Source organism: Morganella psychrotolerans (assembly GCF_001676055.1).
Lineage (GTDB): Bacteria > Pseudomonadota > Gammaproteobacteria > Enterobacterales > Enterobacteriaceae > Morganella > Morganella psychrotolerans_B.
This window is the reverse complement of sequence record NZ_LZEX01000007.1, coordinates 1-54,715: the sequence shown is the minus strand read 5'-3', so window position 1 is coordinate 54,715 and position 54,715 is coordinate 1. Positions and strand designations below refer to the sequence as shown.

67 protein-coding genes, 5 tRNA genes and 3 pseudogenes (1 of these 75 cut by a window edge) are annotated in these 54,715 nt (G+C 48.1%); 13 read left to right on the top strand and 62 right to left on the bottom strand.

Annotated elements, in window-relative coordinates:
* From AYY17_RS07115 to AYY17_RS06995, 28 genes and pseudogenes are all read right to left on the bottom strand, one after another.
* Positions 1-313, bottom strand: the start of a protein-coding gene (locus AYY17_RS07115) for a Gp138 family membrane-puncturing spike protein (protein WP_067422523.1). It extends 434 nt beyond the left edge of the window; the window shows 313 of its 747 coding nt (coding positions 1-313); its start codon is at positions 311-313; its stop codon lies off the left edge, out of view.
* Complete coding sequence (locus tag AYY17_RS07110; RefSeq protein WP_067422522.1) at positions 310-1,260, bottom strand: phage protein; 951 nt, start codon at positions 1,258-1,260, stop codon at positions 310-312. Before AYY17_RS07110 ends, AYY17_RS07115 begins: the two co-directional genes overlap by 4 nt.
* A 13-nt stretch (positions 1,261-1,273) precedes the next feature.
* Positions 1,274-1,588, bottom strand: a complete 315-nt coding sequence (locus AYY17_RS07105; protein ID WP_235845315.1) for a phage baseplate plug family protein — start codon at positions 1,586-1,588, stop codon at positions 1,274-1,276.
* 2 nt (positions 1,589-1,590) lie between these two features.
* The gene (locus AYY17_RS07100) at positions 1,591-2,211 is read right to left on the bottom strand and encodes a phage baseplate protein (protein ID WP_067422520.1); all 621 of its coding nucleotides are present in this window, start codon (positions 2,209-2,211) and stop codon (positions 1,591-1,593) included.
* Entirely contained in the window at positions 2,211-4,472 is a 2,262-nt protein-coding gene (locus tag AYY17_RS07095; protein ID WP_067422518.1) for a hypothetical protein, read from the bottom strand. The genes AYY17_RS07100 and AYY17_RS07095 overlap by 1 nt, the downstream gene beginning before the upstream one ends.
* On the bottom strand, positions 4,459-4,608 hold the full coding sequence (locus AYY17_RS21835) for a DUF6889 family protein (protein WP_202906388.1): 150 nt from the start codon (positions 4,606-4,608) through the stop codon (positions 4,459-4,461). Before AYY17_RS21835 ends, AYY17_RS07095 begins: the two co-directional genes overlap by 14 nt.
* 47 nt (positions 4,609-4,655) lie before the next feature.
* Positions 4,656-5,069, bottom strand: coding sequence for a phage tail assembly chaperone (locus AYY17_RS07090; RefSeq protein WP_067422516.1), 414 nt, complete (start codon positions 5,067-5,069; stop codon positions 4,656-4,658).
* Positions 5,069-5,509 (bottom strand): DUF3277 family protein, encoded by a 441-nt coding sequence (locus tag AYY17_RS07085; RefSeq protein WP_067422514.1) that lies wholly within the window; start codon positions 5,507-5,509, stop codon positions 5,069-5,071. The genes AYY17_RS07090 and AYY17_RS07085 overlap by 1 nt, the downstream gene beginning before the upstream one ends.
* A gap of 8 nt (positions 5,510-5,517) precedes the next feature.
* Positions 5,518-6,981, bottom strand: a complete 1,464-nt coding sequence (locus AYY17_RS07080; protein ID WP_067422512.1) for a DUF3383 domain-containing protein — start codon at positions 6,979-6,981, stop codon at positions 5,518-5,520.
* 3 nt (positions 6,982-6,984) lie between these two features.
* Positions 6,985-7,530 (bottom strand): phage neck terminator protein, encoded by a 546-nt coding sequence (locus AYY17_RS07075; RefSeq protein ID WP_067422511.1) that lies wholly within the window; start codon positions 7,528-7,530, stop codon positions 6,985-6,987.
* A complete protein-coding gene (locus AYY17_RS07070; RefSeq protein ID WP_067422509.1) occupies positions 7,523-7,924 on the bottom strand; it encodes a head-tail adaptor in 402 nt (133 codons plus the stop codon). Before AYY17_RS07070 ends, AYY17_RS07075 begins: the two co-directional genes overlap by 8 nt.
* On the bottom strand, positions 7,924-8,430 hold the full coding sequence (locus tag AYY17_RS07065) for a phage virion morphogenesis protein (protein WP_067422507.1): 507 nt from the start codon (positions 8,428-8,430) through the stop codon (positions 7,924-7,926). The genes AYY17_RS07070 and AYY17_RS07065 overlap by 1 nt, the downstream gene beginning before the upstream one ends.
* On the bottom strand, positions 8,427-8,837 hold the full coding sequence (locus tag AYY17_RS07060; RefSeq protein ID WP_067422506.1) for a DUF4054 domain-containing protein: 411 nt from the start codon (positions 8,835-8,837) through the stop codon (positions 8,427-8,429). Before AYY17_RS07060 ends, AYY17_RS07065 begins: the two co-directional genes overlap by 4 nt.
* On the bottom strand, positions 8,806-9,177 hold the full coding sequence (locus AYY17_RS07055; protein WP_067422504.1) for an STY1053 family phage-associated protein: 372 nt from the start codon (positions 9,175-9,177) through the stop codon (positions 8,806-8,808). Before AYY17_RS07055 ends, AYY17_RS07060 begins: the two co-directional genes overlap by 32 nt.
* A 36-nt stretch (positions 9,178-9,213) precedes the next feature.
* Entirely contained in the window at positions 9,214-10,161 is a 948-nt protein-coding gene (locus AYY17_RS07050) for a DUF2184 domain-containing protein (RefSeq protein ID WP_067422502.1), read from the bottom strand.
* A gap of 10 nt (positions 10,162-10,171) precedes the next feature.
* Positions 10,172-10,675, bottom strand: a complete 504-nt coding sequence (locus AYY17_RS07045; RefSeq protein ID WP_067422501.1) for a structural cement protein Gp24 — start codon at positions 10,673-10,675, stop codon at positions 10,172-10,174.
* A gap of 12 nt (positions 10,676-10,687) precedes the next feature.
* Positions 10,688-11,959 (bottom strand): DUF2213 domain-containing protein, encoded by a 1,272-nt coding sequence (locus AYY17_RS07040; RefSeq protein WP_067422499.1) that lies wholly within the window; start codon positions 11,957-11,959, stop codon positions 10,688-10,690.
* A gap of 51 nt (positions 11,960-12,010) precedes the next feature.
* A complete protein-coding gene (locus AYY17_RS07035) occupies positions 12,011-12,559 on the bottom strand; it encodes a phage head morphogenesis protein (RefSeq protein ID WP_156656662.1) in 549 nt (182 codons plus the stop codon).
* Positions 12,560-12,626: 67 nt separating this feature from the next.
* Positions 12,627-14,084, bottom strand: coding sequence for a DUF1073 domain-containing protein (locus AYY17_RS07030; protein ID WP_067422497.1), 1,458 nt, complete (start codon positions 14,082-14,084; stop codon positions 12,627-12,629).
* A 219-nt stretch (positions 14,085-14,303) separates the two neighbouring features.
* Entirely contained in the window at positions 14,304-15,524 is a 1,221-nt protein-coding gene (locus AYY17_RS07025) for a PBSX family phage terminase large subunit (protein WP_067422495.1), read from the bottom strand.
* An 86-nt stretch (positions 15,525-15,610) separates the two neighbouring features.
* Entirely contained in the window at positions 15,611-15,760 is a 150-nt protein-coding gene (locus tag AYY17_RS22170; protein WP_235845313.1) for a hypothetical protein, read from the bottom strand.
* Positions 15,761-15,794: 34 nt separating this feature from the next.
* Positions 15,795-16,019: a terminase small subunit gene (locus tag AYY17_RS22700; protein WP_412779014.1), complete on the bottom strand. Its 225-nt coding sequence runs from the start codon at positions 16,017-16,019 to the stop codon at positions 15,795-15,797.
* 182 nt (positions 16,020-16,201) lie between these two features.
* Positions 16,202-16,337: pseudogene (locus tag AYY17_RS22770) on the bottom strand (terminase small subunit); the annotation flags it as partial.
* A gap of 58 nt (positions 16,338-16,395) precedes the next feature.
* The gene (locus AYY17_RS07015) at positions 16,396-16,581 is read right to left on the bottom strand and encodes a hypothetical protein (RefSeq protein ID WP_067422493.1); all 186 of its coding nucleotides are present in this window, start codon (positions 16,579-16,581) and stop codon (positions 16,396-16,398) included.
* Between the two features lie 42 nt (positions 16,582-16,623).
* Positions 16,624-17,157, bottom strand: a complete 534-nt coding sequence (locus AYY17_RS07010; protein ID WP_067422491.1) for a hypothetical protein — start codon at positions 17,155-17,157, stop codon at positions 16,624-16,626.
* Positions 17,154-17,732, bottom strand: a complete 579-nt coding sequence (locus tag AYY17_RS07005; protein ID WP_235845311.1) for a phage antirepressor N-terminal domain-containing protein — start codon at positions 17,730-17,732, stop codon at positions 17,154-17,156. Before AYY17_RS07005 ends, AYY17_RS07010 begins: the two co-directional genes overlap by 4 nt.
* A gap of 307 nt (positions 17,733-18,039) precedes the next feature.
* Positions 18,040-18,432, bottom strand: coding sequence for a M15 family metallopeptidase (locus AYY17_RS07000; RefSeq protein WP_067422489.1), 393 nt, complete (start codon positions 18,430-18,432; stop codon positions 18,040-18,042).
* Entirely contained in the window at positions 18,425-18,736 is a 312-nt protein-coding gene (locus AYY17_RS06995) for a phage holin family protein (RefSeq protein ID WP_328585511.1), read from the bottom strand. The genes AYY17_RS07000 and AYY17_RS06995 overlap by 8 nt, the downstream gene beginning before the upstream one ends.
* 247 nt (positions 18,737-18,983) lie before the next feature.
* On the opposite strand from AYY17_RS06995, the gene AYY17_RS06990 reads away from it, so the two are divergent.
* Entirely contained in the window at positions 18,984-19,457 is a 474-nt protein-coding gene (locus tag AYY17_RS06990; protein ID WP_067422487.1) for a hypothetical protein, read from the top strand.
* A gap of 331 nt (positions 19,458-19,788) precedes the next feature.
* Here the strand turns inward: AYY17_RS06990 and AYY17_RS06985 are convergent, their stop codons facing one another.
* From AYY17_RS06985 to AYY17_RS06930, 12 genes are all read right to left on the bottom strand, one after another.
* A complete protein-coding gene (locus AYY17_RS06985; protein ID WP_067422485.1) occupies positions 19,789-20,325 on the bottom strand; it encodes an antiterminator Q family protein in 537 nt (178 codons plus the stop codon).
* Complete coding sequence (locus AYY17_RS06980; protein WP_067422483.1) at positions 20,313-20,624, bottom strand: Ref family recombination enhancement nuclease; 312 nt, start codon at positions 20,622-20,624, stop codon at positions 20,313-20,315. Before AYY17_RS06980 ends, AYY17_RS06985 begins: the two co-directional genes overlap by 13 nt.
* A gap of 12 nt (positions 20,625-20,636) precedes the next feature.
* Positions 20,637-21,230, bottom strand: a complete 594-nt coding sequence (locus tag AYY17_RS06975; RefSeq protein ID WP_067422481.1) for a DUF1367 family protein — start codon at positions 21,228-21,230, stop codon at positions 20,637-20,639.
* 89 nt (positions 21,231-21,319) lie between these two features.
* On the bottom strand, positions 21,320-21,658 hold the full coding sequence (locus AYY17_RS06970; protein ID WP_067422479.1) for a hypothetical protein: 339 nt from the start codon (positions 21,656-21,658) through the stop codon (positions 21,320-21,322).
* 393 nt (positions 21,659-22,051) lie between these two features.
* Positions 22,052-24,613, bottom strand: a complete 2,562-nt coding sequence (dcm, locus tag AYY17_RS22165; RefSeq protein WP_235845310.1) for a DNA (cytosine-5-)-methyltransferase — start codon at positions 24,611-24,613, stop codon at positions 22,052-22,054.
* Entirely contained in the window at positions 24,610-24,846 is a 237-nt protein-coding gene (locus AYY17_RS06955) for a hypothetical protein (RefSeq protein WP_067422475.1), read from the bottom strand. Before AYY17_RS06955 ends, dcm begins: the two co-directional genes overlap by 4 nt.
* A 2-nt stretch (positions 24,847-24,848) precedes the next feature.
* Entirely contained in the window at positions 24,849-25,025 is a 177-nt protein-coding gene (locus AYY17_RS21145) for a palmdelphin (protein WP_082981315.1), read from the bottom strand.
* 51 nt (positions 25,026-25,076) lie between these two features.
* Positions 25,077-25,829 (bottom strand): replication protein P, encoded by a 753-nt coding sequence (locus AYY17_RS06950; protein ID WP_067422473.1) that lies wholly within the window; start codon positions 25,827-25,829, stop codon positions 25,077-25,079.
* A complete protein-coding gene (locus tag AYY17_RS06945) occupies positions 25,826-26,809 on the bottom strand; it encodes a helix-turn-helix domain-containing protein (protein ID WP_067422471.1) in 984 nt (327 codons plus the stop codon). Before AYY17_RS06945 ends, AYY17_RS06950 begins: the two co-directional genes overlap by 4 nt.
* Positions 26,799-26,993: a hypothetical protein gene (locus tag AYY17_RS06940; protein WP_067422469.1), complete on the bottom strand. Its 195-nt coding sequence runs from the start codon at positions 26,991-26,993 to the stop codon at positions 26,799-26,801. The genes AYY17_RS06945 and AYY17_RS06940 overlap by 11 nt, the downstream gene beginning before the upstream one ends.
* Positions 26,994-27,007: 14 nt before the next feature.
* A complete protein-coding gene (locus AYY17_RS06935) occupies positions 27,008-27,457 on the bottom strand; it encodes a toxin YdaT family protein (RefSeq protein WP_067422467.1) in 450 nt (149 codons plus the stop codon).
* A gap of 54 nt (positions 27,458-27,511) precedes the next feature.
* Complete coding sequence (locus AYY17_RS06930) at positions 27,512-27,742, bottom strand: transcriptional regulator (protein WP_067422465.1); 231 nt, start codon at positions 27,740-27,742, stop codon at positions 27,512-27,514.
* A gap of 262 nt (positions 27,743-28,004) precedes the next feature.
* On the opposite strand from AYY17_RS06930, the gene AYY17_RS22160 reads away from it, so the two are divergent.
* From AYY17_RS22160 to AYY17_RS06900, 8 genes are all read left to right on the top strand, one after another.
* Positions 28,005-28,160 (top strand): hypothetical protein, encoded by a 156-nt coding sequence (locus AYY17_RS22160; protein WP_235845309.1) that lies wholly within the window; start codon positions 28,005-28,007, stop codon positions 28,158-28,160.
* A gap of 1,039 nt (positions 28,161-29,199) precedes the next feature.
* Entirely contained in the window at positions 29,200-29,532 is a 333-nt protein-coding gene (locus AYY17_RS06925; protein WP_067422463.1) for a hypothetical protein, read from the top strand.
* A 15-nt stretch (positions 29,533-29,547) separates the two neighbouring features.
* A complete protein-coding gene (locus tag AYY17_RS06920; protein WP_067422461.1) occupies positions 29,548-31,560 on the top strand; it encodes a hypothetical protein in 2,013 nt (670 codons plus the stop codon).
* On the top strand, positions 31,557-32,054 hold the full coding sequence (locus tag AYY17_RS06915; RefSeq protein WP_067422459.1) for a siphovirus Gp157 family protein: 498 nt from the start codon (positions 31,557-31,559) through the stop codon (positions 32,052-32,054). The genes AYY17_RS06920 and AYY17_RS06915 overlap by 4 nt, the downstream gene beginning before the upstream one ends.
* 66 nt (positions 32,055-32,120) lie before the next feature.
* Positions 32,121-32,288 carry a hypothetical protein gene (locus AYY17_RS21830; RefSeq protein ID WP_202906387.1) on the top strand — a complete coding sequence of 56 codons (168 nt, stop codon included), beginning with the start codon at positions 32,121-32,123 and terminating at the stop codon, positions 32,286-32,288.
* On the top strand, positions 32,285-32,461 hold the full coding sequence (locus AYY17_RS21520; RefSeq protein ID WP_156656660.1) for a hypothetical protein: 177 nt from the start codon (positions 32,285-32,287) through the stop codon (positions 32,459-32,461). Before AYY17_RS21830 ends, AYY17_RS21520 begins: the two co-directional genes overlap by 4 nt.
* Before the next feature lie 228 nt (positions 32,462-32,689).
* Positions 32,690-32,908, top strand: a complete 219-nt coding sequence (locus tag AYY17_RS06905) for a DUF4224 domain-containing protein (RefSeq protein WP_067422454.1) — start codon at positions 32,690-32,692, stop codon at positions 32,906-32,908.
* A complete protein-coding gene (locus AYY17_RS06900) occupies positions 32,908-33,921 on the top strand; it encodes a phage integrase central domain-containing protein (protein ID WP_067422452.1) in 1,014 nt (337 codons plus the stop codon). Before AYY17_RS06905 ends, AYY17_RS06900 begins: the two co-directional genes overlap by 1 nt.
* 143 nt (positions 33,922-34,064) lie before the next feature.
* On the opposite strand, the gene AYY17_RS06895 is transcribed toward AYY17_RS06900, so the two are convergent.
* From AYY17_RS06895 to tdcB, 9 genes and pseudogenes are all read right to left on the bottom strand, one after another.
* A tRNA-Leu gene (locus AYY17_RS06895) sits at positions 34,065-34,151 on the bottom strand.
* Positions 34,152-34,156: 5 nt separating this feature from the next.
* Positions 34,157-34,230, bottom strand: a tRNA-Cys gene (locus tag AYY17_RS06890).
* A gap of 30 nt (positions 34,231-34,260) precedes the next feature.
* A tRNA-Gly gene (locus AYY17_RS06885) sits at positions 34,261-34,336 on the bottom strand.
* Positions 34,337-34,477: 141 nt separating this feature from the next.
* Positions 34,478-35,026, bottom strand: a complete 549-nt coding sequence (gene pgsA / locus AYY17_RS06880; RefSeq protein ID WP_067360922.1) for a CDP-diacylglycerol--glycerol-3-phosphate 3-phosphatidyltransferase — start codon at positions 35,024-35,026, stop codon at positions 34,478-34,480.
* A 210-nt stretch (positions 35,027-35,236) separates the two neighbouring features.
* Complete coding sequence (uvrC, locus tag AYY17_RS06875) at positions 35,237-37,084, bottom strand: excinuclease ABC subunit UvrC (protein WP_067422450.1); 1,848 nt, start codon at positions 37,082-37,084, stop codon at positions 35,237-35,239.
* 16 nt (positions 37,085-37,100) lie between these two features.
* A complete protein-coding gene (locus AYY17_RS06870; RefSeq protein WP_067422448.1) occupies positions 37,101-37,811 on the bottom strand; it encodes a response regulator in 711 nt (236 codons plus the stop codon).
* A 284-nt stretch (positions 37,812-38,095) separates the two neighbouring features.
* A pseudogene (locus tag AYY17_RS06865) lies at positions 38,096-38,717 on the bottom strand (nitroreductase family protein).
* Between the two features lie 237 nt (positions 38,718-38,954).
* Positions 38,955-40,283, bottom strand: a complete 1,329-nt coding sequence (gene tdcC / locus AYY17_RS06860; protein ID WP_067422446.1) for a threonine/serine transporter TdcC — start codon at positions 40,281-40,283, stop codon at positions 38,955-38,957.
* A 32-nt stretch (positions 40,284-40,315) separates the two neighbouring features.
* Positions 40,316-41,302: a bifunctional threonine ammonia-lyase/L-serine ammonia-lyase TdcB gene (tdcB, locus tag AYY17_RS06855; RefSeq protein ID WP_067422444.1), complete on the bottom strand. Its 987-nt coding sequence runs from the start codon at positions 41,300-41,302 to the stop codon at positions 40,316-40,318.
* A gap of 1,332 nt (positions 41,303-42,634) precedes the next feature.
* Between tdcB and fabG the strand changes: the two genes are divergently transcribed.
* Positions 42,635-43,390 carry a 3-oxoacyl-ACP reductase FabG gene (gene fabG, locus AYY17_RS06850; protein WP_067422442.1) on the top strand — a complete coding sequence of 252 codons (756 nt, stop codon included), beginning with the start codon at positions 42,635-42,637 and terminating at the stop codon, positions 43,388-43,390.
* Here the strand turns inward: fabG and AYY17_RS06845 are convergent.
* The 7 genes from AYY17_RS06845 to AYY17_RS06815 form a co-directional block, all read right to left on the bottom strand.
* The gene (locus AYY17_RS06845; RefSeq protein ID WP_067422440.1) at positions 43,370-44,539 is read right to left on the bottom strand and encodes an ATP-grasp domain-containing protein; all 1,170 of its coding nucleotides are present in this window, start codon (positions 44,537-44,539) and stop codon (positions 43,370-43,372) included. The genes fabG and AYY17_RS06845 overlap by 21 nt on opposite strands.
* A complete protein-coding gene (locus tag AYY17_RS06840) occupies positions 44,536-45,678 on the bottom strand; it encodes a hypothetical protein (protein ID WP_067422437.1) in 1,143 nt (380 codons plus the stop codon). The genes AYY17_RS06845 and AYY17_RS06840 overlap by 4 nt, the downstream gene beginning before the upstream one ends.
* Before the next feature lie 15 nt (positions 45,679-45,693).
* The gene (efeB, locus tag AYY17_RS06835; protein ID WP_067422436.1) at positions 45,694-47,001 is read right to left on the bottom strand and encodes an iron uptake transporter deferrochelatase/peroxidase subunit; all 1,308 of its coding nucleotides are present in this window, start codon (positions 46,999-47,001) and stop codon (positions 45,694-45,696) included.
* Positions 46,998-47,900: an EfeM/EfeO family lipoprotein gene (locus AYY17_RS06830; RefSeq protein WP_067422434.1), complete on the bottom strand. Its 903-nt coding sequence runs from the start codon at positions 47,898-47,900 to the stop codon at positions 46,998-47,000. Before AYY17_RS06830 ends, efeB begins: the two co-directional genes overlap by 4 nt.
* On the bottom strand, positions 47,890-48,729 hold the full coding sequence (locus tag AYY17_RS06825; RefSeq protein WP_067422432.1) for an FTR1 family iron permease: 840 nt from the start codon (positions 48,727-48,729) through the stop codon (positions 47,890-47,892). Before AYY17_RS06825 ends, AYY17_RS06830 begins: the two co-directional genes overlap by 11 nt.
* 23 nt (positions 48,730-48,752) lie before the next feature.
* Complete coding sequence (locus AYY17_RS06820) at positions 48,753-49,064, bottom strand: cupredoxin domain-containing protein (RefSeq protein WP_412779013.1); 312 nt, start codon at positions 49,062-49,064, stop codon at positions 48,753-48,755.
* 110 nt (positions 49,065-49,174) lie between these two features.
* Positions 49,175-49,729, bottom strand: coding sequence for an iron transporter (locus tag AYY17_RS06815; protein ID WP_067403116.1), 555 nt, complete (start codon positions 49,727-49,729; stop codon positions 49,175-49,177).
* A gap of 407 nt (positions 49,730-50,136) precedes the next feature.
* Between AYY17_RS06815 and AYY17_RS06810 the strand changes: the two genes are divergently transcribed.
* Positions 50,137-50,376, top strand: coding sequence for a hypothetical protein (locus tag AYY17_RS06810; RefSeq protein ID WP_067422427.1), 240 nt, complete (start codon positions 50,137-50,139; stop codon positions 50,374-50,376).
* Positions 50,377-50,391: 15 nt separating this feature from the next.
* Here the strand turns inward: AYY17_RS06810 and AYY17_RS06805 are convergent, their stop codons facing one another.
* Together AYY17_RS06805 and AYY17_RS06800 are read right to left on the bottom strand one after the other, a co-directional pair.
* Positions 50,392-51,141 (bottom strand): M15 family metallopeptidase, encoded by a 750-nt coding sequence (locus tag AYY17_RS06805; RefSeq protein WP_067422425.1) that lies wholly within the window; start codon positions 51,139-51,141, stop codon positions 50,392-50,394.
* A gap of 18 nt (positions 51,142-51,159) precedes the next feature.
* Positions 51,160-51,622, bottom strand: a pseudogene (locus AYY17_RS06800) (YgjV family protein).
* On the opposite strand from AYY17_RS06800, the gene AYY17_RS22150 reads away from it, so the two are divergent.
* Positions 51,545-51,910, top strand: coding sequence for a hypothetical protein (locus AYY17_RS22150; RefSeq protein ID WP_235845321.1), 366 nt, complete (start codon positions 51,545-51,547; stop codon positions 51,908-51,910). The pseudogene AYY17_RS06800 and the gene AYY17_RS22150 sit on opposite strands and share 78 nt — an antisense overlap.
* Before the next feature lie 24 nt (positions 51,911-51,934).
* Here the strand turns inward: AYY17_RS22150 and sra are convergent, their stop codons facing one another.
* The gene (gene sra, locus AYY17_RS06795; protein ID WP_202906386.1) at positions 51,935-52,207 is read right to left on the bottom strand and encodes a stationary-phase-induced ribosome-associated protein; all 273 of its coding nucleotides are present in this window, start codon (positions 52,205-52,207) and stop codon (positions 51,935-51,937) included.
* 329 nt (positions 52,208-52,536) lie between these two features.
* On the opposite strand from sra, the gene AYY17_RS06790 reads away from it, so the two are divergent.
* Positions 52,537-53,001 (top strand): HIT family protein, encoded by a 465-nt coding sequence (locus tag AYY17_RS06790; RefSeq protein WP_067422423.1) that lies wholly within the window; start codon positions 52,537-52,539, stop codon positions 52,999-53,001.
* A gap of 121 nt (positions 53,002-53,122) precedes the next feature.
* Here the strand turns inward: AYY17_RS06790 and AYY17_RS06785 are convergent, their stop codons facing one another.
* The 3 genes from AYY17_RS06785 to AYY17_RS06775 all read right to left on the bottom strand — a co-directional run bounded on the left by AYY17_RS06785 (position 53,123) and on the right by AYY17_RS06775 (position 54,649).
* Entirely contained in the window at positions 53,123-54,229 is a 1,107-nt protein-coding gene (locus tag AYY17_RS06785) for a hypothetical protein (RefSeq protein WP_067422421.1), read from the bottom strand.
* Positions 54,230-54,466: 237 nt separating this feature from the next.
* Positions 54,467-54,542 (bottom strand) — tRNA-Lys (locus AYY17_RS06780).
* A gap of 31 nt (positions 54,543-54,573) precedes the next feature.
* Positions 54,574-54,649: transfer RNA gene (locus AYY17_RS06775), tRNA-Val, on the bottom strand.
* Between the last annotated feature and the right edge of the window lie 66 nt (positions 54,650-54,715).

The following is a 54,715-nucleotide window of genomic DNA, read 5'->3' as shown; positions in this document are numbered from 1 at the left end:
AGTAATCAATGCAGCGGTCAGCAAAAACCACCAGGCATTCATCACCCTGAGCAATCGGGAATGTCAGGGTAGCGCCACCACCGCGCGGGAAAACAACCGGCACATCCACCAGCAAGGGCAGCGGTACTGTTTTTTCTGTGCCGTCCTCAGTAACCCGCCACTTAATAGCCGGTTGCACTTCTACCGTCACAGCGTCCGGATCAAAGGACTGAATAATGCACGGCAGCGCTACAAACAGACCGGACATAATGTTTTCTTTCAGCAATAAAAAAGGCGCCTCAGGGCGCCCTACACGTTCATCATTTGAAATCATGGTTCTACCGCCATTGCCTGCAACGCAGACTGATTTAACAGTGTTTCACCGGTACGTGCGATACAGATCAGTTGCTGGTACCAGGAGTTTCCCCGCGTATCACCGAAGTAACTCACATTGATAACCTTATAATCCCCGTCAATATCCAGCGGTGACGGTTGCTCAACAGAACCTTCATGGCTGCCGGTCATACCGATTTCTTTATTCGACAGCCCGGCTAGATTGATACCCGCGTTATCCAGATGGATTAGCGTACCCGGTTTGATATCGGGGTTAATCATGCACATCACATTGATCCCGCCCCCGATGGTTTGTTCCGGCGTACCGATAAGGCCGGAATCGTAATGCAGGATGATTTCATTGATATAATTATCTTTCGGAACCACCTCAATGCTGTTTCCCGAATAGCGCCAGTCCGCTTTATTCTGCTTTGCAAAGGAGGTCATTTCGTCCCGGTGCATGCCGAACAACACTTTGCCGCGCGGGGCAATGGTTTTATCCTGCTCTCCGCGCAGCCCGACAAAAATTCCGTACTTTCCGATGTCTTTCATCAGGGCTTTATCAACAATATCCTGCGTGTAACCTGAGGCTATTGTCTGAGACACTACCGCCTCGTTATACGCCTGATCACCTTCCGCTGACTGGATAACCACATAGGTATCTGTCGCATTCTCACGCCCCGAATAGGTGTACTGAATTTGCCCGGAAAAGATCTGGCTGCTGTTATCTTTATAGCCCGCCACGATCACAATCTGTTTAAATTCATATTGGCGAAGTTTGTTTTCTGTCTCTTTGTTCAGGTTGAACACTTTCACTATCGCGGTAGCCGGATACGCCGTATTCGGACGGGTAATATTAAATGTCACCCGCAGTTCTGACAGGTCGATCCCGTCACCCTGCTCATCCGCTACAATAATCTGACATTCACGGAGCCAGTTTTTCGACATGACGCCCCCTTGTTTATTGCTGCTGCGACTGCAGGTGATACAGTTTATTTGCCCGTCCGAAGTCGCGGTGAGATAATTCGCCGTCTGTTTCATCACAAACAAAAAACAATGGCCCGCTAAACCCCATATACCGGTACGGCTCCAGAATATCCACGCCACTGACAAGGGGGATTCCCGTCAGGATCATCTCACCTGTCCGGCTCATTATGTCAACAACCCACCCGCAAAATTCCCGGTATACCAGCCGCATACGGTAATATTTCCCGCTGAGCCGGATATCAAACTGCTGGTTTTTAGCGGATACAGGTATCTCAACAATATTCATCATTTTCAATTTCCCGATGGATTAAACAACGTACTCAGGCTCCCGCCGATACTGCTCAATATGCTTTCATTCACCGGCTTTGGTGTAACGGTCCCCTTGTCCTCCGTACCACCTGTTGCTTCCGGTATTTTCTGATTCTCCAGCGGGGCTACCTGTTTGCTTTTCGTCTCAACAATGATCACCTGACGGAGCGTCAGAACCGCCATCAGTACATTTTCACTGGTGCCGTCTGTCGTCACCTCAATTGCCCGGATCAGCATATTTTTGTAATCACGCTTGCCGGTAATGACATCAAACGGCTGTCTGGTGGCTTTCAGGTCAAGCAGTTGCTGATAAATCTCACGGGGGCTGCTGCCGAGTTTCAGCCCCGTTGAGATATCAAACATGGTGGACGTATCGAATCCGTCGAGCAGGGACCCGCCGCCGGAAAAGCCGATTTCCATCGTTACTTCTGCCGGACGGTCAAACGTGTGGTCACTGACGGTGAAACCCTCACCGCCGGGAACCTGTACCGGGTGCTCGGTAATTTCTGAGCTGTCCGAGTGCTTTTCCGAGATAACCACGCTGGGGACGATCATCTCTATTTTTCGTGATCCCTGAGAAAACAGGGTTGATAAAATATCCATCAGTCCACCTTCGATTCAAGATTACGCACCAGTATCTGGTTATTACGCCCGACCGTGTCACCGGTAAGCCGTGCCACTTCCTGCGGGTCTGAAACACCGGTAATACTGATATTGGTGACCGGACTGAATGCTACTCCGCTGGTGTTTCGCCAGTCGTTTTTCACTAACTGTTGTGGCAGGAATGAGGTCTTTTTCTTCATGTCATTAAAGCCCGCAACAGCCGTTTCCATTATCCCGCCGCCGGTATTGATGCCACCGCCGCGTTGAGTTGCGGTCGGATCCGGTGCACCAGTAATAGCGGCCGTCACCAGTTCTTTCGGGTACGGGAACTGACCTGAGTTTTCCACCACAGACATAGCGCGAATAAGCGCATACATGACTTCGGTATCATTGAGATCGAGTTTGTCATTGATACCGATCCCCATTTCATCAGAAACACGCTTTGCGTATGCAACCGGGTCATTTTTACCGTGTCCTTTCGGCGCCCATAACTGAACAATATCCCGGATAGTCTGCAGTTTTTTACGCCCGGCGGCATCCGAGGTGCCGTTAAAATACATCATCAGCTGACGGGCATTACCGCGCAGTCCTTCATACGCCGTGTTATACACTGCAAATGCGCCTTTTGATTCTTTCCGGGCGCCACGCTGTTTTGCAAAATTCATATTCAGCGGGTTGTTATTTCGTACTCCGCGATCAGCACCTTCCATACCGGAGTAATCTGCGCCGCCATTTGAGCCGAAGCCTAATTTTTGCAGCGCGGCATCAACCGTGCCGTTGCGCATAAACGTACCAATCTGACTGGCGAACGGGATCGGAAGAACACCCCCTGCCTGCTCAAGCACAATACCGGCTTTCGTGGTCAGGCTGTCGGTTGCCTGGTATTCCTTAACGGCTTTTTTCAGCTCTGTGATATGCCCCACCAGTTCACCGGTCATTTCCCCCATTTTACCGAAGTCCATCTGGTCCAGTAGTTTCTGATGGTAGTACAGTAAACCGACCATTCCTGCGATAATCAGCCCCGGCCATCCGGCAAGTAACGCCAGCGACGCCCCCACACGAGTGACACTTGCGAGGATACTGAACAGCCATTTTCCGCCCAGGAACAAAGCAAATCCCCAGAAGATAGTTTCCCATCCGCCGACTGATTTTATGATGTCCTGAAGGTATCCCCAGACATCGCTGAATGTCTTTTTGACTGACTCAATGGTGCCTTCCCACTGTGACCAGTCGATAGCGGATTTCCCGCCCTCTTTCCACGTTTCGTAATCATCCCAGAGCAGGAATAACGCGGCCAGCGCGGCAATCATCAGCCCCACAGGAGAGGTCAGAAAGCCTTTATTCAGCGCCCACCAGGCAACCAAAATCAGACCAAATGTTTTTATCAGCCCTTTACTGCTGCCCTCCAGTCTGTCCCACCAGCCGACAAGGTCACGAATACCCTTTACCGCCCGGTAAACCATGTGCCCGAGTATGTCCGACAGTCTTAATATGGCATTGCAGACGGCGAGGATGATTTTTTCGATCATCGGAAAGTTATCAAGAAGCAGTTTGGTAAACCGCGCAATGCTGGGAGTCAGCACCCGTGCCAGTTCACCGCCGATTTTGTCTTTACCGATCCCCATTGCCGCCGTCAGTTTTGAAAACTGCGTGGTAAACGCATTCCCCTGCTTTGCTGCCGTGTCCGGGTCAAACCCGATGGCTTTCATCATCATGGCGTATTCGGATGAATAACCATGAATGCCACGGCGCATCGCCATCAGCGTATTTTCATCAATCCCGAGCATATTCGCGAACTGATTCGCCCGGTACATCGGCATTTTTGCCAGCCGGTCGCCCAGCAGAGCAACCAATGACGCGGTATCACGCAGATTGCCGTTAGCGTCCCGCGTCTGGATCCCCATGTTTTTCAGGAATCCTTCACCACCCGGATTATTGCGCAGAAAAGAAGCCAGCCGTTCGACTGACTGACTGAACCCGTTAACATCCCCGCCAGCCTGTTTGACGGCATACCCCATCGACCGGAGATTATTTGCGGTTGCACCGGTACGCTGAGACTGCCAGTACAGTTTATCCAGACCATTCGCTATCTGTGCCGTAAATCCGACAATAGCAGCAGCGGCACCTTCAACCGCCGCACCGGCTTTTAACGCCTTTGATGTGACCGCACCGAGTACGGCTGAAAACTTTTTAGATCCGGATTCATCAACATCAAAGCCGAGCGAGACCAGAAAGTCTCTGAGTGTTTCAGCGTTGCTCATTTTTGTACCTTTCTATCGTGGCTTCGTTTTCGGCTTCAACATCGAGATAGTCATTCATCAGGGCGATATCGGCGAGTGCCAGCGTACCGTCAAGCAGTGATTCATACCGGCACATCCCCTTACCAACAGGCCGCATCAGGTAATAGCGGCCTCCGGGTAATGTCTCCAGTTCAATGCTGCTTGTCAGACCGGCTTGTCTGTCGCGGGTAGTTCGGGAAAAAAACTGCCGAGGGAGTCCTTAATCACGTAACCGACAATCTGGAACAGGTCGATACCGTTGATATCGTCATACATCAGCGTGCCGCCGGAATAAATTTGTGACCATGTATCACCAGATTTACGGCTGACCACGTTCAGACAGATACTGTTGATCTCTTCACGTTCTTTTTTACCCAGGGCACGAACTGCAGATGTGAGTACCGGAAGAATATCCGGCAGTATTTCAGCGAGCTTTTCTTTTCCCAGGTCAGCCCATTCACCTTTCAGTAAAGGCGCCACTGCCCCGAATGCCGGCACCAGTGCAAACGCCAGATCCTGTTGTGAAAAAGCATTCAGTTTCCCGGTGCGGTAGGTATTACCTTTAATTGTAAATTCCATCAGAACGTCCCCAGCAGAGTGTCAGTTTTACCGCAGTCAAAGACCCACGATACGGTGTTCCCTGTTTTGGCGTTCTGCCAGTCAGGGATGCGCTTAAATGCCACTGAGCGGCATACGGTAACGTCATTGCTGACCTTGTTACGGATAGTGATAACATTGTTTCCCCACGTTGCTGAGGATGCAGACTGCAGGTTGTACATCATGCTCAGTTTGGCGTTGGTCGGGCTGGTTTTCAGTAACACCACGGTGACTGTACCGCCCTTTCCGGCATGAAGGGAGTGCATAACCTCGCCATCCGCGCCGATAGTCATGGTGTTTTTATCTTCCACCATTGATGTGGTGATCCCCTCTTCGGAGACTCCTGCACCATAGCCAAGCTCAAACAGGCCGCCCACCCCGACGATAGAGGCGGATACATCCATAAAAGAATATGTAGACATGGTTCACCTTACCGGTTCACGTTAATGATAATGTCGCTGTAGTGGATTGCTCCGGCGAGTTTAATGGCACACTGGATAACCGGAGCCTTACGGGCTTCACGGTCTGATTGTGCCTGTGTGGACACCGGCGGTGCATAGACATAACTGCCTTTTGTCAGCATATCGCCGGTGCTCAGCGCCCCGAACGGGTCACCGCCCCAGATACCCGGTCCCACCAACCCGTTTGTTATCGCCTGGTCGAGAGATTGTTCTACGTTGGTGAGCAGTGATGTCACACCTTCATCGGTTTGCGGGATTTTGGTTGTCCGGGTATACAGCAGGTTAAACAGGTTGTTCTGCACGTAGTTCTGCAACCAGTCCAGACCGTGGCGTTCATCAATGAAGTCACCGTTAGCCATCACTCCTTCCTGAATGATCGCTGTGTCGTTGTTGTACTTCACAAACACGTTGCCGCTTTTGGTGTTAACCGCCGCTGCCTGCGAGATTTTCAGGGTTTCCGCCGTAACGGTCGGCTCTTGTTTGAATTTCAGGGTGATCGTGGTGTTGTTGCCGTTAAAGTTAACGGTAAACATACGACCGAACAGTGAAGCTGCTGCATACGGTTTGCCTGAGGTGTACTGCCAGAATGTGCGGGAATAGTTACCGGCTTTCAGCTTTGAACCGATATCGGTATCAACATCTGCATCCAGTACCGTGGTTTTCATCACGGTGTGCCCATAAATACGGGACAGGGATTCTGATTCGATAAAATCAGCCACCGCCAGTACATCTTCATCTTTCAGGCTGTCGTCAGCGATAACCAGACCGTACCAGCCACCGGAGATATCAGCCATGACTGCCACGGCTTCCGGTGCGGTTTCTGCTGCCTGTGGTGCGACAATCAGACCACCGGCATTTTCATCCAGTTTCATCAGCCCGCCGAGGTATGACCCTTCCGCTGCCGTTGCCGGATAACCGATTTCCCCGGCTTTCGTCAGTGTGATAGTGAAGCGTTCACCGGTCCACACCACCCGCGCATCAGTCAGCTTTTCAGCCACACGTTCAGCCACGCCGTTCAGATTGGTTTCTGCCGTCAGATCCACGCCGGTCACTTTGACCACCTTACCGGCAATACTGATATCGAAAGAGCCGTCGGCAATCGTACTGAAGTTACCGGTCGCCTGCTCTGATTTAGTCAGAATGGCACCGCGCAATGTGGCTGTCGTGGCTGTTTTGTTCCACTTCCCGACAAAGCAATCCACCGGGCGCGGTGATTGTGAGTAATAGAGCTGAGCCGCTTTGTATTCCGGTGAGTTCATGCCGAAGTCAGCCAGAATCTCATCGGCGGTTTTGTACTGCCGGATGCGTTCGTGTGCATCAATCACGTCACCCGCACCGAGGATCAGCAGGGACCCGAAGTTGCGGGACTGTGCAGCACGCGCAGCCATATTCACCGTCACATTGACGATGTTGGAAACAGGTAATCCCTGCATAGATTATTCTCCGAAAAATGTTACAGAGGCGTCGGTGAGTGTTTTGATGCCGTATTCGCGGACGACTTTACGGCGCAGTGTCACGGTGATGTCGTAACGTCTTACCCACTGGTTATTGATGAATTCCGGTGCCGGACGTATCCGGCTGTGTTCAGTGAATGTCAGGCAGGTGCGGGACAGTTCATCATTATTCTGACTGACCATCATTCCGTCTCGGAACTGTGCAGCGAAGTGCTGACCCCTGCGCCCGTAAAAGCAGCACAGAATTTCAATCCGCTCATGGGTCCACTGTTCATTGTGCAGCTCACCCGCCTGTACTGCCGCCGGGCTGTGCTCGTCCTGAAAATCCATAATTCCGAACCCGCACCAGTCAGTACCGGCTTCCGGTATTTTTGGTTGCACTTCCGTGAACCGGGGTAATACCATTTTTGGCGGCAACCCGGATACTGCCCGTATCCACCGGCTGATCTGACGCTCTAATTCCTCGTCATAATCTGCGGGCTTTCCGGCAGGTGTCAGGTATCCGGGATGATTGCTGTCATTACTCAACGGGCTGTCCTCCGTTAAAATCCACCAGCTCACAGTGAGCCTGAATGAATCCGGCGCCGTAGGCCGTGTACGGGTCAACAAACGTTACACGGTACCGTCGCCCCTGATACGTCACCACATCCGCATCATAGTCTTCATTACCCTGGGTCAGGCGGAAACACGTCACAATGAGGATAGCCCCGCCGATGGCTTGCCCTGCCTCCATTCGTCTGGCTTCCAGTGAGCGATCAACCGTGACAACACCGGAAAAGCGGATATCCTCACCCGAATGACTACCGGGTGAATTTGAACTGAATCCGTCATCATCCCTGTCCTGTTTGTTCCGGCGGCACACCAGAGAGGTATCCGCAAAATCGGGATCTGACAGAATGTCACTGACATCGAGTAACGGCATTATTCCCCCTTATTTCTCACCACATAGGTGATCGAACGCAACAGGCTCCCTGTGTCATATAACGGCTTAATGTCCTGCCCGTTGATCAACCGCTTTGCTTTGGTCTTATCTGACAATGGCGCCAGACGGTCGCCATCACCGATCACCTTTTTAGCTCCGTTGGCGGCAACCATTCCTGCCCGTTCCATTTCACGCTGCGCCGCCTCAAATTGACCGGATAATGCAAAGTCAGCAGCGGCTTTCAGATGGTCAGTGGTAACATCCTGCGTGTCTTCTATCCCCATATCGAGAAACGGACGCGGCGGTAGTGTTACTTCTGCGCCACCGATACTGACCGTGCCGCCGGTCGAATGGAGATACCCGAGTTCAGCGTTATTCAGAAATTCACCATCATCACGCTGTGCCTTGTCTGACGGGATACCCACCAGCACATCCAGCCCGGACAGGCGCTTTAGTGCTTTACTGAGCGCCCCCAGATTATCTTGTGTGATCCGGACGCCGCTCATAACAACTGTCTCCCGCCGGCACCGAACATCGACCACCAGTAATAAAACTCCCGCCCGTATCCGGTGTTATTCCAGAATCCGGCATCAGGATTGACCACGCCGGATGTGTCATAGCTGACAGAGACTTTATCCACTGACTTTGACGACACCACGCCACCGCCTGATGTATTCACACTGCCGCTGGCCGCTGCGCCTGCTGCGACCTTTCCGCGCAGCTCTGCGTAATGCGCTGTGAATAATTCAGAGAGGTAAATGAATTGATCGCCGTGTTTGTCCTGGTCTAATACGGTGTCAGCAAGACTGAGGTAAAAGGTGATAGTGGTGTCAGGGTAAACAGCGGTGTTGGCAAACTCAGGGAAATCCGAGCGGAACTTATCAACCGTTGGCAGAAGACTGTTTTTTGCCATCACCTGCCCCTTGTTTTTTATCCGGATTCTGTTTGGCCAGCGCCGCTTTCAGTTCAGCCAGCTCGGCATTCAGATCGTTAATTGTGCTGTCTTTCTCCGTCAGCGCGGCTTTCAGTTCAGTCAGCTCGGTTTCCAGCACCCCGACTTTTACTGTCATATCGCGGCTGTCTTTTTCTTTCTGAATGTCCGACTCATCAAGCGGCTTTGCATAGGCAGAAAACGCCCAGTGCCCGGTGATGTGGACGGGAAACTCCGTGCTGTCGTGAATGCCTGCCGTTAATTCAAACCGGGTGCCGTCAGTAAAACTGAGCGTTGCACCATTTGAAACGAGATATTTCATGTGGTTACTCCGTGAAAGGCGGGTTTCCCCGCCACATTAGGCGGCAGGGATATCCAGATAGGAAATGGTGTTGGAGTACGGCGTTTCCACCTGACCCAGCTTGCCGTAGTACACAGTCAGCTGCTGCATGCCGCGATATTCCAGCGGGGTATTCAGTAACGGCACCATCGGGAAGCGGACGTATTTTTCATCCTGCGTGTAGGCAACAATACGGTGTGCGCCACCTGCCCCGCGTTTTGACGCGAATTTCATGGAGACAATTTCCAGCGGCTCACCATTTTCCTGGAATGCAATGGTGTTGATTTTCACGTACTCCAGTACGGAAATGTTACCGGCGGAAGACACCTTTTTGCTTGCCAGCAGACCGAACAATTCAGGCGCCAGACCGATTTTACCCGGGCATACCGCATAACCGGAACGTACCCATCCGTCAGTCAGTACCAGGTTAATGTCCTGTACAATCACATCCGGATCCGTTGTTGCGGTCCATGCTGCTGCCGCTGCCACAGGAATAACGCCCGGGAGATTGAGCAGACCCGGCACACCGAGTTCCGTATCACCGATATAGACCTGCTCATCGGTATCCATGTTCCACTTGAGCTTCATCCCTTCGTATTTCTGGGTATCGACCGGACGCCCGACCTGCTGAGCTGATGCCAGTTCCAGTACCGTCCAGCCCACTTCCTGCGCCCACGGTGTTAAGTTATTACGGGTCGGGTCGATACTCATGTCGATCCCCGGGATAGCCGTCCCCTTTTTACCCATCCAGTTTTTACCGTTAGGGTTCGCGCCACCGACACTGGAAAAATCCGTGTTCGTGAAGGATGACACTTCATCAGCGATAGAAATATCACTGCGCATCGGCATGTCACGCGTCCACTTGATGGACGTCAGAGGCAGGTTCATGGTCTGATCCATGCGCTCCAGTTCGCCGATTAAAAAGATACCGGCGGAATCAATTGTTGCTCTGTCAACTGTAAACATTCCGTTTTCCTCAGATGTTGTAAGCGATTTCAATACGGCCGTCAGCTTCACCCGGTCCGGTAATTTCGGCTCCCGGTAACTGAGGGGTGTTTTCTGGTGTGGCATCTGCGGTCATCACAAATGAGCCGACAGGGCTTTTCTCTGTGCCACCAGCCACACGGATGTAAACCGGTGCGCCTTTCTTCGCGGTGGTTGCATTGCCCGCCGTCACAGTGACGCAGATATAGCCACGTTTCAGGTTATCTGCCACCTGATTAGCTTCAACGCCAAGGTGTGCCAAATCATTCAGAGACGTGATCGGATACGGGCGGATCAGAATGCCTTTTACCTTATCGATGGTGTCGCCATCTTCCAGCGGGACAAACTTATCCGCTGCGTACTTGCCCGCCAGACCGTAACCGTTGAATGGTTTTTTATTATCAAGCGTAACCGGCTCAACGGTTGCGTCGCGGGGACGGGTAATGCTCCCGTTAATGCCAATCGGCATACGGGTTAAATATGCTGTTCCTGCCATGTGATAGTTACCTTATTTGCGATTTTTCCAGTGTTCGGCGTACATCTTGTTTAGTTCTGCCGGAGACATATGCTTTGTATTCATTGCGCCATCAGTGGTAGCAATACCCTGATTCTGGGGGGCAATGTGATTTTTTGCTCTGTTCAGTGCCGCTGCAGCCGTAAATACCGCATCAACTGTTGCTTTGGGGGCTTTACTGAAATCACTGACACCAAATGCTTTCAGGCTGTCACCGGTACGCATGGCATGAGTCAGAGCCTGACGTTTCAGTCCTTTATCACCCGTTGGCTTAAACCCCGGGCAGATAATTTCAGCGGCAGAAATAATGTCGCGGCGGTACGCGGCATCACCTGTTACTTTTTTATCTTCTTCGGCATCTTCATCACCGGTCTGGGTGCTGTCATCAGGGATTGAATCAGCCGTCTTACCCTCCAGTTTATCCAGACGGGCAAGGATAGCTTTCGCCCACTCCGGCGCACCGTCATCACCGGTTTTGTTTTCAGTCACGGCGGTGACGTTATCTGCAGTCGTCCGGTTCTCCGCAGGGAGCGCGGTAGCCTGTGACGGAACGTTGATGTTGATAGTGTGTCCGGGAACTGAGTTCAGCCCGTCAGACGGCATATCCGGTGCTTCATCAATGAGCTGCTGTAACGCGGCTTCATCTTTGGTTTTAATCGCGTTAAGCGCTTTTTTAAGCCATGACATAGCAGGCTTCTCCTTTCTCTTTGTGATTGGGGCTGAATCCCCGATAGAACAACGAATGCCCGCCCGGCCTTTTTCAAGTCCGACTGCCAGGTGGTTACCTGTAATTTGATACTGTTTACCTTTGCCGGGAGATATCTGTTGATACAGTGCGTCATAGCCACAGCTGACCTCAGTCAGACCCTGCGTAATGGCGTCTATAGCTTCCTGACGCTTCACCAACACATCTGCAATCAGCAGGTCTGATTTATCGCCGGTACCGCGCCGGACATTCTGTATGTGTCCGTGAGCCAGTTCTGAATAGTTGGACGGGTTAACGAAAACGATATTTCCACCAGCGTCCTCCGGATGCCCCAGAGTGACCGCCACACCTTCAAAGCTCGCGATAGTCTCTTCGGAAAAGACCTCATCCTCTGTGCGGTACACGGTGACCGTACCGCTGGCATCAGGCTCCAGATCAATCTCTTCGGGCAGATATACCTGAGTGCCTGTCCGCGCAATCGGGACGTCTTTACACAACAGAGTGCCATCCGGCTGTTGATAACGGGTTTCCCCCAGCCGGGTGGTAAAGTAATATTTCATGTGGTTACCTGCTGAATTGCGGGCAATAAAAAAGGCCGCTGTTGCGACCCGTTATGTTCTTGCTGCCGGTACATGGACATCCTGCCAACATTTGCAGTTGGGGAGGCATCCGGCATGCCCTGTCAGTCCATCCAGTGTCGGCGGATTGTGCCAGTACACGAACTTATCCCGCATCTTTTTGTGTGACGGACGGGTTCCGGATCCTTCAATGCGCCACCAGTATCCTTCCGAGCCGATGGATAATGCCCGCGCCTGAGTGAGCGCACCGGTAGCGCGTCCAATCTCAGTGCGGGCTATCATCCGGGCGCGGCCTGCTGCCACATTCCCCGACTCCATGATCATCTGGTACAGTGCGTCCGGTCGCTCTCCGCTGATAACAGCCTGTATGGCTCTGTCCTGAATGTCCTTAACCCGCTCAGCCGCTTCCAGAGGCAGGGATTTCATCAGTTGGATCTGCCGGTATACGATATCCTGAGTCACCTGACCTACCGGGGTATTGCCGATAACATCACGCAGCCCCTCAGATATTTTTTCCGATACCGATTTCCATTGCCCCCACTCTTCACGCTCCACCTGCAAAAACATCTTATTGGCGGTCAGTGCCGACCAGTCATCCAGTACCCCGGAATACTCGTTAAGCATCCGGATAACTGTTTTTGAACTGGCATCAGAACCATCGTATGAGCCAGTGACGATTTTGCTTATCTGGTTTGCTATCGCCTGTAGGCTTTTCTGATACTGAATTTCCGAGCGACGGCGCAGGGCCGGTCTCAAATTCATCCGTCTCCCACTCGGCTTTCGCATCCTCAATATCCTTGTCTGTTATCGACCCGCCGATACCGGTGACATCAGCGATATTCCGCAGGTCGTTCATTGCAGCGTGGATCGGCATTATTCCCCGCTCCACCAGCGTGCTCAGTGCTGTGGCAACATTACCCGCCATTGTTGACCGGTCAGTGTCTGACATTTCCCACAGCTTGTTAAACACGAATGTGAAATCATCAGGCAACGGCTTACCGAACAACGAGCGCCAAGAGATATCCATCAGGCGCCGGATATGGCGGCGCAGTTTACGCTCCTGTGACGAGTTAACCCGGCTGTAATAGTTTTCCAGATCCCCGTCACCGGTACTGAATCCGGACGGTGACTGACCAAACAGGCGCACCAGCGGAATACCTGTCGCACCGGACACCTGTTCAGCAAAGCGGAGAATGACGTCAGCAATGCCTGAGAAGGAATAGCTGTGAGTGGCAAACTCATCTTTGGAATCCATCAAGGTCATCCCTTCTATGGTCTGAAATTCCCGAATCATATCCAGATGCTTCATCAGCCCTTTTTCCAGATCTCCGCCAGTTGCCAGCACCTGTCTCAGTCCATCAATACTATAGGTTCGCAGGTGAGCTTTATGAATTAACTGTGTTGTACCAACAGTGGCAGTATCGAATGCCTGAATGCGCTCAAAAATACGTTCAACGACAGACATCCCCCACCCGTTCTCTGTCAGAGACTGTTGATACGGAAGACTGTCACCGTCCATACGAATCAGCCGAGAATGGTGGATATTCCATTTCTCAAGCCCGTGCTGATTGGTAATAACGCGGTAATATTTGGGCTTACCGTAATCTGGTCCGTATTCTGTCACCGGGTCGCTGTAGCTTGGTTCTAACTGCCAGCGGTCAAGTGCGATAACGCCTTTGAACTGCCCTTCTTTGATAGTTTCAATATTCAGTGTCGTCGAGAAGTCCTGACCATCAATCATGATAACCAGCACCGCGCCGCCATAAAGCCGCGACCATTTGATAACATCATTCAGTCCGTCCCAGATTGCTGCCTCATCCCAGAAGTCTTCCAGACGGCCCTTATAGCCGGGCGGAAGTTTTGAGCTGATACTGACGCCTTTACGTGTCATATCATCAGCAATAGCATCTACTGCAGCACCGACCAGAAATGATGACCGGTAGGCAAATTCCAGCGTGGTTCTGTCGCGGGTTATGTACCCGGGGACGTACACGCCGCCTGACTGAATATTGGGCGTTGATGTCCCCATTTTTGCCGTGATGTTATTATACCCGTCACCGGTTCTAACGGGCTGTTTTGCGCCGTTACGGCGTTTTTTACGGGACATTTAATCCTCACGATAATTTATTAAAAAGAAGGGCTGTTTAACATAATGGGTGTTACCCGAATAAGCGGATCAAGGTTGATGCAAAAATAAGAGTGAACAGCATAAAAGAAGCAGATTAATACCGCTGTTCCGCACTGTATTTTTGTTGTTTAATTGTTACGAAAATCTTGATTTTAATCTCAGGGACATTAATGGATGAAGTGCCTGTTTTTGACAGTTTCAGCGTTTACCCAAAGAGGCCCATACACCAAGATCACCCTGACTGGTTATGTAACCATCCAATCCGTATCTGACGGCATCCCAACAGTGATTGTGTTTATCTTCAACCACCGGGAGTATATCCCCACTCATCCGGTCAACCTTGTACGAATAGAGTCGCGCCTCTTCAAGCATGTGCTTACAGCGAGGATGAATAACAATCTGTTCAAATCCCTTCAGGTAAGTTATCCCGTCTTCAACACTACCCGGCCATTTTGATGCGGAATCAATATTAAATCCCTGCCGAGACAAATAACTGATAGTTTCAGGTCGGCTGTTATCGCCGTGGATGGGCCATTTACGGGATTCCGGTATGCCTAGGTATTTTTTGTCGTCTCCGTCTTTCCATAATGGTATCTGTTCCGCTGTTGCCCCGTCTTTTCCCGCGTAAAACTTCCACAAGTCATCCAGTTCAACACCGACACCATATGACTCATACTCAATGTACAGAGTCCGCCCGATAATAAAACTTCGGATCAATGTGCTGGGGTCGTTGGCAAAACCGAAGTCAGCGCCGAAGAAAAGCCGGTCTGCCTGTTTCCACAGATCATCAGAAAACATTTCCTCGCGGTACTTCCCGGAGAAGATTACTGCCTCACTGATAGCCCGTGGCATTCCCAGCCAGATGTGTTCATACGCCTCATAGTCAACGCGCTTGCAGTACTCCATTTCATGCCGGAGTACATCTGGGAAAAAGATATTATCCCCGTAATTCACACAGAGTATGATTACCCCACCATCCGGAGGATCTGCCTCATGGCGTTTCATCAATTTGTATGTGGGGTCTTCTTCTTCGCGGGGATTATACGATACCCACACCTCTGATTTATTCGCACGAACTGTCGGGCCAAGAATATCCCAGCTATCCTGTGAAACTGTCTGTGCTTCTTCAACCCAACAAATTCGGATGCCATGCATCGACTTAATGCTGTTTATGTTGTTGCGCAGACCTTTGAATGTAAAACGGGTGCCATTAAGCCCCTCAATCTCATTATTCTTCACCTTGTAGAAGTGAGACAGTCCGAGGTTGTATATCTCCGATTCAAGTAACGCTAATACAGAATCGTTAATGGAATTCTGAAATTCACGAGCGCACAGGATCGTCATTGACTCATTAGCGCCCAACAATACCAGAGCTCTGGCAATCTCAACTGATTTGCCGCCGCCTCGCCCCCCGTACATCCAACGCCAGCGAACATCACCCACCGGCTTGTCATAAAGAACACCGGGAGCCCAATCGCTGCTGAATGAATACAGGACGCCACCAATTATTGTTGGGCTATCGCCTTTCCCGTGCGCAGTTTTTCCATGTGCGCATCCCATGCTTCGGGCGGACATGTTGACGGTGTAACAATGCAGACTTTGCCGTAGCTTAATCCGACCAGATCTACATTGACCTCCGTCTTATTGGTGCTCATATCTATCCCGGTAAGTTGCGCAGCATTTTTTACGTTAGGCGCAACCTGCCCGAATTTTTTTATCCGTAAGCGCATCCTTTGCGGCTTTGAAAGATAAGTCAGCCAGATCTTTGGCATTGAACGAGACCAACAGCGCAGCTTCCTGCCTCAGCTCCCTGATGCGCTGACGAACATCAGGTCGTTTTAATAAAATTGGAGCCTGTGTGTCTGCCCTGCTAGGCGAGTAGCCAGCGCAAATGGCAGCCTCTTTTTGGGGCATTCCCTGCGCAATGTTCTGCGCAAAAGTTTCATGCTGCGGTTTTAATATACCCGCGCTTTCCGTCGCATCTTCCTGCACATTATTCGCATCGGCATTTTGTGTACCAGCTGATATAGGTTGCTTCTTCTCAATTTTGCGAATATTTCCATTCGCAGCTTTATTCGCATTAACTTTCTGCGAATTCGCAATCTTAATATAACGCTTTGCGGTCGAGTAATTTAACCCTTGCTCTTCACACCACTCTTTCGGGGATATTCCTGATTTAGCATGTTCGGTGAGGAACCGCTGCTGTAGCATCCCCCAATCCGGTTTAGCCATCTTGTTTATCTCCTTAACCAATTAAAAAGCCCACTCAGTGAGCAGGCTTTGTGATGGGTTATGCATTAATCGTTTTCTGGAATATCTTTGCGATAGTTTTTATCTGCCTGACATTTCCACGCCCTGTGACAGACATACGGCGTACCTGTCCAATACATTCTGCCGTCGCATGAAGATTGCCATTACTCACAGTGACAATAGATACTTCACCGATTCTTTCTGCTTCAATGCCATATTGCTTCATTTCATCACCTGCAGTTGTTGTTCAATTTCCCTTACTGCCCGCTTATCGTGGTTGCAGTTTTCCGTTTCGCTCTGCATCCGCTTTTCTGATATCCATCAACTGCCCGTTTGCTATATCCAGCGCTTTCAATAATGGCTCAATCCACTCAGCTGCCTGGCAATATGTCAGTCGGCGGGTGGTAGTGGAGCCAACACCGGCTGTGTCAGTGATGCCGGGATCGGCACGCATTGCTGATTCGCGGATGGCGTAGGTGTGACTGAGCAGCCCGTCAGCAACAGACTGAGGAACATAAAGATTACAGTTAGATTCTTTACGGATGATGGTGCGGTATTCAATCTGCTTCTCCTGTGATTTGGCTTCTGCCTGAATGTTCCGGCTGGCGTTCGCCGCGGCAACGCGGTCAAAGATATCGAAGCTGGTGTAGGCGTTATCAATCACCTTTTGCTTGTCAGCAATCATATTGTCTTTGTGCTGCCCTTCTGATTGTTCGGCTGACAGCAGGCTGAACAACCATAACCCGAAGAACACCACAGCCCACAGCCAGCCATTGAGTAAAGCGGGAATAATCTTTTTCATGACCGGGTTATTTTTCCTTTGCCGATTTCAACCAGAATCAGATCCAAAAGTAACCCACCAGCCTGATTCGCCAGTTCTCTCATCTTTTTATTGTGTGCCGGTTTAACCCATTTCCATTCATTCAGACCTTTGCCAAACTTACTGGCGATAGCTTCATCCCGTTTATAATCGGCGCATGCCTCATTAAGTTGTTCCATTACGCTGACCTTGCGGGAATTAACAGCCGCGCCTTTTGACCAGTAGTCATGAAGAGCAGAAAAACATTCCTCCTGATAAGAAATAAGCTTATTGCGAATCGACGCTTTCACCTTATTCGGGTTAATACTGAACAACCAGCCGTTGAGTTTACGGAGGGGCATGCAGAGCATTTCCTGCAACCCGCCAGCGGAAGGTATGGTCATATGACCACAGCTGAATTTATCTTTTTGTGACATAAGTTTACGGTGCTGAGATTTCCAGTCGAGGCCAATAGCCTCAACAATGGGTTTCATGGCCACAAGCTCAGTACTGCCATCCTGAATGGTAGTTAGTGTGTCACCCTTAAACATAATTTCTGCGATTGCAGGATATTGCATAACGTTTACCTCAACTATGAAATGAACCTTTGCCGAAACGGAACGACAGCCCACCGAGGCTCGCCAGCACTACTGGCGCTCCCAAAGGCTCATTCCATAGGTTTAGATTCGGTGGTGTAATATGCGCTTTCGGTGCGCGGTGAAATTCGGATGTAAAAAAGGCCCCGCAATTGCGAAGCCTGTTAATCGGATGAAAGCTTAAAATCAAGCCGTCCTGATTAATCCCCTTGATTTTAAGGAGATTACGAAACGGGATGACTACTTAATTCTGAGGAGTCACCGGAACCGAAGCCTCCTGATTGTTTTCTTAGACAGGTATTTCGATATGAGGCGCGTCAATGAAGCGGGTTTCAATCGGCAGTGACGGGTCGTTCTTCCAGTTGATACCGAAGCGCAGCTTTATATTCAATTCATCAGCAGCCTGTTTAACCGCTTTCAGCAGGGGCTTGAATTCGTCAATCTGCCATTTGGTGTTGACCGGGATAATATCGACCGCGTGGCCGGTAAGGTGGCGGCTTTTCATGGTCTGTGATTTCTTCTCATTGACCAGTTGCTTTTGCCGTGCCTCGGTTCGTAATCCCTCAATCACAATGAAATCGACCGGTGTGATTTCCAGCGTCCGGCGGATAACTTTCACCAGGTCAGGATTGACACCTTTCAGGTTATCTTCACTGCGCTTACTGAATATGAAGCTACTCATTATCAATTTTCCTTTTTATCCGTTTCTCAAGCGCCTTAATGAACTCAGCACCCGACCATCCCGCCAGACCTGCAATGCCACCGGATAACTCCGGAACCCACGCGTAATAGCTCGCAGCAAGGAAGACCAGTGCACCGGCGAAAACAGAGACGACCATCTGAAGAAAGAAAATGCCCCAGCTAATGACTTCACCATTCAGGGCTTTATAGGCACAACTGGCAGCGGTGCCGAGTAAAGTCATGATGACTATCAGCAGACTACTGAACCAGCCGTAGTTGTTTGGGTCGTTAGGCATCTTTTTCATGGCTCACCCCCTGACGGAGGAATTTAGTTAAATGGGAAACGCCGCAACCGGTTTATACGTTCCAAACAGATTAATGTGAGGTGGTTACGGCATTATTCGGGTAAGCCCACCAGCGGCGGGCACACAATAAAAAAGGCCACGCAATGCGTAGCCCTGAGATAAATGCCAGTTAAGCGACTGGCAGCGCTAATCCCTGTCTGATATTGTTAAATCGCCAAAAATAACCACCCAAACAAGGAATAACAATATGAATTATGAAGATCCCAGATCTTGTATTTTCTCATTTATTGAAGGACTCCCGACAACAATCAGGTCAACCGAACTAATCACACTGTTACTATTAATAAAACCTGATTTCACCATTACCGGCAACGAAGATGAAAATGACTTTTTGAATGATACCGCTGGTCTGCTCGAACGAACAGGTTATGCCGGGCTAGGCATGATTATTTTTTTTAAAACACTCATTAGCCGCAACATGAATAATGCGATGTTTAAGTTAGACAAGGCAGAATTTGGACTAAAAATGCTGAGACAAAAAAATCCGGAATTATCGAACCGGCTTTTAGTACAAAAGCCACTTCAACGCAAACATTATGAGTCCGCCATTAAAAAATGGAATGCTCTCTTAGCTGGCCCGCTATGTGACGCCAATATTGAATATCTTTCAAATAACCCGAGTATGACACTAACGACGATACAGTTAAGAAATCACGAGTAACGCTGTTCATTTCAGCGTGATAACAGGAATAACGAAATGTAGCCTTGACGCTCTGGACATTTTTATACTCAGAATTTTCATGATGAAAATGTAAGTGACGCATTTTTAAACCCTCAACCGCTTTTTCGAGGGCTTTTAACGCACTGAGAGTTGAGTGCGCACTCACTTCGATTGTGAACGTCTTTGGTCGCTCTTCATCTATACCAGCAAACAATGAGTGCAGATGTTGCCCTGAACGATCCATGCTACCTCCAGAAACGAAAAAACCCAGCGCATTGGCTGGGTTAGTTGGTAAAGTTACAAAATCGGCAACTTACATTGGAATAGTGGCTCACTGGTTCAAAAAAGTCAACATGTTTTTGCTATTTCGCTTCACGATCTTTTCTTTTTCTCTGCTTTTAAACGCATCTGTCAGCGGTTGGTATAATAAATACTCAACCGCTTTTAGTATTTCATCCACTTCTCTCCGGCATGTAGATATTGACGGTACTTTCTTTGCCGGCAGTCCACCTTTTCGTGCGACGATGTCCCGAAGTCTGTACTTTCCATGCTGCGCCCGGGCTATTGCTCTGTCTGATGCACAATAAACATAACGACTGAGCAGCATGTCAAAGGCTTCCGTATCGAGATGGTAAATTAGTTTGACCACCTCATTAATTAGCAGACCGTCATCATCACTACAAACAGGGCGACCCGGATAATCCCTGCGTTCAACAGTAGCCATAAACTGAGCTATCATACTGCCTTGTCGTTTTTCTAATCGCCCGCTATAAACCCAGGCACCGAACAATGATAACCAATTTTGTAACCATGCCTCACGTTCTTTGTCGAGTTTCAGCCCATCAGAGATACCTTTCATACCCGACATGTGCGCAGCTCCTTCACTTCCTGTTTTACTTGTTCCAGCAATAAAATTTCGCTGCCGTGGATCTGCTGCCATGTTGCCGGTGCTGCATGAAATCCGGTTTCATAACATGCCCGGTGATGTCGGGGACACAGCGGGAGCACTGAATAATGATCTGCGCGTTGCCCTGCCCCCTGACCGGAACGGAGATGATGGATTTCCGCCGGTGTTGGTCCATACCCCATGTTCAGGCAACATATACAGCCGAGCGCGGCCACATCTGACAGCCACTGCTGTTCTGCTTTGGTCTTTGATTTGGTCATTGGTCTTGCCTCTCAGGTAAAATCTAATAACTGTGCAGCCGCGTTTTCAGCAGCCTGTTGCGTGGGAAATTTGCGGTACAGAATGAAGTTCCACAGCACATCGAGTGTGGATTTATAGAGTTCGCCAAACTGTAGATCGTCCATTTTGGCAAAGCTGATTGATTTAGCGACGCGCCGCAGGCTGCCGTCAGGCATTTCGTAGGTGTCATACTGACCGGATTGTTCAATAGCCCAGGAGCGGAAAGCATCGAAGGATTTTGTTGCGGTGATGTTCTGAGCGCGTTTTTGCGCCACATCATTGAGATAGTCATCAGCTGCTGATTGCAGAACGTCAGCATTGTCCGTGTAATACGCCAGGTATTTTACATACCCGCGAACCAGTTCTTTTTCTTCAGGCGAAATGGTGCCGCCGACCGGTTCCCAGTATTCATAACCGAGGTTCAGGAGAGCAAAATATTTACGGTGGAATCGTGGGTTGCGTGCCTTTTTAAAATCAGCAGAGAGCACATCGCCGCACTTAACTTTTGAATGCAGGTAATCCCTTGCTGCCGGTGTCGCAGGCGCAAGAGTATCGTTGGGGAGTTTGATAAAGCTATGCTGTGCCATGGTTTTCTCCGGTGGCACAGCGGGTATTCAGGATGCTGGTTGTTCAGGCCAGCTCCTGAATAATACATTGATATGACAAATATTACTAACTATAAGCGCAACTTTAAATCATGCCACCCGAGAGTATTCCAGCATGCAGAATCACCACTTAAACAACACTCTGCCACCGGTAGTTTTTCACCACATTTCTGACAGGTTTTCCTTCCTAGCTGTTCTATCTCTGATTGTAGCGACCGGTCATCAATTCTGATTAACGAGGTCAGGTACTCATTCTGCTCGTAGGGATCCCGACCTGGTCGCCGTAATGCACAATTACGCTGCAGCATTTCCAGTTCCTGTTCATCCACCAGTAACTCAAGTTTGACGAGGCCTGTTTTCTTTTGCCGCGCCCTCTGCGCGGCTTTACGTTCTGTCGGGGACTTAGCCATTGAAATACACTCCATTCGATTTTCTCAGTTCCCGCTGAACCGCTGTAAATTCGGATATCAGTCGGTTCTGCTTTTCAGTAAACTGATACTCAGCTATATCAGTGCGATCCATTGTACGGGGAGTCAGGGGTTTACTTTTCCTCTCCGCCGGTCTGTTCCAGGGGGCTGTTTTCTTTTCGTATGCCTGGGTTACCTCCATGGCGCATGGTAGTATTTCAAATGCACACCGTAATTTTCCGTGCCATTTCGTGACCTTCACGGCACCCGTTTTAAGCAGTGCGCTGATTACAGCTTGTACCTGATTACGGTCAGCGTTGTATTTTTCCCTGATATACTCACGGGTTATCTCCGTGCCAACTGGTATCTCTGCTGCAATTTTGGTATAAAGCATCATTACGCTGCCTCCCCTGATACTCCGGCCTCTTTCACTGCATGTCCTATACGTGCTGCTGCAGTGACAAGGTGATCAGGGTCCATCTCAATACCAATAAACCGAAACCCTTCTGCTATCGCAGCCTTTCCGGTACTACCTGACCCCATAAATGGGTCAAGTACCGTGCCACCTGCGGGAGTGACCAGTCGGCAGAGGTAGCGCATTAAATCCACAGGCTTAACGGTCGGATGCGTATTTTTCGCGCCACTGGTACGCCCGGCACCGGCTCTCGGGTTATTAATTCCGGCGCTTCCCTCGGTACGGCCACCTGTCATTTCAGACGCTGACGCAGTAACGAAGCGATCCATTCCTTCGTCCCGATCCGTTTTACTGACTTTTGCACAATAAAAGAATCTTGCAGCGGAAGTTTCGGACTCAATGCGTGGCATAGGTGTTTTCTTTATATTTTTTAGTGCGCCGTAAACCTTGTTACCGTTATCGCTACCATCACTTTTAGCCTTTCCCTGCTGCCCCTTTGCATCCGGAAATGCAGAAAGAACCTCATCACTACCATCATGGATCACATTTGCAGGCCAGCGCCCTTCGCTGTTCTGTGTCCATTCAGCGCCTGGCGGCGTATCGCCATCCCGAACGTGAGAAAGCAGACCACCGGAACCACCAGCAAGCATCTCCTCAGTAGGCACGCGGCACGGGTCGATATTCAAAATTCCGGTTCCGTATTCATTAACATTTTCGAGAATAGTTGCACTAAATGGCTTACGAGCCATGACAATAGGTTCGTGTGCTGGTTTTAATGCCGTTCCCTTACCTTTGTGTTCACCATCAAGATTTTTCGATTTGGGAAACCCACTGCCGTAAATCCACATAATCTGATCCCGAATCTCAAAACCGGCATCTTCAATATTTACGACCAAGCGGTGATATGTCCGGCTTCCACCAAATGCCAGTAGATGCCCGCCCGGCTTTAACACCCGCAAACATTCAGCCCACTGTTCGACGGTTGGTACCGCGTAATCCCATTTGTTCGACATGAACCCGATGCCATACGGAGGATCCGTTACGATTGCATCCACTGAGTTATCCGGAAGGTTTTTTAAGGCGTGCTCACAGCGGCCGCCGATCAGTTGGTAGCTCATGGGAATCTCCGTGCTTTCAGGCTTATCGTTGGTTTGGATGGTTTCGGGTGAGTTGGTTATCTCCTGCACCGGCAGTGCGGCAAGAATACGTTCCCCAATCCAGCGCATTACCGGTACCGCCATGCTGTTACCAATAGCGCGATAACGCGGACCATCCGGACAATCAGCAGCATCTTTACCGCGCCAGCTGATTCGGGTGTGAAAATCCTGAAATCCCTGCAAGCGTTCACATTCAACCGGAGTCAGACGGCGGACGATATTTTTTGTTGATACCGCATGAACATCAGTTTTTGTCAGTGTGTAAGAGACGCCTGATTCATCGAACCCGTTTCCGTTACCACCATTTTCAGGGGACCGGCCGATAATATTCCCGGCTACAGCAATCGCAGGAGGCTGTCCACCGTTCTGGTTACTGTTGCTGCTGTTACCAGCCTTCAGCGTCGGGGAAATATTCTCAGCTGCATCCGCGCCGTGATCTTTACTGCTGAATGCGATACAGGCGTTTTCCTGTCCGTGATTACGTCCAAGAGTATGGGCTAGTTCATGATTCACGTCCGGATCCTGGGTACCGTGTACCGCGAAAGTATCGGTATCAAAATCTAAACGGGCGCCATGTGCTGTACAGGTAGTGGCAACCTTGATTGCACCGGAGGTATTACCGCCACCAAATGCGATCAGGTGTCCTGCTTGTGCCTGGTTATCGTCTGCGCCTGTTGCTCCAACGCCATTTTTAGTAAGGGCGGCAACTGTCTGTTCCGCTTCTCCGCGCGCCGGAGAATCCCCGTACAGGCTGTCGGACTCAAATAGTATTTCTGCGGGACAGATGTCTTTTCTAGCACTTGCGATAACGAAGACACGACGGCGGCGTTGGGGCACTCCGAGATATTGAGCATCGAAGATCCGCCACGCGACAGCTCTTTTCGGTCCAGACACATAACCAGCGTTTGACCATCTTTCCCCTGTCGGTTTGAGTTCTTCACTTTCTCCGGCAAGTCCTGCAAGAAAACAACCAAAGGCATTGTCTTTACTGCTGAGGACGCCGGGGACGTTTTCCCAGACGATGATTGCTGGCTGTTCGCCGTTTTGTTCTCTGATTTCATCAATACTGTCCGCCAATTCAACATACGAAAGGGTTAATTGCCCGCGCTCGTCACTCAGACCACCACGCAGACCGGCAACGCTGAACGCCTGGCACGGAGTTCCGCCAACCAGCAGATCGGGAGTTGTAACTGTTCCGGAATGAATCGCAGCCGCAATTTTTGTCATATCACCGAGGTTATTTACCTGCGGCCAGTGTGCTGCCAGTACCGCTGACGGGAACGGCTCAATCTCACTGAACCAGGCGGGGATCATCCCGATAGGTTCCCAGGCGACCGAGGCGGCTTCAATGCCGGAACATACAGATCCGTAAGTAAGCTGTTTCATACCTTCATCACCCCCTGCCAATAATTCAGTCGTTCCCGGAAAAACGATTGCTGATCTACAGGTGTTTTTTCGATAGCCACCAGCACCGCTGTTCTGTGAATCTTCTGCATTCTGAGCTGCTTCACCATCCGGCTTGCGACTAAATCAAGTTGCTCTTTTTCCTGATATTCCACGGGCCATAACGCACGGTTATGTGGTAGCCCTGCAGGTAAATAATCTGATTGTGCTGACATGATTATTCCCCCTGTTTCTTTGGTTCAGGTGCAGTCTGATGCGGGGCTTTTCTTCGGGCGCGGCGGGCAGCGTGAAGCCGGTCTAAGTGACAATTGGTGTAATCACAACCGTCATCCGGCTTGCGGGGATAGTTATCACGCACGAGCGATTCGTACGTAACAGGGTCTTTGATTATCATGGTCTTTGCCTCTTTTGGTCTTAAAGTGCTTTTTCAGTGTAACTGTGTCTTTTAGGCGCTTCTGCCCGTACCCTTGTATAAAACCCGCTGTCTGATTTCTTTCAGCATCTCAATCCCTTTTTCACGATAACTACCGTCTTTATCGAGCACCTCTGACACGGAAGCCGGGCGACTCCTGTTCCGGTTTTCAATCTGAGCCACAACCAGAGGGATCTGCTGACCGCCGTGTATGCGTTTCAACCAGTATTGCAATACCTTTTTGACCCCATTCCTTACCTCACTCCTTGTCTGGTTGTACTCTCTCATCCGACGGCGTGCCTCGGGGATAATCTGGTACATGATCGCGGATTTCCACGGGAATACCTCAGCTGACGGATAAAACCCCCTGTTCGCACAATAACGGTCAAATTCACGCATCACTTCATCCTCTGTAGGCAATCCGGACGTCTCCTGAATACCCTCTCTGCACCATGCGACAAACTTTCCACAACCCGGAATAAAATCACTGTTCTGCCTCCTGGCAAGACGCAGACCGGCATTAATTTGTTCGCGGGTATGAATTCCCCCTTCCAACATAGCCAGAACCCACTGGCGGCGTATTTCGTCAAACTCAGCCTGCGTGCGCACAGCGGCCCTGAATCCGGGAAATATCACACACAACTGCGTAAACAAATCGTTGAACTGACCGGAAATGAAATTTTTTAGTTGTTCACGGGCTCCCTGTTCCGGTGACACCACAGAAGAGGCCGGAAATCCTTTTGCCTGAATGGTTTTCAAGTGCGCGTCAATGCTGACCGGTTTCATGGTAATACCCCCGCACTGACCAGATCATTCTCGATGCCGTCAATCCAGTCCGTGTTGCTGAAATCCAGATTTTCACGACCAGCGGTACCGTGCTGCCGGTCTGACGGCAGAACAGAAAATTTCAGACTGAGTTTATCCCACTGCTCTCTGAGTTTTCCCGGGCTCAGGATGTTCCGACACCAGAACGCATCTCTGTTTACCCGTCCGAACATTTCGCAAATCTGACGGTGTGTGCGTCCATCCTGTCCGCACATCAGGCGGATCTCGTTTGCCCATTGTGTCCATGAAGGTTCTTTAGGCCGCGAAACCTCACCATCAGACTCCGCAGCCTGTTCGTACAAAGTCAGTATCCGCTGCCAAATCCACTGTGCGCATAGCAAGTCCTCAGCGGTACCCCACTGCCGTTTTCCGGCACTAAACACAGCAGCTTCCGGATGACGTGCAATAAAATCACTGTCGGGTGATACCTTGTGGTCGTCCGGCGGCGTAGCATCCGGACAAGAAGATCTTTTATCTGACGGATCTGTTTTTAATGACGGATCGGGGTCAACCATTGGGGGGTTAATCGCACCTGTTTTTTCAATATTTGCCCCACCAATATTTGACCCCTCAATATTTGACCCCTCAAAAATTGGGGGGGTGCTTTTGGGTGGGGTCATTTTGCGGTAGTGCTTTCTGGCTGCGCAGGATGCCAACTCCAGTTTTTCAACATTGATTCGATATACGTTACTCAGATTCCGATTTCCGGATTTACGTTCCTGCTTTGTTAACCAGTTATCGCGCTCCAGTTCCTTTATCGCCGCAGTGACCGTGTTTATGCTTTTGGCACCTATCTGACGGCGAATTGTTTCCACTGCAGGCCAGCTTATACCCTCATCACTAGCAAAATCAGCCAGTCGGGCCATAACCGCAACCCGGGATAAACTCAGTCCGGCAAAGGCACATCCTTCCCAGACCAAACCATGTAATTTACTGCTCACACTGCACCCCCTGCGTCTCAGCAGCATCACGAGGTTTATTCTGATTCAGTGCCCGCTCATGCCACTCATTAAACGCCGCAGATCGCCTTTCATCGAATATAGGGCGTATGGTTTCGATATCTGCAGGGATGCCGTTATGCATAAACCCATTGCGGTAGGTAATTTGTTCTGTCGTGTTCAGCATTGGTCTTGCCTCTCTCATGCGCTGGTCATGCGCATCGCATTTAATGCGGTTACTGCTTTTGATATGCGTTGTGACATGTCACGACTACCCAGAAGGGTTTCACACATCGCAGCAGCGAATTCTTTGATTGCCTGTGATGCCAGATAGTTAACCGAATCATCACCGTTCACCCGGGCCAGCCGGTCAGCGGGTAATGCAATTTCTATTGCCGGGATCAGTTCACTGAATTTTCTGTCGGATGCCGGTGACGTACCGCGCAACCACCTGAAAATCTGCTGCCTGTTGTTGTTAATGGCTTTCCAGTCTGCGTTCCCGGTTTTATCTTCTATCTGGTGTAAACGGTTCTGCCCGTTGTCGTGAGTGATTAAAAAAAGCGCACGACTAATTTCAATAGCGACATGCTCCTGCCCTTTTTCAGTCGCCCAAGCCTCAATTTCATCCTTGATAATTTTATTGTTATTCATCACTTTGCGTCTCCTGTCGCTAAATTGATTATGAATAATCAGTTTTATTTTTTACTAACCGCTAATATTCAGATCTGGCCAAATTTGAGCCCAGTCATCTGGTCTTAATTCTCTGCGAGTGACAGCACCACCAGTTTCTTTTTCTATCGCAGGGCATCTAGCCGGAGGAACAGGAACACGACCAGAGGCCATCTGTGAAAGATATGAACTGGATACCCCAAGATTCTCAGCTAATTTTTTTGCTCCGCCACGTTCAAGAGCAGAAATGTATTGTTTTAATTCCATGGTTTCTCCTTTGATTAATTCAAATGAGTTTAATGAATACTAAACATAAGTCAAGTATTTGCTTGTTTATGAAATACTAATCAAAATCATGCTATGAACATAAAAAAATATTCGGCAGAAACGCCTAAAAGAGTGGTTTACTGACAGAACTCTTCCTGAGAAAGAGAAGAGCTATTTATCTCAACTTATCAATGGGAAAGCATCTTTTGGAGAAAAAGCAGCCAGGAGATTAGAGCGTGATTATCATATGCCGGATGGCTTTTTGGATGTCGATAACTTCGGCGCTATTGAAGAAAAACCAGATATTTCACAGCTAACGCAGAGGCAGAAGATACTCATTGAGTTATTTGATGGGCTTCCGGATAGTGAGGCTGATGAGCTTTTAAAAGCTCTTGAAGAGAAAAAAACGGCATTATGACCAGCTTTTAGAAGAGCTGTTACATAAGCGCAATCAAAAACAAGCGTAGTTTTATTAATCAATTTATTAAAAGCAAGAAAGAGAGATGAGCCTCTTTCTTGCTTTTGTTACGTCTCGAACTTTAACGTTTAAACAATTCGATTAATCGCATTGTTGCGACAATGAATTCCATGACAATGATAAAACTCGACAGAATAGAATCCATCCGGTGCTCCTAAAAAGGAGCGCGATTATCAGTACATTACCCTTACGCTTCCTATCTGTACCTGATTAATCTAACTGTTAAGGTTAAACTACGCGCTCGGGTTTGGGTACCATCCGGCATCACTCGTATGGCTAGGGTACATGCAGTCAAGAGAGGCAAGACCAATGATTTTCTTTACATCTTTTGCCTGACACCCCGAGCGGAATGTCCTTAACATTATTTATTATTAAGTAATTACTAAGCAAAATCAAACGTTTTCATATGAAATGTTTACTTGCATATTTTAATTTTTTCCGATAAATATAAATCGTTAAGGTTAAATTACGCATTAAATTCTTTCTAGGTGACCATCAATCATCCTCGACGAAAGATTCAAACCACAAGCCGACAGTAATGTCGGCTTTTTTTGTGCCAATGATTCTATAACTCAACTTTATTGTTTACTAAATGCTTGACTATCGGTTTACTAATTACTAAACTTCAATTCATCAAAACCCCACAGCGGGTATTCAGGATCAACGTTCACAGTTTTATGCCAGCACCAGGAAACAAGTAACGCCACGAAGATGGCAGAAGATACATGCCGACCAAAGCGGGAAACCGAGGCAAGAGTAGCACCAGACCTGACACCTCGGAAAGACGGGGAACTTAAAGCAAGACCTGACAGCCCGGAAAGACGGGCACCAAATTACAGACGTAAAAAAACCCACCGAAGTGGGTTCGTTTACCCCGACAACCGACCAAAGTTACCGGGAAACCTGAGCGGCGACCAAACCGCTCAAGAGGCAAGACCAATGACGAATCACTGATCACCACCATTTTAAAGGAGTTGCTATGAAAGCACAACCTGACACCATCAACGTAACGCTTTATATCCACGCGAAAAAACAGTTCGACGGCAGTATCCAGTATGTTGCATACAGTTCATCCTTTTCTCCGGAGTATGATATGGGGCTTGTTGTGGCGGAACACACCATTGAACTACCCGTTCCCGCAATAACGAAAGCTGAGCTTAACCAAGCAGAAATCGAAAGCTTACGCACAGCGCAGAATAAAATCCTCGCTGACGCAGAAATTAAAACCCGGGCTATTGAAGACCAGATCCAGGCGCTGTTATGCCTGGAAGGCACGGTTATTTCTAAAGACGACGAACAAATCCCCTACTGACCAGAGGCAAGACCTATGACCAATTTTATCTGCGCATTTAATCCGACTGCAGCAGCACTTAGTGACGGCGCTGTAACGGTAGTTATTACTATCACCGCACCGTCTGTAAAAATGGCTAAAGCCATGTCGGCAGTGATGCTTGAAGAATCTTATCCGGAGAATACAGACAAGTTTGATATTGAATGCCCGGTGATCTGTGAAGCCCGTGACGGAGAACCGGCACCGGTCGGTGACACTTTCGATGAAACCTTTGCAAAGGAATACGAGTTCAACGGTGCTGCCTGGCAAAAGCGTGAAGAGGAAATGGTTGTATTTGAAAAAACAGCTCCAGTTGTCCGTATTGCCGCAATCATGCTGTATGGCAGAACACAGTTCACCCGAAGTGAATACAGCGCTGCCCTCACATTTGTGCATGACAGCAAAGAGCAACCAAAAATTCGTAATATTGCAAAAGGTATAGCGGCTGTCCGCACTGTCTCACTACTGAATGAGCAGGATTTAGAAGCCCTGGTCAATACGGTTTTAACGGATGCCGTTGACGACATCACACCAGAAGAGGCGCAAGAACAGGCTGAACTATTCCTGTTCCCGCCGGAAGCCACCACCGGACAATTGCCTATTCAGGCTCACAAGCAACGCAATTTTGACCACAGCTATGCAACGATGGATCAGGAAGTTGCTCTCTCTCTTCTACCGAATGACTTTGATCCATGGGAAATACAGCCAAGTAAATTAACTGCAGCCAAAAAACTGATCGCTGATGAAGATGAAAACTGGCGGCGCTGGTCTACTGAATTCCGCGTTATCAATAATGCACTACTGATACCGCGTGACACCATCTTTGCCGTGGTTCGTGAAGGTAAAGAACATCCTGAGTTGATGAGTGATGCGACCGCCCGCAAACAGTTTGTGGCTGACCGTATTGGTGGAATACTGACAAACAATAGCAATACTCAGGAACACGGCAGCTCAGGTGCTGATATCACGGAAGAGACACCGGAACCGACACACTCCCCTGAACCGGAAAAACAGAAACGTTCACGCAGTAAGAAGGCTGAAAAGGTAGTGACTAAACCCGCACCTGAAGAAGCAGCCAATGATGAACTTACTGTTACAGTGCAAACTCCCGACCAGTTTATACCGGCAACACCAATAACAGCCGCTGATGATTTCCGGAACCGTGCAGAGATTATCGATGAAGTGCTGGCCGATACAGACAACCTGAATATCTGGAAACGGGTTCAGCGCACAGATCCGCGCTTTACCAAACCACTGGAAGGTGCCGGTTTCCTGGGGACCAGTATTAACAGTAACTACATGATCATGCGTGCTACCGAAATCTTTGGCCCTATCGGTGAAGGTTGGAGCTATGAAGTTATTGAGGAAAAACTAATTGATGGGAATCCACTCACAGAACGGGTATTTGATGATAACCATAAACAAGTTGGTGTTCGTTATCTCCGGGATGGCGATGGTTCACTGAAGTATGAAGAAAATCATTCCATCAAAATTAAATTTTGGTACATGACCAAAAGCGGAAAAAAAGCAGAGTTTGAAAGCTATGGTGCGACACCATACAAATATATCACCAAGAACGGACTTAAATCGGATCCGGAAGTTATCAAAAAATCCCTGACTGATGCAATTAAAAAAGCCCTGTCTATGCTCGGTTTCAGCTCTGATGTGTTTATGGGTATGCATGATAACCCTGAATATCTCATCAAAAATAAACTGGAATTCGAAATTAAAGCGGCCAGTGAAAATGCAGAAGACAGCGTTCGTATACGCGCTGAACTGGATGAAAAATTCACCCGTAATACAGAAACGATGCGGACTGCTGTATCACAAAATGAATTAAGAGGTATTACATCCACGCTCTCGCGTGAAATGTCCGTACACATCAAAGATGCTACAGCCCGGGGAGATAAAGAATACGCAAACTATCTGTCCGGCCGTCTGCGCCGCCTGACTGAAATTGAAAAAGAGTGTTTAACCAAACTGACTGAAAAACAAGAGGCAGACCAATGAAAACGACCGCAATAGCATTAGCAGCAGATTATGACAAACTGCAACGGCTGGTAGAGACAGGCGAATTCACCGCAGAAGATATCGCTGACACACTGGAGGGTATAGAGGGGGTTATCGGTGACAAACTGGATGCTGCCATGAACCATGTCCGCAATCTGGAGGGACAGGCAAACACCCTCGGTGAAGAGTCCAAACGCCTTGCAGAGCGTAAAAAATCATTCGAACGTCAGGGCAAGGAACTGAGAAGATACGTCCTTACCTTTCTGTTAGCCGCCGGCATGGACAATTTGAAAACGGTGAAAAATACGTTTACTGCAGCAAAAGGACGGCCATCTGTTGTCATTGATGATGAAACAAAAATTCCTGATTCTTTTGTTGACGCGCAGATCATTGTTTCGCCAGATAAAAAGGCTATCAAAGAGGCGCTGGAGAATGGCGTTGAAGTACCCGGCGCACATATCGAAATTGGTGAACGTTCATTGATGGTTCGTTGATTACCGCGGTGCCCGGCAATCGGGCACTTTCTTTAGTGTGTGACATGTCACGACGAGGCAAGACCTATGCTAAAACACCAACACTATAAAGACCGACCGGTAAAACTAACCTTCCCTGATGGCAGTCACGGATATATCCGGACAGATCGGCGCTGTGATGTGTATTACGACCTGCCGCCACAGGTGAAAATTGATGCCCGCAGCGAGCCACAGCAGAAGGATGATATCAAATGATATTCGGATTGTTCGCTCTGATTTGTTCTGCTCTCAGTTGCCAATATGAGCCCTACGGCTACGTTTACCCAGATGAACAAAACTGCCTGATGGATAAAGAAGCTCTGACAATGAAAGGCATTCTGTCTGAGTGCTATCCGATTGATGAAGTTATCTCAGCAGATTTTGATTAAGCATAATCAGTTTTATTTCGCCACGGTGATTACCATGATGCCAATACCTTTACCGGAGCAACATCATGGAACCGTGGCAACCTGGGAAACAATTACTAACCGACTTCGATATTAAATTAGGCCGTCTGGCTGCGAGTGTAAAAAACAGACCATGCACACCTGCAGATATTAAACGCTCATGTGACACAACCGACCTGCTTATTTTATTGATGATGAGGCAAGACCAGAATGAAGACCGAGACTGACTTTATTACACCAGAGGAAATGATAGAACTGACCGGCTATCAATTTCCGTCCAAGCAATGCGAGGTGCTGGAACGCGCCGGGATCTTTTTTATCAAACGTCCGGACGGGCGCCCAAAAACCACCTGGGCACATTTTAATAGTCCACTGGCTAAACGGCCGGCATCATCAGTATCAGAAGAACCTGACTTCGGTGCGATGTAATGGCAAGAACACGTAAAGACCCAGAAGATAATCATTTACCTAAGCGGGTATACAAAGGCCGTTCAGCCTATGAATTTAAACATCCTGACGGTCGCACCATTCGCTTGTGTTCATTGAACAGCGATAAATCTGTTATTTGGTCACATTATGAAAAGCTAATAAATGAAGATAAGTGTACGGAAACATACGCCTCACTTGTTGATGAGTTTTTCAAATCGATTGATTTTATGGATCTGTCAGGTGAGACACAGAAGGACTATACAAAATACTCACGCAAAGTATTACCTGTCTTCGGGAAAATGAAACCAGACAACATAAAACCTGAGCATGTCAGAAAATATATGGATAAACGGGGACTCAATAGCCGCACCCAGGCTAACAGGGAAAAAACATTTATGTCCCGGGTATTCAGATGGGGATATGAAAGAGGAAAAGTAAAAAGCAACCCATGTCAGGGCGTTAAACAATTTAAAGAAGTGGCAAGAGATCGCTACATTACGGACCGTGAATATAATGCGCTGTACCAATCAGCGCCGACAATTGTTCAGGTCGCGATGGAATTAGCTTATCTTTGCTGCGCTCGTCAACATGACGTTTTAACTCTGACAAAAGAGCAGTTACTGGATGAGGGTATTTATATCAGGCAGGGAAAAACAGGAAAAAAACAAATCAAAGCGTGGTCAGTGCGGCTGAGAAAGGCGATCAAATTAGCAGAGCAATTACCGCTTAATGTAACCATCCCGAGCCTTTATATCCTCCATCAAAAAAATGCCTGTAAATATAGCCGTGATGGTTTTAACAGCAGATGGCAGGCAGCCAGAGAAACTGCGGTAGCAAACAATCCTGATATTTCATTTGATTTTACTTTTCATGATTTGAAAGCAAAAGGGATATCAGATCTCGATGGAACACTGCAGGATAAACAAAAAATATCCGGGCACAAAACCATCACTCAAACTGCAAGATATGACAGGAAAATTCAGGTTGTTCCGGTGGTAGGTAATCAAAAATGATGAATATTCATTCAACATATGAAATTTATATTCTGAACGGATATTCTGAAAGTATTCTGAAGTGTGATTTCAGGCACAAAAAAGCCACCCGTTGGGTGGCTCTCTTTTAACTCTAACCCGTTGATATTCAACTGAGTTTTATATGGTGCCCAGAGCGGGACTTGAACCCGCACAGCCTTACAGCCGAGGGATTTTAAATCCCTTGTGTCTACCGATTTCACCATCTGGGCTAATTTGGAGGCGCGTCCCGGAGTCGAACCGAGGTACGCGGATTTGCAATCCGCTGCATGGCCACTCTGCCAACGCGCCATATTGTCAATTTAATCATCAGGATTAAATTGGAGCGGGAAACGAGATTCGAACTCGCGACCCCGACCTTGGCAAGGTCGTGCTCTACCAACTGAGCTATTCCCGCCTATCTGAACTAACTGATTTACTTGTTTGTTTTCACAAACCGCAGCGCCGTTCGATGCGTTGCATTCTACTGATTTAAGCCCGTGAGTCAACCGCTTAATTCGCGAAAAATGATCGTTCGCTGTTTTTTACACCACATCGATCACGCTTCGCTCAGATCCGCCCATGCTGCACGCAAATATTGAAACATAGACCAGAACGTCAGGATCATTGCAATGTAGAAAAGGACGAAAGAAGCCATTTCTATCACATCATTTGGCCGCCAGATCAGCCCTAATAATGCTGCCATCTGTGCGGTTGTTTTCACCTTACCCATCCAGGAAACCGCAACACTGTTTCGTTTTCCCAGTTCAGCCATCCATTCACGTAATGAAGAGATAATAATCTCACGTGCAATCATAGTAATGGCAGGCAGTGTAATCCACCAGACAGCGTAATACTCAGTCACCAGCACCAGAGCGGTCGCCACCATAACTTTATCTGCGACAGGGTCGAGGAAAGCACCGAAACGGGTTGTTTGTTTTAAACGGCGGGCAAGAAAACCATCAAACCAGTCTGTCATTGCGGCAAAAACGAAAATACCCGCACTCATGACAGGCGCCCAACTGAACGGCAGATAAAAGGCGAGCACAAAGAACGGTATCAGTATGACACGAAACAGAGTCAGCCATGTGGGGATATTTAATCGCATAACGGAGCCATTATTTTATAAGTCAGATGAAATAAGCCGTTTGCGCATCTGCCGGTAAATTTTGCTTTGCCGCCCCGGTAACTCAGGGGCGTTGCGTGATTTTCAGGTTCTGCGCAGTCCTACCGGATAAAAGTATACTACCACACTTAAATATAACTCACCGCTGTTATTGAAAAAATTCTCTTTATGCACTCACAGATAAATCTGATTTCACTGCTTGAGAGCATGGTAAATTTTTTCCGCTAATGCGTACGAAATTGTTGGTACTTTTGCTATCTCATCAATGCTGGCATTACGCAGAGGCTGTAATCCGCCCATGTATTTAAGCAGCATTTGCCGGCGTTTAGGTCCGATGCCTTCAATCGATTCCAGGGCACTGGTGTTTTTGACTTTAGCCCGCTGGCGGCGGTGTCCTGTGATAGCATGATTGTGGGATTCATCACGGATGTGCTGGATAACATGCAGCGCCGGTGAGTCCGGTGGCAGCGACATGCCCTCTCCGCCGGCAATAAAAAACAGTGTTTCCAGCCCGGCCTTGCGATCACTCCCCTTTGCAACCCCGATAAGCTTTGGTTTTTGCTTATCCCAGTCAACATCCAGGCTGTCAAAGACCTCAATAGCTTTACCCAGTTGCCCTTTCCCGCCATCGATAAAAATAATATCCGGGATTTTCTCACCATCAATATGTTTACCGTAGCGGCGGGCAAGAACCTGGTCCATTGCGGCATAGTCATCCCCTGGCGTAATGCCGGTGATATTATAGCGCCGGTATTCTGATTTGACCGGTCCGTTATTGTCAAACACCACACAGGATGCAACAGTCTGATCTCCCATCGTGTGGCTGATATCAAAACATTCCATACGATTGATTTTTTCCAGCCCCACCACCTCAGATAATGCACTCATCCGCGTTGCAATCGTAGATTGCTGCGCCCGTTTTGTCATCAGGGCTGTCACTGCATTTGTATGAGCCAGTTTCAGATAACGGGCGCGATCGCCACGAGGTTTGGGCTGGATGAGGATCCGCCGTCCGGCAAACTGAGACAGCGTTTCTTCAATAATATTTTTTTCCGGTAACGGGAAGTCCAGCAGAATATCATCCGGCAATGAGCGATTTTCACTGCCCTGCAAATAAAATTGCCCGATAAAGGTCTGTACAATTTCATCCGGCTCAGTACCCGCAGGCACTTTCGGGAAATAGCTCCGACTCCCCTGCACGCGTCCGTTACGGATAAAAAGAACATGAATGCAAGCAAGTCCTGAGTCAAAATACACACCCACGACATCAAGATCGTCTCCGGTGCCGGTGACAAATTGTTTTTCTGTCACTGCGCGCACAGCCTGAATCTGATCCCGCAGGCGGGCGGCATCTTCAAAATTGAGAGCCTGACTCGCCAGCTCCATTTTCTCCACCAGCTCCGTCAGTACCTGCTGATCTTTCCCTTCGAGAAATAATCTGACCAGATTCACTTCACGGCTGTAATCCTCATCACTTACCAGCCCTTTCACACAAGGTCCCAGACAACGTCCAATCTGATATTGCAGACACGGCCGGGAGCGGTTGCGGTAAACACTGTCTTCACACTGGCGGACAGGGAAAAGTTTTTGCATCAGCGCCAGGGTTTCACGCACCGCATACGCATTCGGGAAAGGCCCGAAATACTCCCCTTTGGCATGTTTCGCTCCGCGGTGGATAGCCAGCCGCGGATGTTTGTCGTTACTGCTCAAAAAGATATAGGGATAGGATTTATCGTCCCGCAGCAACACGTTGTAACGTGGCTGATATTTCTTGATGTAGGTGTGTTCCAGCAGTAACGCTTCCGTTTCCGTGTGCGTTACTGTGACATCAATCTGTGCAATGTGTTTAACCAGTTGTTCCGTTTTTTTGCCGGAAACCTGAGTCCGGAAATAGCTGGAAAGTCGTTTTTTCAGATCTTTGGCTTTTCCGACATAAATCACTGTTTCATCAATATCATACATCCGGTAAACACCGGGCTGACTGGTCACAGTTTTTAAAAATGCTTTCGCATCAAATTCAGTAACAACCGGTTTTTCCATGCGGGATACGGGCTCTCTACTCTCTGCTTACAGCGGGAATGTGGTCGTTGTGCCCGCCGCTGTCAGCGGATACGGGCGGCACAACACTATCAATATGGATCAATCCGTAACGGAGTGCCAGATGGGTTAGTTTAATATCCCCATCAATATTTAGCTTACTAAATATTCTATATCTATAACTGTTCACCGTCTTGCTGCTGAGACACATTTTATCGGCAATTTGTGTGACTTTGATACCCTGCGAGATCATCACCATGACCTGGCGTTCCTGATGGCTGAGCTTATCCAGCGGATTGCTGTCATGTGCATGCAACCGGGTATCCAGAATAGTTTGCTGTGCGATGTCTGAGTCAACATAACGCTGACCACGGCTGATTATCCGGATTGCATGCAGTAAATCCATCCGATCACTGCTCTGATAGAGATAGCCGGCAGCCCCGCTACTCATCACTTTATACGGTGAAATCAGGGCATGTTCGTCGGTCAGGATAATAACTTTTGTTTCAGAAGCATAGCGGCTGATTTTCCGGGCTGCATCCAGCCCGCTCATGGACGGAAATCCGATATCAAGCAGTACAATGTCCGCATGATGATCCCGGCACCAGCGTACAGCACCGGTACTGTCTTTTACCTCCCCGACGATTTTCATCCCTGTTGTTGCCGAAATAATGGCACCAACGCCGGCGCGGTAAAACTCATTGATGTTTGCTACCAATACTGAAATCACACAGAGCTCCTTTCTGAATTTTCAATAAATTTACCGGAAATTATACAAGCCCGGGTTAAACCGTTATTTAATAATAACGAAATAAACCCGATAACAGCATGAATAACAAGAAAATATTTTGAAAAAAAAGATAGATTTCTGTGATACTTCAGAAGAAATCAGTAATAGCGGGTACAACGCCGCTATCTGCCGGTGGTCCGCTTTATTTTGTCACCATCCCCGGCGTACACCGGGGGGTGATTAATTTATTGATAAAGGTAATACCATGATCAGAAAAGACAATTTTATGGCATATCAGGACGAAAGCGATCAATCGTGACCAATTGTTCAAACGGCAGCTTGCCAATACGCGGATACGCATCACCTGCCGATTTACCAATTGCAATCATCAGACAGATTTCGTAGTTTTCCGGCAGATCAATAACTTCAGCAACGGCGTTAAAATCAAAGCCGTCCATAGGACAACTGTCATAGCCTTGTGCTTTCGCCAGAAGCATCAGTGTCTGCGCAAAAATACCGGCACTACGCATAATTTCATCACGCTGAGTTTCCGGTTTATTGCGATAGTAACTGTCAACCGCATTTACCATAAAGTCACGTACCAGCGGGTCTGCGTCATGCCAGATTTCCCGGGTACGGGAACTCCAGGCTGCCATATCGCCGCATAACACGATAAGCATGGACGCATCCGTCATCTGTGGTTGATCCCAACCCACTTTACGAATATTCCGGCGCTGTGCGGGGTCTTCCACCAGCAACGGACGCCAGTGCTGTAAGTTAAACGCGCTCGGTGCTGTTTCCATTGCCAGGCTCAGCAGGGCTTTTTTTTTCATTCAGCGGGATAACAAAGTCAGGATCAAACTTTTTAGTCGCACGACGTTGGCGCACAGCATCAATGACATTCATATATGTTCCTGTTTTAAACATTCAGTATCTGGATAATTTACCCACACCATAGCATGAATCCATCACATTTTTTATGGTCGTTGATCTGCCTGGTCACCTGTTTTACACACACTCATCCTCTCCCTGTTAGCTGACAAACCAAGTGCCACAGTAGCCCGGCGGGTGAATATAAAAAAAGCCCGCGCTGAGCGCGGGCTTGTCGGTACTTTATTTGTATTTCAATGAATAATCAGAGAACTACAGAATCAGTTTAAATACGATGTTACCGATAGTCAGCAGACCGATTACTGTAACGAAAACGTTAGAGATCTGACCTTTGTATTTTTTCAGTGCCGGTACACGGGCAACTGCATACATTGGCAGTAAGCACAGCAGTGATGCAATGATTGGTGCGCCCATTGCTTCAATCAGGTCAAGAATGTTCGGGTTCAGGTACGCGATGAACCAGGTTGAACCCATGATGAAGACCATGGAGATCAGGTTCAGTTTACCAATGCTTACTTTGGTTTTGTCGCCTTTGTAAGCAAATTTCAGTAACAGACCGTTCATCCCTTCCAGGGTACCCAGATAGTGACCGAAGAAAGATTTGAAGATAGCAACTAACGCGATGATTGGTGCAGCCCAGACCAGGATTGTAGCCAGAGTACCGTTCTCGCCGCCGACGTTATTGAAGTGATACGCCAGGTAAGTCAGAACAGGCACGTTCATTTCTTTTGCTTCAGCCATGTTAGCCGGAGACAGCGCGAACAGGCAGCTGAATGCGAAGAACATAACCACACCCACCATCAGCATACCGGCACGGGAGATGATTTTATTAACTTTTTGCTCTGTGAAATCTTTACCACACGCCGCTTCGTACTCTTCACGTTTTGATACAACGAAAGAAGAAACGATTGGTGAGAAGTTAAAGGAGAACACCATGATGGAAATACCCAGCCATACAGTTACCAGGATACCGCTGTGACCGAACAGTTCGAAGCTGTCAGCACTAACGTTATCAAATACAGCAGTGTTCCAGTATGGGATCAGGGCCAGAGATAACAGCACCAGGCTGGCAATGAACGGGAATACCAGGTAGCTCATTACGCGGACCATCAGATCTTTACCGAAGTAAATAATGATAGCCATCGCTAACAGCAGAACCAGAGAAACCACACCACGGTTCAGCGCCGGTAAACCAAGCTGCTGTTCCCAGAATGCCATAAAGGTATTCGTAATGGTTACGCCGTAGATCCACAGCAGCGGACAAATTGCAAAGAAGTACAGGAATGTGATGATAACACCACCGCCTTTACCAAAATGCTCTTCAACTGTTTCTGTGATATCGCCTGACGGGTTGCTGCCGGATAAACATAAACGGGCTAATGCACGGTGGCATAAAAACGCGATTGGGTATGCCAGGACCAGCATGATCAGAATTGGGATCAGACCACCGTAACCTGCACGAATAGGGAAGAATAGTACCCCTGCACCGATAGCAGTTCCGAACAGACCTAGTGTCCAGGTCGTATCCGTCTTACGCCAGCTTTTATACTCAGCCGGAATCTGGGTTTTGTCAGTACTCATGTTGCTTTTCCTTTTAAAAGACAATGCAAATATTATTTTTCGTGGGTACCAATAATTTCAGATATACGAGTCAGGTCAATGTTCCCGCCGGAAATGAGACTGACTGTCTTCTTATGCTCAATATATTTTTTGAGTTTTCCGCTCAGAATCGCAGCAGACGCCAGTGCACCGGCACCTTCTGTCACGACTTTATTACGTTGGATTAACGCAACCATACTTTCACGGATTTCTTCTTCTGTTACCAGAATGATGTCTGTTACCAGCTCTTTCACGATTTCATACGTGATACTGCCCGGTGTAGACACATCACAACCATCGGCAACTGTGCCGTTGACGCGATGAGTCGTGATACTACCAGCACGGTATGATGCTTCCATACCATGAACGTTTTCAGATTGGACACCGATCACATTAATTGTTGGATTGATGGATTTAAGAGCAATCGCAATACCCGCAATCAGACCACCGCCGCCAATCGGAACGATGACGTTATCAACATCATAGAGGTCTTCCAGAATTTCCAGACCGATAGTCCCTGCCCCTGCAATGACTTTTGCGTCATCATAAGGCGGGATAAAGATACGGCCTTCTGCTTCAATGATTTCTCTCGCTTTGCCGATAGTATCGTTGAAGTTATTACCGTGCAGAACAACTTCAGCCGAATAGTCTGATGTCGCAGCGATTTTAGATTTAGGTGCACCGGTAGGCATAACAACTTTACCGTTGATTCCTAACAGGGCACAGGATAATGAAACGCCCTGCGCGTGGTTACCTGCTGAACAGGCAACAATGCCCTGTGCTCTTTCTTCTGGTGTCAGCGAACTTAATTTGTTAAATGCACCACGGAGTTTGAACGACCCTGTACGCTGCATGTTCTCAAATTTTAAGTGGATTGTGCCGTTGCACTTCTCACTTAAATAGTTTGACTTAGGCATCCCAGTTTTATAAACATGCCCTCTGATGGTTTTCTGAGCATCGATGATATCTTTAATGGTTACTGGAAGATCATATGTAATCATGACAAACCTCGTCCTATCTTTTTATATATATATTAGAATTGAGACTAACTATACCGATAAATTTAAAAACAACTGTATTTCAAATCATATTTTTAAAATATTCCCGAAAAACTTTCTCAACGTGTGATCCAATCCAAACTTCTTCCTGTTTTCTGTCTTTTTTAATGTTTTATATTTCATTTCAAGTTAAATGAAAATGACTTAATGTTATTTTTTTGTTAATTATAGGGCTATAAATTAACCATTGGTTATGTTTTTTGATTCATTGCTTATTTTTTTCACTTTATGCTGCAAAAATGCTACCAAATCATGACCGCATTGATACTTAGAATAGTTGTAAACCGTAAAAAGAGGGGTGTTTCCGACAAAAATTAATCTTACCAAGTACCCATCTCACAGTTAATTATCCTGATAATTTTAACAATACTGAAAATTAGATGTGATATACATCACTGAATATCACCTAACATACTGAATTTAATTTAATTGTATATTTATTAGACCGACTCATCTGCGTTTATCACAGAGCGTAACATGTTCACCGCAGTGGTATGTACTATCCCCCGTGTTTCCAGCCTCCTTAATTCGGACAAAAAAACAGCAAATCATTCATTTACATGTTAATAGTTCGCATTTATAGACAAAATGTTATTTTTTCATGACATAATTCGTAACGTTTTTCTGCCTTTTATCCGCCAAAAGTGTTCACTTTAGGAAACAGCTAAATTGCTGTTTTTTTAGCCTGAAATGCGTATTTTTTTAAACAGGTAACCAATCGATTATATATTTAAACTGTTACCATTCCATTTTTCGTACCTATTTAAATGAGAATTAAACGAGGTGTGAAAATAAATCGCCTGATAACTTAATTAATAATCTAAAAAAAATATTCCATATGTTTTTTTTATTTATAAAGTAATTCATTTTATTTATTTATGTCATAAATACCCTATCAGGCAATATGGACATAGTGATTGATAGTTACGTAACTCAACTATGATTAACCGTTGCAGCTGATACAGCTTATATTTCGTAATTTTACAGTCATTATAACTACGACGTGCGTGCCATTTCTCTTTCTGCTTACCAAATCAGATCACCGAAAAACCGGATAAAATAGTATTTTACTAAAATCGATTCAGTCATAAGAATGGTTTTTTGTCACTCATGCACTATTATGTTTTTTGATTGCGTAATAATCCGGGATCCGCTTTCTTATGTGATAGTCATCATACTTTATCAATAGCTCCGGCGTTGTCATTGCATTCAGAGCCGGTCATGCTGTAATGATTTACGACTCAAGTGTTAACCTCGGTAAACAGGAGAATGTAAATGTTCGACTTAACAGGTAAGATTGCTGTCGTTTCAGGCGGAGCCAAAGGTATCGGACGCGGGATTGTGACCGCACTGAAAAAAGGCGGAGCCACCATTATAATCGCCGATATTGATGAAAAAACCGGCAAAAAAACCGCCGCTGAACTCGGCACTGACTTTATTGCACTGGATGTTACCTCACAAACTCAGTGTCAGTCGGTCATCCGTACTATCAGTGAAAAGTATGGACGCCTGGATGTTCTTTGCTCTAATACGGGCATATTTCCGCAATGTACCATCAAATCCATGACTGAGCAGGACTGGGATACCATGCAGAAGGTCAATGTCAAAGGGATGTTTTTCCTGGTTCAGGCGGCACTGAGTGTCATGGAAGTGCAGAAATACGGGCGGATCGTTATTACATCATCGATTACCGGTCCGGTGACCGGATTTCCGGGATGGAGCCATTACGGGGCAAGCAAAGCCGCACAACTCGGCTTTATGCGCAGTGCGGCACTGGAATATGCACGCCTTGGTATCACCATTAATGCCGTGCAGCCGGGAAATATTCTGACAGAAGGACTTAAAGCGCAGGGCGAAACCTACCTGGATCAGATGCGGGCATCTATTCCGACACATACGCTGGGTGAGCCGGAAGATATCGGCTATGCAGCTGCTTTTCTTGCTTCAGATGAAGCCAAATACATTACCGGACAAACCCTTATTATCGATGGCGGGCAGATCCTGCCTGAATCACCGGAGGCTCTGCTCTGACGAATGCGTATCTGAGGATCCCTGTCCGGGATCCTCATTTTCCCGCCCGTCATGACGCTCATCAAATATAATATCCCGCGTCAGTGAATCCGGCACATTCTCCCGCAGCAGTCCGGCACGGATAACCAACCAGACCGCCAGAAAAGGCAATATCAGAAAAGGTTTTTTATCATCCGCCTGCCAAATCATATCCCGGCAATGACGGACAAAACGTAATGTTTTCCGCCAGCGCCGTGGCTGAGTAAGCAACATATACACCCAACCGGCTTTCATCGCTGTCCGCCGCTCTGCGCGCAGACATTCAGTTGTACCGGGTGTGCTTAGTGCAGTAACAAGCTGCCCGTCCGTCAGCATTGCCGCGCCATGCGTCATCCTCGGATTACATTCAATAAACCAATAGGTTTGTCCATCGAACAAAAAATCCAGACAAATTGTGCCGCTCAGTGAATGATGACGAATAAAACGTGCGGTCAGGTCATAAACCTGTTGTGATTTATAGGGCAGGAATACCAGGCTCGCCCCGCCGGATACCCCGAAATTGGTTTTATACGCGGCATACGCCTTCATTTCCCCTTCTGTGCTCTGTGCATAAACACAAATCTGTACGCCCCTGATACGCTGCTGGCGCACATAGCAATCTGCCGGGTGGTTCGGGCGCCGTGCTTCACAATCAATCAATTGATTACCAAAGCGGGAGTAGATTGGTTTTAAGATCCACCGGGAGAAATCAATATGTTCTCCCTGCCAGCGCCGGGTTTCCGGCACCGCTAACCCGGCAGCCGCCGCCAGTTGAATGTTGTCGATTTTATGATGCAATGCGGTCAGTTGCGGATGCGCCACCACATCGAAACGGATCCCCGCAGCACGTATATCATCCTGAAAACGGCTGTAATGCAGAATATCTTCATTTACCGGGATAAACAGGGCGGGCTGATACTGCGCCATGACGGCCAGCGTTTCCTGCCTGAAACGGTCAAAATCGGTGACAGGGGCAGTTATTTTATGGTAGCGGGAAACCACACGGGAAACGCGGCACAGTGTCAGCGTAAGATGCTCAATGATAATAACCTGCCAGCCAAGCCGGTAAAAAGCACGGGCCAGAACCAGACAAACGGGAGATCGCCCGCCGGCGAGTATAATGCGTTTCAAAATATCCGATCCTTTGCGAACCGCTCAGCGATCACATTGAGTAACTTACGCCACAGTGCGAACCCGGCACGGCTCAGCTGCGGGGCTTTATGTGAATAGCAGTAACTGTATTCAGGATAACATTGTGCGCCGCGCCCTATTTTGAATTTTCCCACCCCGGAGCTGAGATTGACCCAACGCTGTTCATCCGCACACAGATAAGAAGGGAGTCCCGCCAGACGATACAGTCCGTCAGACTGCGGATAGTTATCATCATATCCGATACCGGCTGCGGTAGTGACATTGCCGATTGTCATCAGCGTGCTGAATGCCACCAGTTTTTCACCATCAAATACACCTGTTGCCTGCCAGCCTCCGTGAGAAACCATCTGCTGAAAAAATTCTGCGGTGAATTGCGGGTTAAAATCAGAATATTTTTTCAGATAGAGACTCTGATATAAACGCGCGATATCGCCCGCCCATTGTTCAACCTCTGATGTGATATCCCGTACCGTAAATGATGTTTTACGCAGCAATGCCAGATCCCGCATGACACTGCGGTTTTTCTTCAGGCTGACAAAACGGCTGCGGGTAAGAAAAACCTGCCGCGAAATAATGGGTTGATAGCCCAGTTGTGTCAGCCCGCTCATCAGGGATTGATCCAGCGGAGCGGTCAGCGAGCGGAAAACCAGGCGGTGAGCGGTAAAACGGGCAGTAATAAACTGGTGCAACCGGGCCAGTTGATCGTCACGCCAGGAAAGATGAATGTTGGTAGAGAGAAAAAAGTTGCCGATATAAAGAATGTTATCCAGTTTCTGCCGGACAAAAAATCGTTTTATTCCGCCGAGCAGCGGCAACAGACAACGTCCGGAAAATCCCGGCATCATCATCCGGATCTCCGCCATCAGATAATCAAAATAGTGGGTGATAAAAGAAGCGGTATAAGTGCGCCCCGCCTCTCCGTCAACCTGTGCCAGCAGTGTGAGCTGGTCGTCAACCTGTAATGCATACAGTGAAGTATTACGGGGCAGATTAGGGATCAGTGCCGGCAATTGAGAAGAGAGCATGATACGGATCATCGGGTAATATGGATGATCCGTTAATGTGCAGCGGGCAAAATTGGTGCTGTCAAAAAGATAAATAGTTCCGTTACTGCCCATGCTGTCCCTGTCAGTTTAGTCTGCCGGTGATACCGCCTGTGTCTGCGCTGCAGTTATCAGGCTTTCGCCGATATAATTCTGTGCGGATGAGATCCCGGGTAAGACCAGATAATAGCCGCCACCGAACGGTTTGATATAGCGCTCCAGTGGTTCACCATTCAGGCGCTTTTGCGTACTGATAAACCCTTTTTTTAAATCATTCTGGAATGAAATAAAAATCAGCCCCATATCAAGTTGTCCTGACGGTGTCAGCCCCAGGGAGTAACTATAACTACGACGGCGCAATTTTGAAACATGTCTTTCTGTGGTCCGGGGTTCCGCACGGCGCATGTGAGAGTCAAACAGTACCCGGTCGCCGTGGGGATCACGCTGAAACTCCGGGTCATCATGCTCGCCGGCTTTGCCCATCGGCGCACCTGTTGCTTTGTGACGCCCGAAATCATTTTCCTGATCTTCCAGCGGGGTTCTGTCCCAGAACTCCAGCTCAAAACGGATCAGACGTACTGCCTGATAACTGCCGTTTTCAATCCAGGATGGTTCCGGTTTGGTTATCCAGACCAGGTCATCCATCAGTGCCGCATCACCGGCATCGCCATTTCCGGTTCCGTCTTTGAAACCAAATAAATTAACCGGGGTTGTCCGGCACTCAATATCGCGCGCAGGCAGGAAGCCGTCGATTTTCCACAGGGGCGCCACACTGCCGGAGAGGCGGCGCAGTACTTCGCGCAATGCATAAATGACCGTCTCGCGGCTGTTGGCACAAAACTGCAATAAAATATCGCCGCCGCACCAGTCCGGATCAAGACGGTCATTCGGAAATGCCGTCATTTCAACAAAATTCTGTGGTTTGACATGCGAAAAACCGAAGCGGTCATCAAACAGTGAATGCCCCAGTGAAACCGTCACGGTGAGTTCATCCGCGGTGATATACGTACCAAGGATACCTGATTCTGCCGGCGGCATCCGGTCACCGGCGGTTTTTTCTGCCTGCCGGTTGCGGGTGAGATCGGCAATACAAGCGGTCAGGCGCTTAAATACACCGTCAACTTCATCCCGGGTTTTTACCGTCAGATTCAGTGAGAGAAAAATAGCTTCTTTTTGTTCCGGGGTTATCACACCAGCCTGATGTTTTCCCAGATACGGAATTTCACGCAGCCGTGATGAGTTATCACATGCGGCATTGTCAGATTTTGCCATCGCCGGGAGGGCAAACGCCCCGCCGGATAACAGCACGCTTCCCGCGCCCAGCCATTTCAGTGTGCTGCGTTTACTCAGGCTGACTGCTTCATCACCGCCTGCAGAGTGTTCTTTTCCATGTTTCATGGCTCTTTCCGGTATTTGTAATACACATCAATATTCAGTTCAGCGCGCAGTTGTGCAAGAGATTCCGCCAGGACTGTAAGACCTGCATAAAGCTGTTGTTTATCCGCCGCTGTCAGTTTTTCATAAGACACATAATGCCCCTGCGTATCCCGGTAGTGCGCCAGTACCGCATCCGGTTCTGCAAACTGTTGTTTCAGTTGTGTGTTTGTTTTTTCAGATAAAAATGGTGACAATGCAGTGGTGATACGCCTCGCACCTTCAATATTAGCCACGATATCAGACACATCAGAGCGGCTGTAGCGGTTCTCATCACCGCCGAGCTTAGTGCTTAAAATCAGCTCAATACTGTCATCTGCCGACTGCACCAGTTTTGCCACCGGCAGTGTTTCAACGCCAACCCGCTGTTTTAAATCCTGAATATTACGCAGTAAATTCTGAGTGGCAGCCAGCGCTGCAGCCTGATCATTCTCAGCAAACAGTGCATATTCTATGCGATGAAAACCGGTAAATTTCGGATCGCGTTCGCGATCAGTGAAATAGCCCGCATGAGGGTTTATCACGCGGTCGGCGTGACCAAATACCACGACTGCCGCACGGATAACTTCATATTCATAATGCGCCTGAATATAAGCCTGCTTTGCCGCCGCCATATCCCCTTTATTCAGCGCCTGCTGTAACAGGGTAAGTTGCTGCTCTGTTGCCGCAACCTGTCCGCTCATCATCTTCATGTAGTCCGCAATCATGGGCAGATATTTTTCCGGCGTCGGAATATCGCCTCTGGCAATCACCACGCCACTGCCGGTGTCCGGGTTTCCGGCGCGGTATTTCTCAGCCACCGCAGTCTGACTGAGAAACAGCGCTGAAAGCGCGAGGCTTATCAGGAGATAATTATGCCGCATGCTGTTTCTCCCGGCGGCGGAACAGCACAAGAATAATGAGCCAGTACACCACGAACGTAATCACACTCAGCCCGATAGGTTGTGAGCGGTAACCAAACAATGTTGCCAGGAAATTACCCACTGCACCCGAGTCATCCAGCCAGTTGCCGGTATCCCACAGCGGATAGATAAGAAAATCATTCAGTTCAATATCATGCTCAGTCAGCACATTGACTATCTCTTCTGTGCCTTTAAGCAACAGTGAGCAGGCAAGGAACAGAAGGACAATCCCGGTAATACGGAAAAACCATTTCCATGCCATTTTGCGGTAAGTGAACAGAAAGACCCACAGCGTCAGTGCCGCAACAGCTATCCCGCCCAGAACCTCGCCGGTGAATGACCACATCGTTTCTTTAGTCAGGCCCATTACAATGCCGGAGAGGAAAACCACAATTTCACTGCCTTCACGGGCGATAGCAATGGCAACAATAAACAGGGCCCCCCACCAGGAGTGTTGCCGGGCGCTGTTATTTATTTCCTGTTCAATACCGGATTTCAGCGAGGCACTGTGCTTTTGCATCCAGTACACCATCTGCACGATCAGCACACAGGCAAAGAGCGACATCCCGATCATAAACCAGGTTTGTCCGCTGTCATCAAGCACATTGAATACGCCGTAAATCAGCAATGCCAAAAAGAGTGACAGCGCAACACCCAGGGCTACACCACCCCAGAGATAGCGGCGTCCGGCGGCGGCATCGGGATGTTGTTTGATCCACGCATAGATAATGCCGACCACGAGGAGCGCTTCAAAACTTTCGCGCCATACTACAAAAAGAACCTGTCCCATAATCAATTCCTGTGACCTGACACTTACTCCGCGATGATTTCACCGGCCGGATGTGAAAGATGAAAATCATCAAAAAACGTATATTTTCCCGGTTTCAGCGGCGCAATGACCACCACCGAGGATGCGCCCGGCGCCAGCACTTTTTCTTTGCGCAATTGAGTGCTTTCAAATTCGACCGGCTCGGTACCGGTATTGCGGATTTTAATGCGGACAGGTGTTTTCGCCGGAACATTCAGTACCGGTGGCGTCAGTACGCCGTTATTCATTTCCAGTTCGACAGTGAATTTCTCCGCCGCCGCACTGACGGGAAGAGATGCCAGAGAGAGCACCGTCATGCACAGTGCAATTATAAGGGATTTCATGAGTGACCTCAGCGGGATAATGACATCCGGTGTCAGAACAGCAGGCGCATTTATGCAGCCTGCTGTTTTCCTGAGAAATAAGCTTAGTAGCTGCCTTTACGCCCTGTTCCGGCGTAATCGAAGTCCCAGGAGACATCAAACGGTTCAAACCACGGGGCAACACCGGTTTCTTTATCAATATGGCGGCCGAATGCAACATTATCATTCATGCTCGGCGGTGAAATCCGGTATTCCACGCGGTATTTCCCGTAACCGTCCAGTTTCAGATTGTCACCATAGTGCGGACCATCACTGGCAACCATTGCCATAAATGTCCCGGATTGTGTTTTTTTCGGGTCATCCAGTTTGGTTACTTTATAATCTACTTTCAGGTACGGGATCCAATCCCCTTCCGCGAAGCCGTTCGGGTTTTCTTCCACGGCGTGAATATCCGCTTCCAGATGAACGTCTGATTTATCTGCATCAAGATGATGCATTTCATGCTTGCCTTCCACCGCCATGGTGATAGGTTGCAGATAAACACCCTGGATTTCCATTCCGTTTTTGATTACAGGTTGTCCCAGCGGGTATTCCAGCGCCATAGCGGACGTTGATACCATTCCCAGTAATACTGCTGCCACACTCATCCCGATACGCATGCTGATTCCTCATCGTCATTCAGACAAAAACATATTATACAAATAGTGCTGACAATAATAATCATTATCATTTCACTTAGACAAGCAAAAATTATCGTTTCCGGTCATATTTTTCAATAAAACGGTAATGTACCAACCCGCGTTAAGTCATGAAATAAACCCGGAACAGCAATATATGACAGGAAATAATGTTATTTTTTATTTCAGCCAAACTATAATCCATTGTTTATTATGATTAATTAGTAATAATGCGTTACGGTTTAATTAGCCATGCATAAAAATAATCCGGCACGGTGAATTATCCGGCACAATAATGCTGTCAACCGGTCCTGCGCCGTGTAAAAACTGGACGAAAGGCAACCATTTACGACATAATAACGCTTCTGAAATAAAACCGGCGGGAGTCTATGTTAGAAACAATCGGATTTGTGTTACTGGTCAGTACCTGCGGCAATGATGCCTGTGAGGCACTGCCGGTCACTGAAGATCTTTACACACAGAAAGAGTGTGAAGCACGTCTGACATATATCGCCAAACGGCGTCCTAACCTCTATTTTATGTGTAATGAGGTGATGCGCGAAACCGGTTCTGATCCCGCAGATGACTCACACTCAGGTACTCCTGAGAATACTCCGCCCTACCGCTGATCCTGCCCGGCCTCATTATTCCTCCACCGGGAAATCAAACCGGGTTGCCGGATAAGGCTCGCGGATAAACGTGAAATGCCACCATTCTGTTTTCAGTGGTTTAAAACCCGCCTGTTCCATCAGTGTCGTCAGTAATACTCTGTTTGCTTTCTGCTGAGAGGAAACCGTGTCTGCCGCAGGATGCGACAGCGGGCTGAAACAATCAAACCCTGTACCAAAATCCAGGCTGTTATCCGGCGCACGCTGTGATTGCGAAGCGGTACAGGCAGATTGTGTACGGTGCGGATCAAACGCCGGAATAGTGCTGCCAACCGGCACAATGGTCAAATCTACCGTGCTGCCACGACTGTGTCCTGAGCGCCCGGCAATATATCCCTCACTAAAAAGGGCTGATTTTTCCACATCCGGATAAAATGTCGCCTGCATCGCGGTATCATTACTGTCCGCCGCCCATGCAACAAAATAATCAACTGCCCGCTGCGGGCGATAACAGTCATACACTTTCAGGGTCAGCCCGCGGGCCCGCAGTTTTACTTCAACTTTGCCCAGCGCCAGTGCCGCATCCCGCGTCAGCAGACAAACAGGTGCACGATAACCATCCACCTTACTTCCGGTAAAGTTATTTGCTGTAAAATAGCGGATATCTGCCTGAATCTCCGGCGAAACAGTCTGTAAATTGACAAAATCAGCCGGCCGCTCAGAGGCGGCATATACTGAGAGGCTGAGAAAAACAAATACAGCGGAAAATACAGCGGGCCCTTTCATTTGATCTCCTGTCCGCCTTCAGCTGAACGGGTCTGTGCCCTGTTTTATCAATTTACGGAAGCGGTAAATTGCCCACCCGTTTATCAGTAAAAAAGTGGATTCAATCAATGTACCACCAACCGTTCCCAGCCAGGCATTATAGACAACCCAACAGGCTGTCGAGCACCAAACCACATAGCGCATGCGGATCCCGGTCAGCAGAAAAAAGGCAAATGTACTCATCAGCGTGCCTGCGACCGGCAGCACTTCCTGCCAGACACGGATATTCGGCACCGCCAGAACCAGCGTCAGCGTGACAAACAGATACAGCACCCAACGTTGGCGGTGAGAGATAGAGACATAAGTCCGGATGCTGTTCAGTGTGGCACTGATCCCTGCCGGATAAGCGCCGAGCAGAAAAAAAGTGCGTGGCCATAATGGCGGTGTAAATGGACAGGCGGATTTTGAGCTTCCGCTCGTTGCGCTGGATAAAAACCGTTATCCCGATAAAAAACGCGGCAATCCCGAAACCCTGCCCCGCATAATACAGATAATCCATCAGTGTCCTGCCGTGATAATTTTGCTGAATGATTTTATTTATTTTATTGTCAGCATAAACAGGATCGCTGCCGGTTGCGAGCGCATTCCCTGTTTATATATCAAATATATATCAAAAAAGAGGCCTCAGCCCCTTTTCTTATTGCACTCTGTTTTTATGCAACAGGTACAGTGTGTTAACAACACATATATACCCTTATTCATTCAAACCGCAGGTTCGTTGGCGGCATGAAACCAGCCGGGTCACATAGTTTATCTATGCTCCCCGGCTGATTTCCCTTGCCGCCTGCCTGCAATTTGAATGACGTTGGGTATAGCCCGGATAGAAAGTTTCGATCCGATGGTAAGTCCGGGTATTTTTGTTGTCATCCTTAATCACACATATTTTATGTGCAGAACGCAGTGATTGCGGGATATTTTCCGCATTCTCACCGGCAGTTTCCGCGATAAAAATGTTAATTTTGGATTTCCTTTTACTGAGCGTATAAGGCATTCCTAACAAACGTCTCGCAGCTCTATTAGTTCGCATAATAAACCCCTTATTGTTATGAACGTTCACCCATTATACCAACTTATTGAAAATAATAAAGTTTATCATAAGCCACTGATTTGCGACTGTCACCATGGCATTCTCCGCCCCTATCCTGTATGTTGGCTGAGTACCGCCAACGCACCTGTAGTTTGAATGAATTTTGAATGAATTTTGAATGAATTTTGAATGAATAAGGGTATATACCCAACGTCATTCAGGATACAGGAAGGCGGCAAGAGAAGACTGACGGGGAGCATACATCAGTATGTGACCCGGCTGGCTGAGCGTAGCCAACGCATCTGTAGTTTGAATGAATAAGGGTATAAATGACCTGTATATTTTGTGAAATAGCCGCGGGCCACGCCCCCTGCCATAAGGTGTGGGAAGATGAGAAACATCTGGCTTTTCTTTCTGTCTTTCCGAATACCAAAGGGTTTACTGTCGTTATTCCGAAAATACATTACTCAAGTTATGCATTTGATTTAGATGATAATGTATTAGCAGATTTGGTACTGGCGACGAAAAAAACCGCACACGTACTAAAGAGTGCCTTCCCGGATGTCGCCCGCTGCGGCATGTTTTTTGAAGGGTATGGCGTGGATCATGTCCACAGTAAGCTCAGTCCGATGCACGGCACCGCTGATATGAAAGACTGGCGCCCGATTGAGCACAAACAGCCTGTATTTTATGAACAGTACCCGGGATTTCTCTCTTCGCATGATTGTGAACGGGCAGATGATACCGCGTTAGCCGCTCTCGCAGCAGACATCCGCGCAGGCCGGGTAAGGTAAAACAAAGCCGGAGGTTATAATAACCACCGGCTTGAGATTGCTGACAAAGCAGGATAAAACGTGGTTTTTCCTGCTTTGTGTTATCAGCCGAAAATCAATAAATTGATTTTCCTGGTTTATTTTAATGTACTTCGCAACCAACCACGGTTGAATAGCCCAACCCGTCGGTATCCATCATCATCAGACATTGCGGGCTGAGTGTTTCTTTCGCTTTAATCAGCATCATCGCCAGAACAAAGACGGCTTCTCTGTCTGCGCTGACCTGATTATCAGCAATATAAATATTGTTTTTCAGAAAAGTACGGCGCTTTGCTTTATTACAAAACTGATAGATAACATCCTGCGCCAGCTCATTTTCCCGCATCAGCCAGAACGATTTTTCTTCTTCTTTATCCAGAAGATTCATTTTTTCCAGCATAGCGATATCATCAGACAATTGTAATTCGTTGATCGGCATAAAACGGGAAAGACTGCCGTTAAACGGAAATGTATTCCGCTCAAAATAGTAACAGGATGTCAGTAAAACCGCGCTTGCCATTTCATGATAGGCAGGGATCTGCCCCGCCTGCCAGATATTCAGCCCGACCAGCAACCACATCGCATTATTATTATCCTCATCAAACAAATGTCCGATGTCATCCGGCGTCTGAATGAATTTTGTGTCACATTCCCATATTTTAGTGACACTGCGCTCGATTTCACCATTTTGCAGCGGGTTAGGTGTGATGACATAGACTGTTTTGACTTTTGTCTGATAGCCTTCGTGCTGTTGATTGAGTGAGTTATGCAAGGCTGTCAGCAGATTATCAACCGAGTGGTCATAGCCGGCAAGCGCCTGTTTATCCTCATCTTCCGTATGCGATTTTCTTTCCTGAACCGATACCTGCTTTACCCCTTTCGGCATCAGGAGTGCCACGCCGGTGACCATCAGCTTGCGCTGACACCAGTTTACCCATTCATTGCGTCTGAAATTAATCGAGGCATTCCAGCTCTGACAGGCGATCCGCGACTGCTCATGACGGTGCATCGCGTAGGTGAACAAACACATCCACAGCAAAATGTACGGAAGATAGATGAAAATAAGCACTTCCGTCAGCGGAAGCTTAAAAATATAGAAATCGAGTAAAAAGATAATTGCCAGAACAACGATCAACAGCCCCAGCCACAGCGTAATTTTAGCGCCCGGCACATTACGTTTTACCGGAAATTCAGGAACAGGCCACGCCATCGGAATAATGCTCCATGCTGAAAGAAAAACAGGCGTCCGGCATTGGATTTCCCCAAACCGACGTCATTTCTTGTTATAAAAAGAGAGATCACTGAAAATTGTGACTAACATAAGGAAATAACGGCAGAATGATTAAAAACTTTAATTAAAATAGTGAGATATAGATCACGAAACAGAATGTTTTTTATCAGGAGAAAATATTTGGGAGTGTAAATCAGGAGAGGTGTAACATTAAGATGGTGGGGCGTACAAGATTCGAACTTGTGACCAATTGATTAAAAGTCAACTGCTCTACCGACTGAGCTAACGCCCCATTCCTGATGATGCGGAAGAATCATGTGAAGTGGTGGGCGATACCGGGCTCGAACCAGTGACCCCCTCCTTGTAAGGGAGATGCTCTACCAACTGAGCTAATCGCCCATTCATAACGCTTTACTGCCTTTACTTCACTATCACAACGTTCACTCAAAAGAGTGGTGGGCGATA

What these genes read in the sequence shown, in the direction of transcription:
- AYY17_RS07015 (WP_067422493.1), bottom strand. Translation starts at nt 16,581, where the DNA reads ATGAAGCAATATGGCATTGAAGCAGAAAGAATCGGTGAAGTATCTATT.
- AYY17_RS06805 (WP_067422425.1), bottom strand. Translation starts at nt 51,141, where the DNA reads ATGAAAGGGCCCGCTGTATTTTCCGCTGTATTTGTTTTTCTCAGCCTC.
- AYY17_RS07030 (WP_067422497.1), bottom strand. Translation starts at nt 14,084, where the DNA reads ATGTCCCGTAAAAAACGCCGTAACGGCGCAAAACAGCCCGTTAGAACC.
- AYY17_RS06840 (WP_067422437.1), bottom strand. Translation starts at nt 45,678, where the DNA reads ATGGGCAGTAACGGAACTATTTATCTTTTTGACAGCACCAATTTTGCC.
- AYY17_RS06970 (WP_067422479.1), bottom strand. Translation starts at nt 21,658, where the DNA reads ATGGCTAAGTCCCCGACAGAACGTAAAGCCGCGCAGAGGGCGCGGCAA.
- AYY17_RS06940 (WP_067422469.1), bottom strand. Translation starts at nt 26,993, where the DNA reads ATGCTGAACACGACAGAACAAATTACCTACCGCAATGGGTTTATGCAT.
- uvrC (WP_067422450.1), bottom strand. Translation starts at nt 37,084, where the DNA reads ATGGAAAAACCGGTTGTTACTGAATTTGATGCGAAAGCATTTTTAAAA.
- AYY17_RS07080 (WP_067422512.1), bottom strand. Translation starts at nt 6,981, where the DNA reads ATGCAGGGATTACCTGTTTCCAACATCGTCAATGTGACGGTGAATATG.
- AYY17_RS07055 (WP_067422504.1), bottom strand. Translation starts at nt 9,177, where the DNA reads ATGAAATATCTCGTTTCAAATGGTGCAACGCTCAGTTTTACTGACGGC.
- AYY17_RS07095 (WP_067422518.1), bottom strand. Translation starts at nt 4,472, where the DNA reads ATGAGCAACGCTGAAACACTCAGAGACTTTCTGGTCTCGCTCGGCTTT.
- AYY17_RS07040 (WP_067422499.1), bottom strand. Translation starts at nt 11,959, where the DNA reads ATGAAATATTACTTTACCACCCGGCTGGGGGAAACCCGTTATCAACAG.
- AYY17_RS06830 (WP_067422434.1), bottom strand. Translation starts at nt 47,900, where the DNA reads ATGCGGCATAATTATCTCCTGATAAGCCTCGCGCTTTCAGCGCTGTTT.
- AYY17_RS06785 (WP_067422421.1), bottom strand. Translation starts at nt 54,229, where the DNA reads ATGGCGTGGCCTGTTCCTGAATTTCCGGTAAAACGTAATGTGCCGGGC.
- AYY17_RS06815 (WP_067403116.1), bottom strand. Translation starts at nt 49,729, where the DNA reads ATGCGTATCGGGATGAGTGTGGCAGCAGTATTACTGGGAATGGTATCA.
- AYY17_RS06925 (WP_067422463.1), top strand. Translation starts at nt 29,200, where the DNA reads ATGAAAGCACAACCTGACACCATCAACGTAACGCTTTATATCCACGCG.
- pgsA (WP_067360922.1), bottom strand. Translation starts at nt 35,026, where the DNA reads ATGCGATTAAATATCCCCACATGGCTGACTCTGTTTCGTGTCATACTG.
- AYY17_RS06950 (WP_067422473.1), bottom strand. Translation starts at nt 25,829, where the DNA reads ATGAAACCGGTCAGCATTGACGCGCACTTGAAAACCATTCAGGCAAAA.
- AYY17_RS06930 (WP_067422465.1), bottom strand. Translation starts at nt 27,742, where the DNA reads ATGGAATTAAAACAATACATTTCTGCTCTTGAACGTGGCGGAGCAAAA.
- AYY17_RS06975 (WP_067422481.1), bottom strand. Translation starts at nt 21,230, where the DNA reads ATGGCACAGCATAGCTTTATCAAACTCCCCAACGATACTCTTGCGCCT.
- AYY17_RS06995 (WP_328585511.1), bottom strand. Translation starts at nt 18,736, where the DNA reads ATGAAAAAGATGCCTAACGACCCAAACAACTACGGCTGGTTCAGTAGT.
- AYY17_RS22700 (WP_412779014.1), bottom strand. Translation starts at nt 16,019, where the DNA reads ATGCCCCAAAAAGAGGCTGCCATTTGCGCTGGCTACTCGCCTAGCAGG.
- AYY17_RS07060 (WP_067422506.1), bottom strand. Translation starts at nt 8,837, where the DNA reads ATGGCAAAAAACAGTCTTCTGCCAACGGTTGATAAGTTCCGCTCGGAT.
- AYY17_RS21830 (WP_202906387.1), top strand. Translation starts at nt 32,121, where the DNA reads ATGCTAAAACACCAACACTATAAAGACCGACCGGTAAAACTAACCTTC.
- AYY17_RS21835 (WP_202906388.1), bottom strand. Translation starts at nt 4,608, where the DNA reads ATGCGGCCTGTTGGTAAGGGGATGTGCCGGTATGAATCACTGCTTGAC.
- AYY17_RS07010 (WP_067422491.1), bottom strand. Translation starts at nt 17,157, where the DNA reads ATGAAAAAGATTATTCCCGCTTTACTCAATGGCTGGCTGTGGGCTGTG.
- AYY17_RS06790 (WP_067422423.1), top strand. Translation starts at nt 52,537, where the DNA reads ATGACCTGTATATTTTGTGAAATAGCCGCGGGCCACGCCCCCTGCCAT.
- AYY17_RS06980 (WP_067422483.1), bottom strand. Translation starts at nt 20,624, where the DNA reads ATGACCAAATCAAAGACCAAAGCAGAACAGCAGTGGCTGTCAGATGTG.
- AYY17_RS07070 (WP_067422509.1), bottom strand. Translation starts at nt 7,924, where the DNA reads ATGCCGTTACTCGATGTCAGTGACATTCTGTCAGATCCCGATTTTGCG.
- AYY17_RS06985 (WP_067422485.1), bottom strand. Translation starts at nt 20,325, where the DNA reads ATGTCGGGTATGAAAGGTATCTCTGATGGGCTGAAACTCGACAAAGAA.
- AYY17_RS07050 (WP_067422502.1), bottom strand. Translation starts at nt 10,161, where the DNA reads ATGTTTACAGTTGACAGAGCAACAATTGATTCCGCCGGTATCTTTTTA.
- AYY17_RS21520 (WP_156656660.1), top strand. Translation starts at nt 32,285, where the DNA reads ATGATATTCGGATTGTTCGCTCTGATTTGTTCTGCTCTCAGTTGCCAA.
- AYY17_RS06920 (WP_067422461.1), top strand. Translation starts at nt 29,548, where the DNA reads ATGACCAATTTTATCTGCGCATTTAATCCGACTGCAGCAGCACTTAGT.
- fabG (WP_067422442.1), top strand. Translation starts at nt 42,635, where the DNA reads ATGTTCGACTTAACAGGTAAGATTGCTGTCGTTTCAGGCGGAGCCAAA.
- tdcB (WP_067422444.1), bottom strand. Translation starts at nt 41,302, where the DNA reads ATGATTACATATGATCTTCCAGTAACCATTAAAGATATCATCGATGCT.
- AYY17_RS07090 (WP_067422516.1), bottom strand. Translation starts at nt 5,069, where the DNA reads ATGGAATTTACAATTAAAGGTAATACCTACCGCACCGGGAAACTGAAT.
- AYY17_RS07025 (WP_067422495.1), bottom strand. Translation starts at nt 15,524, where the DNA reads ATGTACGGGGGGCGAGGCGGCGGCAAATCAGTTGAGATTGCCAGAGCT.
- AYY17_RS07105 (WP_235845315.1), bottom strand. Translation starts at nt 1,588, where the DNA reads ATGATGAATATTGTTGAGATACCTGTATCCGCTAAAAACCAGCAGTTT.
- AYY17_RS07100 (WP_067422520.1), bottom strand. Translation starts at nt 2,211, where the DNA reads ATGGATATTTTATCAACCCTGTTTTCTCAGGGATCACGAAAAATAGAG.
- AYY17_RS07085 (WP_067422514.1), bottom strand. Translation starts at nt 5,509, where the DNA reads ATGTCTACATATTCTTTTATGGATGTATCCGCCTCTATCGTCGGGGTG.
- AYY17_RS07110 (WP_067422522.1), bottom strand. Translation starts at nt 1,260, where the DNA reads ATGTCGAAAAACTGGCTCCGTGAATGTCAGATTATTGTAGCGGATGAG.
- efeB (WP_067422436.1), bottom strand. Translation starts at nt 47,001, where the DNA reads ATGAAACATGGAAAAGAACACTCTGCAGGCGGTGATGAAGCAGTCAGC.
- dcm (WP_235845310.1), bottom strand. Translation starts at nt 24,613, where the DNA reads ATGAAACAGCTTACTTACGGATCTGTATGTTCCGGCATTGAAGCCGCC.
- tdcC (WP_067422446.1), bottom strand. Translation starts at nt 40,283, where the DNA reads ATGAGTACTGACAAAACCCAGATTCCGGCTGAGTATAAAAGCTGGCGT.
- AYY17_RS22170 (WP_235845313.1), bottom strand. Translation starts at nt 15,760, where the DNA reads ATGAGCACCAATAAGACGGAGGTCAATGTAGATCTGGTCGGATTAAGC.
- AYY17_RS21145 (WP_082981315.1), bottom strand. Translation starts at nt 25,025, where the DNA reads ATGATAATCAAAGACCCTGTTACGTACGAATCGCTCGTGCGTGATAAC.
- AYY17_RS06905 (WP_067422454.1), top strand. Translation starts at nt 32,690, where the DNA reads ATGAAGACCGAGACTGACTTTATTACACCAGAGGAAATGATAGAACTG.
- sra (WP_202906386.1), bottom strand. Translation starts at nt 52,207, where the DNA reads ATGCGAACTAATAGAGCTGCGAGACGTTTGTTAGGAATGCCTTATACG.
- AYY17_RS06900 (WP_067422452.1), top strand. Translation starts at nt 32,908, where the DNA reads ATGGCAAGAACACGTAAAGACCCAGAAGATAATCATTTACCTAAGCGG.
- AYY17_RS06810 (WP_067422427.1), top strand. Translation starts at nt 50,137, where the DNA reads ATGTTAGAAACAATCGGATTTGTGTTACTGGTCAGTACCTGCGGCAAT.
- AYY17_RS07005 (WP_235845311.1), bottom strand. Translation starts at nt 17,732, where the DNA reads ATGCAATATCCTGCAATCGCAGAAATTATGTTTAAGGGTGACACACTA.
- AYY17_RS07000 (WP_067422489.1), bottom strand. Translation starts at nt 18,432, where the DNA reads ATGAGTAGCTTCATATTCAGTAAGCGCAGTGAAGATAACCTGAAAGGT.
- AYY17_RS06935 (WP_067422467.1), bottom strand. Translation starts at nt 27,457, where the DNA reads ATGAATAACAATAAAATTATCAAGGATGAAATTGAGGCTTGGGCGACT.
- AYY17_RS06820 (WP_412779013.1), bottom strand. Translation starts at nt 49,064, where the DNA reads ATGACGGTGCTCTCTCTGGCATCTCTTCCCGTCAGTGCGGCGGCGGAG.
- AYY17_RS07045 (WP_067422501.1), bottom strand. Translation starts at nt 10,675, where the DNA reads ATGGCAGGAACAGCATATTTAACCCGTATGCCGATTGGCATTAACGGG.
- AYY17_RS06915 (WP_067422459.1), top strand. Translation starts at nt 31,557, where the DNA reads ATGAAAACGACCGCAATAGCATTAGCAGCAGATTATGACAAACTGCAA.
- AYY17_RS06955 (WP_067422475.1), bottom strand. Translation starts at nt 24,846, where the DNA reads ATGTCAGCACAATCAGATTATTTACCTGCAGGGCTACCACATAACCGT.
- AYY17_RS06825 (WP_067422432.1), bottom strand. Translation starts at nt 48,729, where the DNA reads ATGGGACAGGTTCTTTTTGTAGTATGGCGCGAAAGTTTTGAAGCGCTC.
- AYY17_RS06990 (WP_067422487.1), top strand. Translation starts at nt 18,984, where the DNA reads ATGAATTATGAAGATCCCAGATCTTGTATTTTCTCATTTATTGAAGGA.
- AYY17_RS07065 (WP_067422507.1), bottom strand. Translation starts at nt 8,430, where the DNA reads ATGAGCGGCGTCCGGATCACACAAGATAATCTGGGGGCGCTCAGTAAA.